This window comes from Vibrio barjaei, assembly GCF_001639065.2.
GTDB classification, from domain to species: domain Bacteria; phylum Pseudomonadota; class Gammaproteobacteria; order Enterobacterales; family Vibrionaceae; genus Vibrio; species Vibrio barjaei.
In genome coordinates, this window is the sequence record NZ_LQXO02000022.1 from 1 (window position 1) to 57,671 (window position 57,671).

Annotated in this window: 47 protein-coding genes and 3 pseudogenes (1 of these 50 running past the window's edge); 32 read left to right on the forward strand and 18 right to left on the reverse strand. The window is 45.0% G+C overall.

Features of this window, described 5'->3' with window-relative positions; genetic code table 11:
- From AWH66_RS10640 to AWH66_RS10660, 5 genes and pseudogenes are all read left to right on the forward strand, one after another.
- A pseudogene (locus AWH66_RS10640) lies at positions 1-276 on the forward strand (FAD-binding oxidoreductase); the annotation flags it as partial.
- Positions 277-390: 114 nt separating this feature from the next.
- Positions 391-1,392: a TRAP transporter substrate-binding protein gene (locus AWH66_RS10645; RefSeq protein ID WP_006069826.1), complete on the forward strand. Its 1,002-nt coding sequence runs from the start codon at positions 391-393 to the stop codon at positions 1,390-1,392.
- A gap of 123 nt (positions 1,393-1,515) precedes the next feature.
- A complete protein-coding gene (locus tag AWH66_RS10650) occupies positions 1,516-2,058 on the forward strand; it encodes a TRAP transporter small permease (RefSeq protein WP_006069827.1) in 543 nt (180 codons plus the stop codon).
- A 21-nt stretch (positions 2,059-2,079) separates the two neighbouring features.
- On the forward strand, positions 2,080-3,420 hold the full coding sequence (locus tag AWH66_RS10655) for a TRAP transporter large permease (RefSeq protein WP_006069828.1): 1,341 nt from the start codon (positions 2,080-2,082) through the stop codon (positions 3,418-3,420).
- Between the two features lie 11 nt (positions 3,421-3,431).
- Positions 3,432-4,334: a cache domain-containing protein gene (locus tag AWH66_RS10660; RefSeq protein ID WP_063602951.1), complete on the forward strand. Its 903-nt coding sequence runs from the start codon at positions 3,432-3,434 to the stop codon at positions 4,332-4,334.
- A 59-nt stretch (positions 4,335-4,393) separates the two neighbouring features.
- On the opposite strand, the gene AWH66_RS10665 is transcribed toward AWH66_RS10660, so the two are convergent.
- Positions 4,394-4,600: a hypothetical protein gene (locus tag AWH66_RS10665; RefSeq protein WP_063602952.1), complete on the reverse strand. Its 207-nt coding sequence runs from the start codon at positions 4,598-4,600 to the stop codon at positions 4,394-4,396.
- A gap of 254 nt (positions 4,601-4,854) precedes the next feature.
- The gene (malT, locus tag AWH66_RS10670; protein ID WP_063602953.1) at positions 4,855-7,563 is read right to left on the reverse strand and encodes an HTH-type transcriptional regulator MalT; all 2,709 of its coding nucleotides are present in this window, start codon (positions 7,561-7,563) and stop codon (positions 4,855-4,857) included.
- Between the two features lie 545 nt (positions 7,564-8,108).
- On the opposite strand from malT, the gene AWH66_RS10675 reads away from it, so the two are divergent.
- From AWH66_RS10675 to AWH66_RS10740, 13 genes are all read left to right on the forward strand, one after another.
- Positions 8,109-10,562: a glycogen/starch/alpha-glucan phosphorylase gene (locus AWH66_RS10675; protein WP_063602954.1), complete on the forward strand. Its 2,454-nt coding sequence runs from the start codon at positions 8,109-8,111 to the stop codon at positions 10,560-10,562.
- Positions 10,563-10,812: 250 nt separating this feature from the next.
- Positions 10,813-12,990 (forward strand): 4-alpha-glucanotransferase, encoded by a 2,178-nt coding sequence (gene malQ / locus AWH66_RS10680; RefSeq protein WP_063602955.1) that lies wholly within the window; start codon positions 10,813-10,815, stop codon positions 12,988-12,990.
- 310 nt (positions 12,991-13,300) lie between these two features.
- Positions 13,301-15,484: a 1,4-alpha-glucan branching protein GlgB gene (glgB, locus tag AWH66_RS10685; RefSeq protein WP_063602956.1), complete on the forward strand. Its 2,184-nt coding sequence runs from the start codon at positions 13,301-13,303 to the stop codon at positions 15,482-15,484.
- Positions 15,485-15,575: 91 nt separating this feature from the next.
- Positions 15,576-16,208, forward strand: a complete 633-nt coding sequence (locus tag AWH66_RS10690; RefSeq protein WP_063602957.1) for a TetR/AcrR family transcriptional regulator — start codon at positions 15,576-15,578, stop codon at positions 16,206-16,208.
- A 389-nt stretch (positions 16,209-16,597) separates the two neighbouring features.
- Complete coding sequence (locus AWH66_RS10695) at positions 16,598-17,500, forward strand: hypothetical protein (protein ID WP_006069840.1); 903 nt, start codon at positions 16,598-16,600, stop codon at positions 17,498-17,500.
- Positions 17,501-17,623: 123 nt separating this feature from the next.
- Positions 17,624-18,790 (forward strand): DUF5692 family protein, encoded by a 1,167-nt coding sequence (locus AWH66_RS10700; RefSeq protein WP_006069841.1) that lies wholly within the window; start codon positions 17,624-17,626, stop codon positions 18,788-18,790.
- 57 nt (positions 18,791-18,847) lie between these two features.
- A complete protein-coding gene (locus AWH66_RS10705; protein WP_006069842.1) occupies positions 18,848-19,708 on the forward strand; it encodes a hypothetical protein in 861 nt (286 codons plus the stop codon).
- Positions 19,709-19,767: 59 nt separating this feature from the next.
- Positions 19,768-20,331: a chalcone isomerase family protein gene (locus AWH66_RS10710; protein ID WP_063602958.1), complete on the forward strand. Its 564-nt coding sequence runs from the start codon at positions 19,768-19,770 to the stop codon at positions 20,329-20,331.
- Positions 20,332-20,394: 63 nt separating this feature from the next.
- A complete protein-coding gene (locus tag AWH66_RS10715; RefSeq protein WP_063602959.1) occupies positions 20,395-21,225 on the forward strand; it encodes an alpha/beta fold hydrolase in 831 nt (276 codons plus the stop codon).
- 182 nt (positions 21,226-21,407) lie between these two features.
- Entirely contained in the window at positions 21,408-21,794 is a 387-nt protein-coding gene (locus AWH66_RS10720) for an MAPEG family protein (RefSeq protein WP_063602960.1), read from the forward strand.
- A gap of 366 nt (positions 21,795-22,160) precedes the next feature.
- Positions 22,161-22,688 carry a hypothetical protein gene (locus AWH66_RS10730; RefSeq protein ID WP_063602962.1) on the forward strand — a complete coding sequence of 176 codons (528 nt, stop codon included), beginning with the start codon at positions 22,161-22,163 and terminating at the stop codon, positions 22,686-22,688.
- Positions 22,689-22,728: 40 nt separating this feature from the next.
- The gene (locus AWH66_RS10735; protein ID WP_063602963.1) at positions 22,729-23,610 is read left to right on the forward strand and encodes a LysR family transcriptional regulator; all 882 of its coding nucleotides are present in this window, start codon (positions 22,729-22,731) and stop codon (positions 23,608-23,610) included.
- Positions 23,611-23,742: 132 nt separating this feature from the next.
- Positions 23,743-24,831: an alkene reductase gene (locus tag AWH66_RS10740; RefSeq protein WP_063602964.1), complete on the forward strand. Its 1,089-nt coding sequence runs from the start codon at positions 23,743-23,745 to the stop codon at positions 24,829-24,831.
- A gap of 103 nt (positions 24,832-24,934) precedes the next feature.
- Here AWH66_RS10740 and AWH66_RS10745 read toward each other — a convergent pair whose 3' ends face one another.
- Positions 24,935-25,999 carry a LacI family DNA-binding transcriptional regulator gene (locus AWH66_RS10745; protein WP_063602965.1) on the reverse strand — a complete coding sequence of 355 codons (1,065 nt, stop codon included), beginning with the start codon at positions 25,997-25,999 and terminating at the stop codon, positions 24,935-24,937.
- 281 nt (positions 26,000-26,280) lie between these two features.
- Between AWH66_RS10745 and AWH66_RS10750 the strand changes: the two genes are divergently transcribed.
- The 3 genes from AWH66_RS10750 to AWH66_RS10760 all read left to right on the forward strand — a co-directional run bounded on the left by AWH66_RS10750 (position 26,281) and on the right by AWH66_RS10760 (position 30,495).
- Positions 26,281-27,450, forward strand: coding sequence for a glycoside hydrolase family 88 protein (locus AWH66_RS10750; RefSeq protein ID WP_063602966.1), 1,170 nt, complete (start codon positions 26,281-26,283; stop codon positions 27,448-27,450).
- 36 nt (positions 27,451-27,486) lie between these two features.
- A complete protein-coding gene (dctP, locus tag AWH66_RS10755) occupies positions 27,487-28,476 on the forward strand; it encodes a TRAP transporter substrate-binding protein DctP (protein ID WP_063602967.1) in 990 nt (329 codons plus the stop codon).
- Positions 28,477-28,548: 72 nt separating this feature from the next.
- The gene (locus AWH66_RS10760) at positions 28,549-30,495 is read left to right on the forward strand and encodes a TRAP transporter large permease (RefSeq protein WP_083400005.1); all 1,947 of its coding nucleotides are present in this window, start codon (positions 28,549-28,551) and stop codon (positions 30,493-30,495) included.
- A gap of 205 nt (positions 30,496-30,700) precedes the next feature.
- Here AWH66_RS10760 and kdgR read toward each other — a convergent pair whose 3' ends face one another.
- Positions 30,701-31,483 (reverse strand): DNA-binding transcriptional regulator KdgR, encoded by a 783-nt coding sequence (gene kdgR / locus AWH66_RS10765; protein ID WP_063602968.1) that lies wholly within the window; start codon positions 31,481-31,483, stop codon positions 30,701-30,703.
- Positions 31,484-31,742: 259 nt separating this feature from the next.
- On the opposite strand from kdgR, the gene kduD reads away from it, so the two are divergent.
- From kduD to AWH66_RS10795, 6 genes are all read left to right on the forward strand, one after another.
- Positions 31,743-32,504, forward strand: coding sequence for a 2-dehydro-3-deoxy-D-gluconate 5-dehydrogenase KduD (kduD, locus tag AWH66_RS10770; RefSeq protein ID WP_038227527.1), 762 nt, complete (start codon positions 31,743-31,745; stop codon positions 32,502-32,504).
- 17 nt (positions 32,505-32,521) lie between these two features.
- A complete protein-coding gene (locus AWH66_RS10775) occupies positions 32,522-33,034 on the forward strand; it encodes a YgjV family protein (RefSeq protein ID WP_063602969.1) in 513 nt (170 codons plus the stop codon).
- 87 nt (positions 33,035-33,121) lie between these two features.
- A complete protein-coding gene (locus AWH66_RS10780; protein WP_063602970.1) occupies positions 33,122-33,757 on the forward strand; it encodes an RpiB/LacA/LacB family sugar-phosphate isomerase in 636 nt (211 codons plus the stop codon).
- Between the two features lie 149 nt (positions 33,758-33,906).
- A complete protein-coding gene (locus AWH66_RS10785; protein ID WP_063602971.1) occupies positions 33,907-34,812 on the forward strand; it encodes an alpha/beta hydrolase in 906 nt (301 codons plus the stop codon).
- 162 nt (positions 34,813-34,974) lie between these two features.
- On the forward strand, positions 34,975-35,346 hold the full coding sequence (locus tag AWH66_RS10790; protein WP_063602972.1) for a hypothetical protein: 372 nt from the start codon (positions 34,975-34,977) through the stop codon (positions 35,344-35,346).
- 196 nt (positions 35,347-35,542) lie between these two features.
- A complete protein-coding gene (locus AWH66_RS10795; protein ID WP_063602973.1) occupies positions 35,543-36,487 on the forward strand; it encodes a DMT family transporter in 945 nt (314 codons plus the stop codon).
- 70 nt (positions 36,488-36,557) lie between these two features.
- Here the strand turns inward: AWH66_RS10795 and AWH66_RS10800 are convergent, their stop codons facing one another.
- The 11 genes from AWH66_RS10800 to AWH66_RS10850 form a co-directional block, all read right to left on the reverse strand.
- On the reverse strand, positions 36,558-37,181 hold the full coding sequence (locus tag AWH66_RS10800; RefSeq protein WP_063602974.1) for a bifunctional 4-hydroxy-2-oxoglutarate aldolase/2-dehydro-3-deoxy-phosphogluconate aldolase: 624 nt from the start codon (positions 37,179-37,181) through the stop codon (positions 36,558-36,560).
- Between the two features lie 14 nt (positions 37,182-37,195).
- On the reverse strand, positions 37,196-38,125 hold the full coding sequence (gene kdgK / locus AWH66_RS10805) for a 2-dehydro-3-deoxygluconokinase (RefSeq protein ID WP_063602975.1): 930 nt from the start codon (positions 38,123-38,125) through the stop codon (positions 37,196-37,198).
- A gap of 751 nt (positions 38,126-38,876) precedes the next feature.
- Entirely contained in the window at positions 38,877-40,877 is a 2,001-nt protein-coding gene (locus AWH66_RS10810; protein ID WP_063602976.1) for a methyl-accepting chemotaxis protein, read from the reverse strand.
- 231 nt (positions 40,878-41,108) lie between these two features.
- On the reverse strand, positions 41,109-42,296 hold the full coding sequence (gene choV, locus AWH66_RS10815; protein WP_063602977.1) for a choline ABC transporter ATP-binding protein: 1,188 nt from the start codon (positions 42,294-42,296) through the stop codon (positions 41,109-41,111).
- 2 nt (positions 42,297-42,298) lie between these two features.
- Positions 42,299-43,141 (reverse strand): choline ABC transporter permease subunit, encoded by an 843-nt coding sequence (gene choW / locus AWH66_RS10820; RefSeq protein WP_006070265.1) that lies wholly within the window; start codon positions 43,139-43,141, stop codon positions 42,299-42,301.
- A gap of 50 nt (positions 43,142-43,191) precedes the next feature.
- Positions 43,192-44,130 carry a choline ABC transporter substrate-binding protein gene (locus tag AWH66_RS10825; RefSeq protein WP_063602978.1) on the reverse strand — a complete coding sequence of 313 codons (939 nt, stop codon included), beginning with the start codon at positions 44,128-44,130 and terminating at the stop codon, positions 43,192-43,194.
- A gap of 27 nt (positions 44,131-44,157) precedes the next feature.
- Positions 44,158-45,846 (reverse strand): choline dehydrogenase, encoded by a 1,689-nt coding sequence (betA, locus tag AWH66_RS10830; protein ID WP_063602979.1) that lies wholly within the window; start codon positions 45,844-45,846, stop codon positions 44,158-44,160.
- Between the two features lie 23 nt (positions 45,847-45,869).
- Positions 45,870-47,330, reverse strand: coding sequence for a betaine-aldehyde dehydrogenase (gene betB, locus AWH66_RS10835; protein WP_063602980.1), 1,461 nt, complete (start codon positions 47,328-47,330; stop codon positions 45,870-45,872).
- A gap of 19 nt (positions 47,331-47,349) precedes the next feature.
- Positions 47,350-47,946 carry a transcriptional regulator BetI gene (gene betI / locus AWH66_RS10840; protein ID WP_063602981.1) on the reverse strand — a complete coding sequence of 199 codons (597 nt, stop codon included), beginning with the start codon at positions 47,944-47,946 and terminating at the stop codon, positions 47,350-47,352.
- Between the two features lie 434 nt (positions 47,947-48,380).
- Positions 48,381-48,701 carry a cupin domain-containing protein gene (locus AWH66_RS10845; protein WP_063602982.1) on the reverse strand — a complete coding sequence of 107 codons (321 nt, stop codon included), beginning with the start codon at positions 48,699-48,701 and terminating at the stop codon, positions 48,381-48,383.
- Between the two features lie 22 nt (positions 48,702-48,723).
- Positions 48,724-49,440 carry a FadR/GntR family transcriptional regulator gene (locus tag AWH66_RS10850; RefSeq protein ID WP_063602983.1) on the reverse strand — a complete coding sequence of 239 codons (717 nt, stop codon included), beginning with the start codon at positions 49,438-49,440 and terminating at the stop codon, positions 48,724-48,726.
- A gap of 330 nt (positions 49,441-49,770) precedes the next feature.
- On the opposite strand from AWH66_RS10850, the gene AWH66_RS10855 reads away from it, so the two are divergent.
- From AWH66_RS10855 to AWH66_RS10865, 3 genes are all read left to right on the forward strand, one after another.
- A complete protein-coding gene (locus AWH66_RS10855) occupies positions 49,771-50,490 on the forward strand; it encodes a FadR/GntR family transcriptional regulator (protein WP_063602984.1) in 720 nt (239 codons plus the stop codon).
- A 133-nt stretch (positions 50,491-50,623) separates the two neighbouring features.
- A complete protein-coding gene (locus AWH66_RS10860; protein ID WP_063602985.1) occupies positions 50,624-52,531 on the forward strand; it encodes a DUF294 nucleotidyltransferase-like domain-containing protein in 1,908 nt (635 codons plus the stop codon).
- 27 nt (positions 52,532-52,558) lie between these two features.
- Positions 52,559-53,263, forward strand: a complete 705-nt coding sequence (locus AWH66_RS10865; RefSeq protein WP_240495614.1) for a 3'-5' exonuclease — start codon at positions 52,559-52,561, stop codon at positions 53,261-53,263.
- Positions 53,264-53,322: 59 nt separating this feature from the next.
- Here the strand turns inward: AWH66_RS10865 and AWH66_RS10870 are convergent.
- Positions 53,323-54,002: pseudogene (locus AWH66_RS10870) on the reverse strand (oligogalacturonate-specific porin KdgM family protein).
- Between AWH66_RS10870 and AWH66_RS10875 the strand changes: the two are divergent.
- Positions 53,985-54,521: pseudogene (locus tag AWH66_RS10875) on the forward strand (alginate lyase); the annotation flags it as partial. The pseudogenes AWH66_RS10870 and AWH66_RS10875 sit on opposite strands and share 18 nt — an antisense overlap.
- 81 nt (positions 54,522-54,602) lie before the next feature.
- Here the strand turns inward: AWH66_RS10875 and AWH66_RS10880 are convergent.
- Together AWH66_RS10880 and AWH66_RS10885 are read right to left on the reverse strand one after the other, a co-directional pair.
- Entirely contained in the window at positions 54,603-55,499 is an 897-nt protein-coding gene (locus tag AWH66_RS10880) for a GGDEF domain-containing protein (protein WP_063602986.1), read from the reverse strand.
- Positions 55,500-55,692: 193 nt separating this feature from the next.
- Complete coding sequence (locus AWH66_RS10885; protein WP_006070279.1) at positions 55,693-56,088, reverse strand: MaoP family protein; 396 nt, start codon at positions 56,086-56,088, stop codon at positions 55,693-55,695.
- Between the two features lie 269 nt (positions 56,089-56,357).
- Between AWH66_RS10885 and AWH66_RS10890 the strand changes: the two genes are divergently transcribed.
- Positions 56,358-57,671 carry the 5' portion of a DNA-3-methyladenine glycosylase 2 family protein gene (locus AWH66_RS10890; RefSeq protein WP_063602987.1) on the forward strand. The gene runs 60 nt beyond the window's last position, so 1,314 of the gene's 1,374 nt are visible here — the first part of the coding sequence; its start codon is at positions 56,358-56,360; its stop codon lies off the right edge, out of view.

Sequence of the window (57,671 nt, forward strand, 5' to 3'; positions counted from 1 at the left end):
ATGATGCCAAGAATCTATCAGCCCACCCCATCGCAATCCATATTCTCCGCCTTAGGTTACGGCGGTAATGGTGTGATGTATTCCGCACAAGCCGGTAAACGTCTGGCTCAATGGATTGGCGGAGAAGGACACAAACTGGATTTACCCATATTCGAATCAAAACTTCCGTTTCCAAACGTGAGGGAAGTGGTGGAGTCAGAGATGTTTGCACCATTTCGACGAGTAGGACAGCGATTCCTTTACCAGTGGTATTCGCTAAAGGATGAGGTGCTGTGACACTCAAAACATGTTTCCAAAATAGGGAAATAATGACGACCAGGAAAGTTGTACCAGGTCACCTTGTGAGCAAAGTACAGAGCGGATGTCTGTACGATATTAAAGGTTAAGACTATGAAACTTATTAAAAACAAAATCATTGCAGGCATGACAATTGCGGCGACGGCAGTGTTCTCATATACGGCTGCGGCTGCAAATTTCAAAATGGCTATTGGCGATGCCGCTGGTGGAACGCAATGGGAACTAGCCACAACGTTCTCCGAGCTAATGGAGAAAAAGACGGATGGCAAAGTTAAGATTGACCTATTCCCAAATGGACAATTGGGTAATGAACAAGACACCGTCAATGATGCGGCTATCGGTCTATTAGACTTCTCTGTTCTAGCTATAAACAACGTAACGCCCTTCTCACCAACGGTTGGCCTACTAACCATGCCATATGTGATTCAAAGTCCTGAAGAAGCAGTGCTATTGACACAAGGTCAGGTTGGTCAGGAACTGGTTGAAAACACCATTCGTGATGCAGGCGTTCGCATTGTAGGTTGGGCGTACTCAGGCTTTAGAGTCTTGACCAACTCGAAGAAACCAGTGGCTTCACCAGAAGACTTAAAAGGGCTGGTTATTCGCGTTCCTCGTAACGAAATCATGATCGCTTCTTATCAAGCATGGGGTGTAAACCCAACACCAATGGCGTGGTCTGAAACCTTTACCGGTCTGCAACAGGGTGTAGTGGATGGTCAAGATAACCCGTACATCACGGTGTATGCGATGAAATTTAATGAGGTACAAAAGTACGTCACTAATATTCGCTACATCTTTTCACTTGAGCCACTCATCGTCAGTGAGACTGTGTTCCAGCAACAAACTCCAGAGATGCAAAAGACCATTTTGGAAGCAGGGCAAGAGGCGACAGAGCATAGCTTTGCTTATCTAGAGCAAACTGAGAGCAAGATTCGTAAAGACCTTGAAGACAAAGGCATGGTATTTACCGACCCAGCGAATGGTGAAAAAGAATGGATCGAGAAAGTCACGACGTCTGTCTGGCCAAAATTCTACTCAAGCATCGGAGGTAAAGAGAAGCTAGACAACGTTCTTGAGCTACTGGGTAGACAATAACGAATAGTTACGCCCTATCTATTGGTGACCTGATAGATAGGGTTTTTGCATGGCTTTACTCGTTTATCTGTTCATACATATTGAGCGACTGGTTGTCATGTGAAAATCAACATTGGAGGTTATATGTCAGTCGCTAAAATAATTAGAAAACACCTAAACAACATTGAGGAGTACACCTGTTGTTTACTACTAGCGAGCTTTGTCTTACTGCTGTTCACTCAAATTTTATCTCGTCAGTTGTTTGACTATTCCATTCCTTGGGGTGATGAAGTTGCCACCTACATGTTTGTTTGGTTCGCTTATTTAGGTGCGGTGGTTGCCGCGAAAATGTCCGCTCATAACCGAGTAAGTTTCCACTTCAAGTTCTTTCCACCCATTGTTCAGACCATCAGTGAAACCATCGCAGATTTCTTATGGCTTCTGTTCAACGGTTACTTTGTTTACCTCAGTTACGACTTTGTTTTCAACAAAATGAATCTATTTTGGAAATCGCAAACGACTGGCATCCCAATGAAGTACTTCTACATGATTTTGCCGATAGCTTTTTCCCTAATGATGGTTCGAATCATTTGGAACAATTATGAGCGTTTATTCAAAGGGGCTCAAAATGAAGACCCTGAAGTAAAAGAGCTTCGAAAAATGACTGCTCAAAAGTCACTGCCATAGTCGTAACAGAGAGATGTAATTATGGAATCCTATTTAACTCTAATCTTATTTGGTGGCTTTTTAACGCTGTTAATCCTTGGCGCACCAATTACCGTATCGCTCGCAGGTGCCTCCATGGCTGCGTATTTGATACTGGATAAAAATCCGATTGCACTTGTGCAAATTGCGTTTACCTCAGTGGGTAACTTCCCGTTGATGGCATTACCATCGTTTGTACTGGCTGGTGCTTTGATGGAAGCTGCTGGCATTTCCAAACGCTTGGTGGACATTGCCGAAAGCTTAGCTGGGCCTGTAACCGGCGGGCTTGGAGCGGCAACCGTGATGGCGTGTCTGTTCTTTGGTGCCATCTCTGGCTCTGGACCCGCAACCACTGCTGCGGTAGGTATGTTAATGGTACCGGCTATGGTGAAGCGTGATTATGAAAAAAGTTATGCTTCCGCGGTTACCGCGGCCTCCGGCGGACTTGGGATCATTATCCCACCGTCGATTCCTTTGGTCATCTTCGGTATCTCTGCAATGGGTTTGATGGCACCGCCAGAGGCCATTGCTCAGCACGGGCAGTTTGCCTCGCTGTCAATTCCTAAACTGTTTGTCGCAGGCGTAATCCCAGGCTTGATCATGGCATCAACCTTGGTGTTCACCAATTACATGATTGCCAAAAAACAAGGCTATCAAGGGCTGACTGAAAACTGGTCTTTTGGTGAGATTCGACATTCATTACGTCGCGGACTTTGGTCAATATTAGCGCCATTTTTAATTCTCGGTGGTATTTACAGCGGTATGTTTACTCCAACAGAGTCTGCGGTGGTTGCTATTTTCTACTCACTATTTGTTGGTTTATTTATTCACCGCGAACTGTCATTCAAAAATATCCTTAAATCCTTGTCGACAACAACATGGATTACTGGGCGCGTCCTTTTGATCTTATTCGCGGCAACCGTGTTTGGTCGCTTATTGATTGAGCAAAAGATTCCAGTAGTGGTCGCTGAGTCATTACTTGGCTTTACCGACAATATGTATCTTGTTTGGGCATTAACTATCATCTTACTGCTGTTTATCGGCATGTTTATGGAAACGTTAGCGGCAATCATGATTATCGTGCCTGTTTTGTTGCCCATTATGTATATGCTTGGCGCTGATCCAACTCATGTAGGTATTGTTGTGGTATGTACGTTATCAATAGGGTTTGCGACGCCACCTCTCGGGGAGAACATTTTTGTCGCCTCAGGGATTGGTGGAGCCACGGTGGAGCAGATTACCGCGAAGATCCACCCATTTGTGCTGGCTTCGGTAATTGGCGTGTTTGTGATTGCCTTCTTCCCACAAATTACACTGTGGCTTCCGTCATTAGTCGGCTATTAGGAGAGATATCCATGAACGTATTGAAACTGATGGTGATAGGTTGTGCCTTGTCCGGCATGTTAACGAGTTTTGTTGTAAGAGCTGAAAGCAGCACTGCGGTCAATGTCTTGGAAATTACTGAGCCTCATGTTGCTAGTGACGCAGAAAAGCGTGCCAAAACCTTGTTGGCCAAAGCGGTGATACATGTACAAACCGAAGGGGATAAGAGTGTTAAAGATTTCATGAGTGACCCTGAATACATTGATGGTGAGCTCTATGTCTTTGCCTTAGGTATTGATGGCGAATTTCTCGCCAGTGGAGGTTCGTCCATGGTGTTGGTTGGTGACAGTGTGCTTGATACTCAAGATGTTTACGGTAAGCCGTTTTTCCGAGAGATGATCACGAAAGCGGTACATGATGGTTACGGTGAAGTGAAGTACAACTGGGCTAATCCTACCGACCGTATGGGGGAGCCCAAAACTACGTTCTTTGAACGTGTCGGTGATGTAATAGTTGCTGTGGGCTATTACCCCGAACGTTCCAGTGCAGCTGAGGCGAAACGATTGCTGGCTAGGGCAATGAAAGCCATGGTGGAATCTGAGCAGAAAAGTATCGATGAGTTTAACGACACCGACGGTAGTTTCGTGGAGGGGGATTTATACGTATTTGTGATGGATATGAATTCGGGTAAGTTTCTTGCTCATGGCGCGTCTCCTGAATTAGTGGGCCGCTCACATGAAGAGATCCTAAGCCCAGATAACAAACCTATTCTCACCGAATTACTGACTCTAGCTAAGGAAAATGGACGCGGCGTTTATACCTATAAATGGTTGAACCCTCAGTCGAACAAAGTTGAAACCAAACACACATACTACCGTGTGATCGACAATAAACTTGTCGCTGTGGGCTATTATGTGAAGTCAGAGAGCTCTTAACCATATGATTTACTAGGGCAATCAAAAGCCAGAGGTTCTCACTGGCTTTTTACTATTCATCATATATGTACCAGCTCGTACCCTGAAAACCCATTCTGTCCCCAATACTTGTTATTCGATTTTGCGTTAAGGACTAAAGCCTGAATAGTTTCCACGCGACAGCCTAGTTGTTGTGCTAATTCAAAGATACTGCCACGAATCACCTCAGAAGTAGAAGTGTTAATTAAGCAATGTTCTTGTTGGTGATGGTTTGATTGGAAATCCATACATGCTCTCCTCTACGTTTGTGGTTCTAGGGGTAAGATCTGACGTTACAAGCACTGAGTCTCGCAACGGATTCTGTACAATTAATATACTAATAAAATATAATAAATGAAACAAAATATTCCAATAAATGTAAAATTGATTTATTTTGAATGTGCTTATACGGTGTAGATTAAACTGTATCAAGAAGGATTTTATGAAAAAGCCCGAGTGTATGAACTATACGCTCGGGCTTTGTTTGTAGGCTGGCTTGCTACTAATACCCCATCAACTGCAATAGATTCTCAGCGGTGCTGATTGCTTCCTTACGGTTTGCGATATTGAGCTTCTGATACAAATTACGAATATGTGTTTTGATTGTCGTACCTGCGACATCCAGCTCTTGAGCAATTTGCTCGTTACTGAACCCGGAATATATCAAACCAAGAACCTGCCATTCTCTTTGGGTTAGAGGGCTAGTGCGTACTAACTCAGGGATATTCGGGTGGTTGATTAACTTTTCCACAAACTCTTCGTTAAAGTGGACAGAACGGCTACGCTGCGTTGTATTGATGTCTTTCATCAATAGTTGTGCGCGATGACGCTCCAAGTCACCCAATTCAGACTTAGAGACCAGTTTCTCAAGCAGATGGCCGATGGTGGCACCGTCGACCAAGAAATTGCCGATCATGCCAGTTTGATTCGTTAAGACTAACGCTTCTTTTAGCAGTGCTTTGGCGGTCTCTTCATCCTGGTTTTGCACATTGAGTACCGCTTCCACAATCAAGTTTCGGTTGCGATCGGTCACTAACTGGTGGGCTTCTGCCTTGTCATTAAGATAGTCTAGAGTCTGCTGTGCTTGCTCGAACTGGCCTAAATTGATTTGAGCACGAGCGATGTTTCGCCACTGAAGCTGCTCGAAGTGGTTGCAAGCGTTGTCTGGTCGAATCGCAGTTTCTAACCATTGTTCGATTGAGTCCACGTCACCGCGTGCTTGCCAGTAGAGTAGCAGTGATAATGAGGCGTTTGCGGTCCAATCAACATGGTAAGTTGACTGTTTCATCAGATGTTGGATCTGCTCAATGAATTTAGCGGCTTTATCTAGCTCCCCGCGACCAATTGCGATGCGTGCAATCATCGAGTAGCTATGAAGGTGCTTGCTCGGTGAATGGTTGCCAAGTACATCAAGCCCTTTATAAGCACACTCTTCAGCTTCATCCAATCGGTTCCAGCACCATAATACTTGTGCACGAACACGCAATAAGAACTCATGCAATGGAACTTGATGTAACTGCTGTTCTTCGATAAGTTTCAGTGCGCTATCCTGAATTTCGAACGCGGCTTGGACGTAGCCTTGTGCAATCAGAATTTCACTCTGCTGAAGCTGGGCCCATAGTGCTTGGTGATAAACATGGTACTGACGCGCTAGCTTTTCAGTCTGCTGCATCATTGACAAAGCACGGCTAAGTTGTCCGATGACGTGATTCACTTCACCAACCACCGAGGTTGCCACGATGCGGCTTCTGTATACAGAGTGGTCGAGTTCACTCAATGCTTGCTCGGCAAGCTCAAGCGCTTTTTCTGGTGAGTTTTGGTTAATGGCAACTTGCGCTAGCAGAGCGTGGAATTCACCTTCTTGCTTCTTCGAGCGCTCAACGTTGCGCGCTTCCATTTCTTTGTCAGCTTTAGCAATCAGCTCGCCAACATCGTTGTAGCGGTGCTGACTTTGCGCCAACCATGCCTGCAACATACACAGTTTGGGCTGGCTATATAATTGGTCTTGGGTAAGGACCGCAATGGCTCCTTCCAGAGTCGCGAGCTCACCCTGGTTGAACATCTTCCAGCCAAACTCGCTTAAGATTTTTGCAACCAGCTCACTGTTATTAGCCAGTTGAGCATGACGCAGTGCTTGGTGCGGCACTTTTTGCTCTAGCCAAGCTTCGGCTGCTGCCAAATGAAGCTCGTGTTCCTGCTGAGGAATACGCGCTTTACGTTCGTGGGATAAGAACTCGGCAAACAGATTGTGGAATCTAAACCAGTTATTTTCCCCCTCAAGCGGGTAGATAAATAGGCCGAATCGGTTAAGAGATTCAATCATGCTAAGTGCATCGTCACGTTTGGTGAGGGCGATGACTAGACTGTCGTTGAAATGATCGAGTACCGAACACTGCATCAAGAATTTACGAGTGTCTTTATCCAACAGGTCAAACACTTCCTCAACCAAATAATCCCAAAGGTGTGCATGATTGAATTGAGATATGGTCTCGACAGATTGTGCGAGGGTACGTTTTTGGTGTTGTGCTTGTAGTGCAAATAACTGCAATGCAGATGGCCAGCCTTCAACATAAGTGCGCAATGAGTCGGCGGTCTCATTATCGATATCGCTAGCGAGTCGTTGGCTAAAGAAACGCGTGGTCTCTTCGGTATCGAAAGCGAGTAGTTCGTTGCCAATCTCGATCATTAAGTCACGCACACGGAGGTTCGCTGTGCCTAAAGGAGGGTTGCCTCGACTGGTAACCACGAGAGTAACATTATCTGGCATGTGCTTAAGGAAAAAGCGCATCGCTTCGTGAATCTCTTCATCAGTGATTAAGTGGTAGTCATCAAGGACGATGTAGCATTCGTTGTGATAGCTCGTCAGTTCAGCAAACACTTCGCTAAATAGGGAGTGTAATGAGGAAAATTGTCTACGTTCTGCCAAGGTTTGTGCGTTTGGACACGTGTTATTCGTGGCTTTGTTGATGGCCTGCAATAGGTAGTTGACGAAGCGAAACGGGTCGTTGTCACTTTCATCGATGCTGTACCAGCCAACGTGTGGTTTATCTGACAGCCATTGAGCTGCCATCGTTGTTTTGCCGTAACCGGCAGGCGAGCGAAAAAGTACAAGCTTATAAAATGGAGCCTGCGCCAGCAGGTCCAATACTCGTGGACGCACAATTGCGTTATGTAGGCGTCCTGGTCGAGTCAATTTTGAAGGAATCCACATAGATATTTCCTACCAATTTATTATGTTCTACTCCGTCAGGGAGTAGGGAGCGAGTCACTGAAGCTTTTTATTGCACATTCGATGGTATGAGAGAGTGAGCTCTACATTTATTGATCGAGGGCTATATTTTGATTTTTAAGCTTTTTTCACAGCTACTACGCCTTGTAAATGTGATTCGTGTCACCTTTATTGCTTGGCGTAGAGTATGAATGGCTTGTCATGTATACAAAAAAACCTTGTGATTTGCGGCTTTTTTCGAAGCTAATTGTGATCTCAACAGCAGAATTTGTATTTAGTCCAATAAGGGATAGCAAATGTTTCTTAATTAACGCTTAGAGTGAAAAGTGAGCTTGGCGTGATCGCTATCACCTGAAAAAACAGAATGTTTAACCGTAATGGGAGATCGATCACTAAGTGGAGGGGAGTACGCCCTCTACGCCCTCCTCACTCATCCTCCATGGAGTCGGAACTAGGAGGATGTTTATGGAAACGTCACCATGCACGATATGGGACAGATGGATAAAAACTTAAAGTGAGATTTCTTAATGAAACCTACTCAGCAAAAACAATTTGATAAAGCTTCTTTCCAAGACAGTGTTAAAAAGCACCTATCTGCTACCTATGCAACGACTATCGAGACCGCTTCTGAGCGTCAATGGTATTTGGCGATGGGCCGTGCGTTAGCAGAGCTGACTACCTTCGACCTTCTTGCTACAGAAGCTGACGAACGTATCAAAAAAGCGAAAAGTGTTAACTACCTATCTCTAGAATTCTTGATTGGCCGACTAACAGGCAACAACCTGATCAGCATGGGCCTATATGAGCAAATCACGGAAGCAATGGCAGAACTAGGCCATAACTTGACAGACCTTCTTGAAGAAGAGCGTGACCCTTCATTGGGCAATGGTGGTCTAGGTCGTCTAGCAGCCTGCTTCATGGATTCATGTGCGGCTCAAGAATATCCAACAGTAGGCTATGGTCTGCACTATGAGTACGGTCTATTTAAGCAATCATTCAAAGATGGCCGTCAACAAGAAGCACCAGACGCATGGCGTGGTGTAGAAGGTTATCCTTGGGAAGTCGCGCGTCCTGAACTTGCGCAAGAAATCGGCTTCTACGGTCATGTTGAAGTAGTGAGCGAGAACGGCAAAGAAGTTCGTAAATGGGTTCCGGGCATGACGGTAAAAGCGATGCCTTGGGATCTGCCTATCGTTGGTTACGAGTCAGATACCGTTTATCCATTACGTCTTTGGGAATGCCAAGCGATTGCACCATTCTCATTGGCAAGCTTCAATAATGGAGATTACTTCGAAGCACAGCACGCGCTAATTGACGCGGGTAACATCACTAAAGTTCTATACCCGAACGACAACCACGAGAAAGGTAAGACTCTGCGTCTAATGCAGCAGTACTTCCACTCAGCAGCTTCAGTTCGCGACATTCTTCGTCGTCACGAAGCGGCAGGTTACACACTGGCGTCTTTACCTAAGCAAGAAACTATTCAGCTTAACGATACGCACCCAACGATCGCAATTCCTGAGCTAATGCGCATCCTTCTTGATGAGAAAGGTATGAGCTGGGATGACGCGTGGGCGATTTCTTCTAAGACATTCGCATACACTAACCACACGCTACTTCCAGAAGCACTAGAGACATGGCCTGAGTCGCTAATCCAGCGCCTACTTCCGCGCCACATGGAAATCATCTTTGAAATCAACCACCGCTTCCTGCAAGAAGTTCGTGCAATGTGGCCTGGTGATGGTGAGAAGCAAGCGAAACTGTCTATCATCCAAGAAGGCTTCCATCGTATGGTTCGTATGGCGAACCTATGTGTTATTGGTTCATACGCGGTTAACGGTGTAGCTGCACTTCACTCTCAATTGGTTAAGAAAGACCTATTCCCAGAGTTCGATGCAATGTACCCAACGCGTCTGCATAACGTGACTAACGGTATTACGCCTCGTCGTTGGTTGAAGTTCTGTAACCCTGGTCTATCTGCTCTGATTACTGACAAGATCGGTGACGAGTGGCCTGCGAAACTGGAACAGCTTGAAGGCATCGCTAAGTTTGCTGATGACGCTAAATTCCAGAAGGAATATATGGCTGTTAAGAAGCAAAACAAACAGCGCCTTGCGGATTGGGTTTCTGAGAACATGGGTATCGAGCTAGATACAAACGCTATCTTTGATGTTCAAATTAAACGTTTACACGAGTACAAGCGTCAGCACCTTGATCTTCTACACGTACTCGCGCTTTACCACCGCCTACTGAAAGATCCTTCTTTCGACATGGTTCCACGCGTTGTGTTCTTCGCGGCGAAAGCAGCGCCAGGTTACCACCTAGCGAAAGAAATCATCTTTGCAATCAACAAGATTGCTGAGAAAGTGAACAATGACCCACGTATTGGCGGTAAGCTAAAAGTGGTATTCATCCCTGATTACCGAGTAAGCATGGCTGAGATCATCATCCCTGCAGCAGATGTGTCTCAACAAATCTCTATGGCAGGTAAAGAGGCATCTGGGACAGGTAACATGAAGATGGCTCTAAACGGTGCTCTAACTATTGGTACGATGGACGGTGCGAACGTTGAGATTCGTGAAGAAGTAGGCGACGAAAATATCTACATCTTCGGCCTAGATGTTGACGGTGTTAAAGAAGTGAAGGCGGCGGGCTATAACCCTTACGACTACTACAACGCAGATCCTCTACTAAAAGCATCTCTAGATCTACTTCTAGGTGATGAGTTCACTCCAGGTCAACCAGGTCTATTACGTGCTACCTACGATAGTCTATTAGATGGCGGTGACCCTTACCTATGTCTTGCTGATTTTGCTTCTTATGTTGAAGCACACGAAGCGATGGACGCGCAATACCGTGACCAAGCAGGCTGGGCTAAGAAAGCGATTTTGAACACTGCTCTAGTTGGTAAGTTCAGCTCTGACCGAAGCATCAGAGACTACGTGAATAACATTTGGAAACTAGAAGCAGTTTCTCGTTAATCATGATGACCAAGGTGCTCAGAGAGTGCCTTGGTCGCTTTAATTGCTTCATCTCTGTTTTAGCGTCATCCCTGCGCAGGCAGGGATCTTCTAACAGCGATAATGAATACTTTGAGTAGATTTCTGCCTGCGCAAATGCGTGATGAGCAGGAATGACGTAAATAGACTGTCGAGTGGCACAATAAGCTCGAATCAAAAATTACACTAACCCTACCGTTTTGAAGGTTAAAGAAGTCCTTCGGAGAGAGCGATGACAGAACAAACAGCATTAAAACAAGTTGCTGAAATGGCAAAAATAGCCGACAGCTACGTAAGTGCGTGGGGCAGTCCAGCGAAAGTAGAAGACGAAACGATTCTTCGTCTGCTAGCGTCTTTAGGCTATGACACCACAAATGATGAAACTTTGCTTAAATCTGCTGAGAAAAAGCATAAAAAAGAAGTGATTGAACCAGTTCTTGTTGTTAAAGACGAGGACGCGGTTGAAGTTGAACTTCATTTAGGTGTTAGCGCTCGTGAAAGCGATTTCAGCTGGCGTTTAGAGACCGAGCAGGGAGAAGTACTTGAAGGCTATCTTCAATCTCAGATCGTTCGTGATGAGCGTGCTGAGGGTGGCCCTTTAGTATTTTCGTTACCTAGTGACCTACCATGGGGTTACCACAAGCTTTACCTAGAGCGTAAGCGTCGCAAAGCTCCTTACGAAATGACACTGATTCGCACGCCACGTGCCTGTTTCAAACAGAGTGCCATCGACCAAGGCAAGAAGCTATGGGGCCCGAGTGTCCAGCTTTATACGCTACGCACTCAGCACAACTGGGGTATTGGTGACTTCGGTGATCTAAAACAGTTGGTGGCCGACATCGCTGCTCGTGGTGGTGACTTTGTTGGTTTAAACCCAATTCATTCGCTATTCCCAGCTAATCCAGAAGGCGCAAGCCCTTACAGCCCGTCTTCTCGTCGTTGGTTGAACATACTTTATATCGATGTGAGCTCTGTCGCTGAATTCGCATTGAGTGCTGATGCCCAGCAAATGGTCGGTAGCTCTGACTTCCAAGCTCGCCTTCAGAAGGCACGTGATTCCCACTGGGTTAACTACACTGAAGTTGCTGACCTGAAAATGAGCGTGCTACCTCTTCTTTTTGAAGAGTTTAAATCTCGCCATTTAGATAAGCAGTCTGAACGTGCAAGATTGTTCTTAGATTTTGTGGAAGAAGGTGGCGAAAGCCTTCTACATCAGGCGGCATTTGACGCGATTCATGCCGAATTGCACGCGGAAGATTCAAGTGTTTGGGGTTGGCCTGTATTCCCTGAGAAATATCGCCGTTTTGAGAATGGCGCGACTCAGAAATTTATTGCTGATAACCGCGATAAAGTTCAGCTTTACATGTACTTACAGTGGATCGCTGACGTTCAAATCAACGAAGCACAAGCGCTTGCCGAAGAAAAAGGCATGGCTGTAGGTCTATATCGTGACTTGGCCGTTGGCGTTGCAGATTCTGGCTCTGAAACTTGGGCAGACAATGGCAACCTTGTGATGGATGCAAGCATTGGTGCTCCACCTGATATTCTCGGTCCGCTAGGTCAAAACTGGGGTCTACCACCACTGAACCCGCAAGTATTGCAAGCGACGTCCTATGATGCCTACATCAAGTTACTGCGCGCTAACATGAAACATTGCGGTTCATTGCGTATTGACCACGTACTAGGCTTGTTGCGTCTATGGTGGATTCCAAAAGGTGAAAACGCCACTAAAGGTGCTTATATCTACTATCCAGTGGAAGACATGTTAGCCATCTTAGCGCTTGAATCACATCGCCATCAATGTAGTGTGATTGGTGAAGATTTAGGTACGGTGCCTGACGAGATTGTTGAAATCCTTCGTGAAGCAGGTGTCCACTCGTACAAGGTGTTCTTCTTCGAAACAGCAGAAGACGGTGGTTTCATTTCACCAGCGCACTACGCCGATCAGTCAATGTCAGCACTATGTACGCATGACATGCCGACATTACGTGGTTTCTGGCATTGTGACGACCTAAAAATGGGTAGCGAGATTGGTCTTTACCCCGATAAAGAGCAACTTGAAGGCTTGTTTGATGACCGTCTGGAATGTAAACAAGGCATTCTTGATAGCGTAGCATGGCACGGTTATCTACCAGAAGGTGTTGGTCGTGATGCGAGCCTAGTGCCGATGGACGCTTATTTAAGTGAAGCACTTCAGCTGCATGTTGCTGCGGGCGCATCAACGCTATTGAGTGTCCAGCTTGAAGATTGGTTAGAAATGGATAAGCCAGTTAACATTCCTGGAACAGTGAATGAGTATCCGAACTGGCGTCGCAAACTGTCGATGAACCTTGAGGAAATCTTTACTCAAGAAGGGATTAATCGTATCGCGAAACGTCTAACGGAAGTGCGCGCTAACGCAAGCAAATAATCCGCCAAAAAATCGCTAATCAAGCACGGCTTCGTCAGAGATTTGTTCTGTCATCTCTGGGAGTCGTGCTTTTCTTTTTATCGCTTGTCACTATTGGGATTTATATTGTAAAGAAGTGCGTAAAAATACCGTATTGCACCCGAAAATTAGGGTTAAATCACTTCCCGTATAGGTGCAATCAAGTACAATGAAACCTTGCTGGTAGCCCGCGCTTTGCGGGCTTTTTTATAGTGCCTCAAACGTCAGTGAAACCAACGATTGGTTTCGAAAAAATAATCATGGGGCTATTTAAGGTCGAGGGAGATGAACGTTGAATAATAAAGGGCTTAAAAAACTAAAACAGGCGTACGATCAACTCTCGAGTGCATCGTTTGCTGATCCATTTTCATTCTTAGGACCTTATCTACAGGAAGAAGGTATTGCCTTAAGAGTATGGATGCCAGGTGCCGATGGGGTAGCCGTTGAACTAGCATCAGGTGAAAGACTATCGATGGTTAGAGATGAGGCGTCAGGTTTTGTTCTCAAATCTGATTTGGATCTGCGATTTACTCACTATCAGTTAGCGGTAGATTGGAATGGTACTGAACAAATGCTGGATGACCCATACCAATATCACGCTTTGTACGCTGAATACGATGAGTTACATACACCAAAAGAGATGTATCACCACATGGGCTCACAGTTTATCTCGCTTGAACGAGACGGTGAGAACATTGAGGGAACACGCTTTTTGGTTTATGCCCCACATGCTACAGCGGTCAGTTTAGTAGGTAGCTTCAATGCTTGGGATGGGCGTCGTAATCCAATGCAGCGATTGGATTATGGAATTTGGGGTATTTTTATTCCAAATCTGCCAGAAGGAGCACAATACAAATTTGAATTGAAAGGACCGAATGGTGAAGGCTTACCGCATAAAGCGGATCCTTGGGGCTTCTACTCCGAGCAATACCCTTCTTTTTCATCAGTGACTTACAATCATAACCGCTACGATTGGCAAGACGAAAAGTGGCAATCTCGACCTGTCACCGAAAAGCGTAAAGAGGCGCTGTCGTTTTATGAGTTGCATGCAGGTTCGTGGAAGCGCAATGACAATGGCGATTTCCTGACTTATCGTGAATTGGCCACCGAACTTATCCCTTATTTGACCGATATGGGTTATACCCATGTTGAGCTAATGCCAGTGTCTGAACACCCATTCTACGGCTCTTGGGGCTATCAACCAGTCGGGTTATTTGCACCGACGAGCCGCTTTGGTTCCCCAGATGACTTTAAGTATTTCGTAGATCAGTGCCACCAAGCAGGCTTAGGTGTTGTTCTGGATTGGGTACCTGCTCACTTCCCATCAGATGAGCATGGCTTGGCGAATTTCGATGGTACGCCTCTATTCCACGATCCTGATCCGCGTCGCGGCTGGCACCAAGATTGGAATTCTTATATTTACGATTTAGGTCGTGAACATGTTCGTCGCTTTTTAGTGTCTAATGCGCTTTATTGGTTCGAGCAGTTCCATATTGATGGTATTCGCGTTGATGCCGTTGCGTCGATGTTGTACCTAGACTACTCGCGTAGCCACGATCAATGGATTCCAAACGTCGATGGCGGTCGCGAAAATTACGATGCTATCGCAACTCTTAAGTGGGTGAATGAAGAAGTCTACAAGCACTTCCCGAATGCGATGACCATTGCTGAAGAATCGACCGCATTCCCAGGCGTATCGGCTCCGACTTTTATGGGTGGTTTAGGCTTTGGGTTTAAATGGAATATGGGATGGATGCACGACAGTCTTTCTTATATTCAAGAAGATCCTATTAACCGAAAATACCATCACGATACCATCACGTTCCCGCTTGTTTATGCCCATAGTGAGAACTATGTTCTTTCACTATCACACGATGAAGTGGTATACGGTAAGCACTCCATTCACAATAAAATGCCGGGTGATGAGTGGCAGCAAACTGCCAACTTACGAGCGTATTTAGGCTACATGTATGCGCAACCGGGCAAGAAGCTTAACTTCATGGGTGCAGAGTTTGGCCAAACTGGTGAGTGGAACCACGATGACCAGTTACAGTGGTTCTTGCTTGACTATGATCGTCATCAGGGTGTGCAAGCTCTAACGCGTGACTTAAATAAACTGTATCGTAATGAGAAATCATTGTTCGAACTCGACTCAGAGCCTAAAGGTTTTGAGTGGCGTCTTCAAGATGCGGCAGAAGCGAGTATTCTCGCTCATGAACGTATCAGTGAAGAAGGCGAACGTATGTTAGTGATCAGTAACTTTACCCCTGTACCCCATGAAGCTTTCCGCTTAGGTGTGCCGTTAGCAGGTAAGTATGAGCTGATGTTAAATACCGATGACTCTATCTATGCTGGTAGTGGGTTTGGTGCGATGCAAACTGCATTGACTGAGCAAATGGAAAGTGAAGCACAACCACAATCGTTGTCATTACGCTTACCACCGCTTTCAACGGTATTCTATAAGTATCAAGGTTAAGAGTACAAAAGCCCCAGCAAATTGTTGGGGCTTTTGTTTTCCAGTACAACGCAAGTAAAGCCTCGTGAGCGAGGCCGGTTCGTAATTGAGTATGAAAACCCGAGACAAAATTATCCAAGCCAGCTTGAAGCTATTTAATGAAAAAGGCGAGCGCGTCATTACTACCAACCATATTGCTGCCCACTTAGGTATGAGTCCTGGTAATCTCTACTACTACTTTCGCAATAAAGAAGACATCATCAAATCGATTTTTGGTGAATACATTACTTATGTGCGTGAATCCTTTGTGCCAGTATCTAGTGATACACCCGCCGAAGTTTACTTACAGCGATATTGTGAAGAAGTGTTTGGTAGTATTTGGCGATTTCGATTCTTTCATGCCAGCATGCCTGAAATAGTAATGCGAGACAAATCTCTGCATAGGGATTACTTGCAAGCGCACGATATTTTGGTTGCTAGAGCCCGTGAGTCAGTGCTCAATTTACGTCGTGATGGGTTTATTATTATCGACGATAGCCAGATTGATGAGTTGATTGAGCTGATGCGTGTAGTTGGTGGCTTTTGGGTTAGTTACTTAATGGCAAACTCAGTAAGCAAATCGATCACTAAAGCAGATGTTAATCGAGGTGTTGGTAAGTTTATCGTATTACTATGGCCTTATAGTACCGACAAAGGCAAAGTAGTACTCACTAAGCTGAAACTTAAATATCAGTCTCCAACTTAACGTTAGAACTCGAAGTTGCTCCTTTCCTTTCTATCGTAACTTCAGTGTAAACATATAGTTGTCCCTCTCCAGCCATTCCCTAGAATTTCTAGGCGGTTCAACGCCACTTTCTTACTCCTCCAATCATTCGTCTGAAAACTTTCTGTGAATCCGGTCACAGCTTTATATAAACCTCATAGAGTTTGTGTGATTAGCTTAAAAAATCACCATCAACCTTAGCTTCCATTTTTGAAAACGTGAAAAAGATCTCAACATGTAACATGAAATAAAATTAGAGTAATTACTCAAACATAGAGTAAATGCTCTAGTTTAAGGCGTTGATAAATAAGAATAATAGTGTGAGTTTTTGGTTGAATATTAGTTTTATATAAAAATAACGTGGAGGTATTATGGACATACCAACCTGGCATTACGTGGTATCTATGTCTTCGTATATAGTCTTTTTGCTACTACTCATCGAAGGCATGCGCCGGACACCCCGGTTAACCGCCTTTATTTGGATTGCAACTTTATTTACTGCGCCATTGTGGGTTGAACAGTTGGATGGCTGGTTCCGCTGGGCAAAAACAGTGAGTGTGCTTATTCCTACGGCCTTGGTGGTCGGCCTTGCTCGCCTCGCTTGGTACTACCGAGAGAACCCTAACGCGATATTACGTTTCTTTCGTGGTGACTGGGTATTGAAAGTACTGTACGGAGTGCTATTTCTCAATATTGCTGAAGCGACACTGAAAGATCTGGTAACCGGCAACTACTTCAACTTTATCTGTGGCGTGATTTTATGCATCACCATCCCTTTCCCACGCTACAAGAACGGAGTGCGACAATACTGGCTTATCTCGAAAGATAAGCCAAATGATCTGCTGTTCTATTCCACTGCTGCTTGGAACTTCCTATACACCACGTGGAATCTTGCGTTTGTGTATGGTGAGAATACCGGCTACTTCGCTAGCTCATTCTGTATTTTGATTGCTGCTGAGCTATATCCCGTCATCAAAAAACGTCCAGAGCTATACATCATTGCTCGTGTTTATACGCTGGCGTTTCACATCTTCGTGCGGGCTATTCACGATGTATTTACCCCTGTCATGGACTCCAGCGCGTGGCGTAACGAAAGCGTGCTTTATTGGTGGGGTGCTATCAACCTTGCGATGCACATTCCATTTGTCATTTGGTACTTCAAAAAGCAGCGCGAGCAGAAGGAGCCACCGTATGGCGACAACCAGCCTCCATTGAAAACGGACTGCGTCAATGAGTATGACGAAGCTCCCGACAAAGTGGCGCTAGCCAAATAGTAGGAAGCAGATTGCCTAGAGGCAAATAGCTTATAGGCAAATAGCTTAAGGGCTCTCCCCCGGTGGCCTAGTTGATGAGGACGTCATTAGGCCACCACTTCAAAACCTGACACAGGTGATGGTATGAAAAGATTAACAACACAGATTTTGGCGTTGTTGGTACTACTGTGCGCGGCGTTTATGTCTCCGCTTGCAGCCGCCGACCAAGGCTATAACGAACAACAACTTATTGGCGAAACTTGGCAAGGGACTTTTGATGGCGACCCTGGCGAGGGCAGTCTGTTTTATCGCCTTGAGTTCCTAGCGGACGGCAAAGTCAAAGTGCTTAGACAGTCTGGTGGCTTTAACAAGACCGAAGTTCAGAATTGGCATATTGAAGAGGGTCAAGTCATGATCCGCAGCAATGCTGGCGATGAGATCACGGACTTTGATAACGCTACTTTTGCGTATACCGATCGCGATCAGATGCGCTTTACCAAGGATGGCAATCATTGCAACTTCCATAAACTGTATCAAACCCGTGCTTATCTGCATGTGTTGTTTGTCCTGGTTGGCTTGATTGCACTCAATGAGCTTTGCCGTCATGTGAAGTGGGCGAACTACCTACTTTGGTTCGTACTGCCGATTGCACTAATTCCACTATTTAGTAGTTATGGCGTTACCTACTGGTTCAAGTGGGTCAAGCTTTACTCGGTAGTCGGTGCCGCCGCGCTGTTTACTCTTATCCGATTTACTCCTATTGGCGATAAAAAGTGGGCACGTTTTGGCGCCGCTGCGTTCTTGGCGCTGAATATTTCAGAAGCGGTGCTGCAAGATTTCACCATGGGCAACATGGCCAACATTCTGAATGCGACTGGTGGTTTGCTCTCCATCATCACTCTGGCGGGTTGGGCACAGATCCACGCTGACAAATCGAAACAAAGAGACATGGTGTGGCCTGCTATGACCACGTTTTGGATCATCGCTTACGACATCTGGAACATCGTGTTTGTTTACCTCAACTTCCCTGGCAGTGCCACAGCACAGGCCATGGTTCTGGTGGCGGCGACCTTGCCATCACTGTTTATCAAGAAAGGTACTTGGTTGCAGGCGCGCGCCTTCACGCTTGCGGGTTCCTTCATGTATTACTTCAGTTGTCCATTTATGTACGAAAGCAACGTGGTGGTGCTGCCGCGCAACGATGAGCTCATGTTATTAGCGGGATTGGCGAGCTTTGTGGCAAACGGTATCTATGCCTGGTTGTTCTTTAGAAAAACGCGCGAACAGCGCATAGCGTCAGTTCTTTCCTAACTATAAAAATATTAAATAAATCAATTGTATGACTAAATATTGTAGTGGAGCCTAATTATGAAATCTTACCTAATTCCAATGACCTCAATCGCTCTTGTTTGTTCTGGTGCTGTGCTTGCTGATGAAAAGAGTGAACAGCAAATTGACATGTCGAGTCCAACCGAAGCATATACCGCACTCGGCGTGGGGTATGGCAACGAAGGAATGAACCTTAAAGCCATGTACATGTTGTCTGACCCGAATGCCGATCGTAAGTCGGGGTTCATTCTAGAGTTTAACGATGTATTCGACCAAGAAGGAGGGGCGCCTAAGTTCTCTGGTACAACGGTCATGGGGGGAATGGTGGTTCCTCAAATGAACGACAAAACGACTAATCGAAATTACCGTTTTCGTTATGGTTCGGTAAACACAACTAATGGTTTAGGACATATGGTCGATGCGGTCGTCAAAGATCACCCATTCTATGGTCAAACAGCAGTAGTACAAGCGGGTGCGGTGGCAACATTACCGATTGGTGATAACGCCTTTATCTGGCCAGTGCTGATGGCTGGAGGAGTAATTATGGAAGATAACACCAGTAAACTTGCTAGCTATGACCCGGGATTGGTTGCTGCCAATAACCTGAGCAGTAGCGGTATTGATTGGGCTTCTACCATCTACTCCGTAAAAGTATATGGGCGCTATAAGTTTAACGACACTTGGTGGATATTAGGTGCATGGACTTATACCGATGCGTTTGGTGGTAAGAGCTGGGATGCTCCTGTTTCTGAGGGCGGTTTAGAACTCAGCCCGCAGCAAATTGAACTGACCCTAGGTTATCAGATCACCAATCGCCAAAATTTGCGTCTCAACTTCCATAGTTATTCGGAAAGTGGTTCATCTGACAAATTCTGGCTGGAGTATAACTACGCGTTTTAACTTTCGCAGACTTAATTCCATCACATGACCCCTAGGACTAGGGGTCACAAGGAGCAACCATGAAATTTCCGAGATTAATAACCTTACTTGCTGCTGTGGTATCGGTTACCGCCGACGCAAAAATCGTTAGTGGCGTAGAAGTACCAGACACTCTGGCGATTCAACAGACGGAACTACAGCTCAATGGGGCAGGGGTACGCAGTAAGTTCTTTATGGATTTGTACGTTGGATCGCTTTTCACCTCTTTGCCTTCTACCGAGGCCGCTTCACTCATCAGAGGCGATCAACCTTCAGCAATACGGTTAAATATTACTTCTAGCATGATCACCAAGGAAAAGTTAGCTGATGCACTTAATGAAGGCTTTAACAATGCGACGGATGGGAATACCACACCAATAGATTCCAGTATTAATCAGTTTGTTGAAATGACCTTTGCAAATGATATATCAGAGGGTGACCAATTCACCTTAGTAAGTGCACCTGAAATAGGTATTTATAGCTACAAAAATGGTGAAATGCTTGTTTTAGTGGAAGGTGACGCGTTTCGCCGCGCACTATTATCGGTCTGGTTGGGTGACAAACCGACTGATAAATCATTGAAAAAAGCCATGCTATCTCAATAGGTTGTTGCATGCTAAATCAATAAATAACAATAACTGACCCTAACTGCTGGGCAGGAGGTAAAAATGCAACAACGACAAGTTATCGAGGGTATAGATGTTCATATTGAAGGTGAGGGAGCGCATACCATTGTAATGATACATGGTTGGCCTGATACCTATCGTTTATGGGATCACCAAGTAGAGCGATTCAAGTCGCGCTACCGTTGTGTGAGATTTTCACTACCAGGATATGAGCATGGACAACCACGTCAGTATTATGACTTGAATACTATGTTGATGCTCTTCGACAGCATCATTGACAGAATCTCCGAAGGTAAACCGGTGACGCTACTTCTTCATGACTGGGGCTGCGTATTTGGCTATCAGTACGCGATGAGAAACCTTGAGAAGGTCGAACGTATTATTGGCGTAGATATTGGTGATGCAAGCTCTAAGGATTTGCAATTATCGGCAAAAGCTAAAGTTATCCTGCTGGGTTATCAACTTTGGTTGATGCTTGCATGGAACTTGGGAGGAAAGCTTGGAGATTGGATGACACGTAAAATGGCGCATGTATTTGGGGCCCCGGGTGAAGCATCACGGGTTCATTCAGGAATGAATTATCCTTACCATTGGCGTTGGAGCTCTGCGTTTATGAGGCGCGAACTTGGTACGATTCCTTTGGATATTCAGGTGCCATTTTTGTTTATCTACGGGAGAGAAAAAGTAGGAATGTTTCATTCTAAGTCCTGGCAGAGAAAAATGGCGAATATCGAAGGAAACAAAGTGGTGGGATTGTCCACGCATCATTGGGTTATGGCCGAGCAACCTGAGGCGTTTAATCGCATAGTCGAGCAATGGCTTGCGGAATCGGATGCTTTATTGGCGCCATTAGATTTACAGACTTCGGCCTAGCGAACGATGTGAGCATCCAATTTTAATGAGTAAATCCCCCTGTCTTTAACGCCGCTGCTCCTGAGCTTCGCGGCGTTTTTTTTATTTGAGTCTTATTTAAAGCTGTTGGCATTACCAGTGGAGATACCGAGATTCTTGTCTACACTCAATAGACTTAACTTAATAAAAAATAAGGTTTATTGATGATAACTGCGTTGTACGGATCTCTTCTTGCTTCTTTAATGATCTGGCTGTCATTTCAGGTAATCAAACAGCGAAGATCGAATCAGGTCGCTTATGCCGATGGTGGTGTGGAAGCCTTGCAAATTGCGAGAAGCGCACAAGGGAATGCCGTCGACTATATTCCTATTACTCTAATGCTCATGGCTTTTGTGGAGTACAACGGAGCGCCCGCGATTTGGATTCATGTTATCGGGGTGAGCTTTGTTGTGGGACGCTGCCTTCACGCCCACGGGATACTTAACAAACGCTTCAAAGGTCGAGTTAGAGGAATGCAAATCACTATTTTTGCTATGGCGGGTCTTATTGTCTCAAACCTTGTGTATCTTCCTTTTGATAAGCTTTGGTAATGCAGCGATTTTACTTTCGATTTCCCGGTGATAAGAGGCTAAAACCAGTAGAGTACTTAGCCTCAATCTCGGCAATTTTCTTTTTCATATCTTGAAGTTGCTGTTTGAGAGTAGTTGTCCCTCAAAAGCCTGCGGTATGTTGTTGTCGACTTTAAATACCAAATCCACTTTAGCGTTTTCTTCATCTAAGTCTTGGGCAAGATCTAAGGTGATTAGCAATTTCAATCGATCATCACAGCGAATACTGTAAGTTGTAAAGTTATCCTCGACTGTATCGCCAACCCCCATACCCTGTTGATTTCAATGCCTGTTGTGTGACGAATCACGATTGTTGCCTACACTGAATAAAAACAGAGGGAGATAAAGATGACAAGAGCATTATTGCCGCCAGCTTGGATGATGGTCTCCATTGGTCTTATCCTTAATGTAATGGCTATTGTGCTTTCAAGCCAAGTGCTGGACAAAATGTCGAGCGATATTGCTCTGATTCAAGAGCGTAAAGAGACAAATCTGTATTCGATACAGCTCGCGTGGAACCAAGTGGAAACGCTTGAACGAAAGCGCGAAGCGCTACTGCTACATCTTGATGGCGATGATATTTATACTGATATAGCGGATATGTTGAGAGGGCAGCTATCTCAATGGGTCACAGTTCATGTTCCTCCTATTCATCGTAAACACCTCCCTGAATTAATGACTATCATCAATAGCGCACAGGACACGCAGCGTGATTTGATTGATGAGCTTTATCTCGACAATTTAGGGCTGTCCGAAAAGTTAGCAAGCGTCGAAGAAGACATGGTGTACTACAAAAACATCGCGGTGTTTCTGCAAATTCTCGGGCTGGCATTGATTTTAGCCCGTGATCTTTCTCGCCGATCATTGCCGAATTGATATACTCTAAGGCATCACTTTTGCAATTTATGAAATAAATATGCTCACTCGTTCCGATGATCTGGAAATATTACTCTCTGTTGTAGATAGTGGCGGTTTTTCCGCTGCCGCAGAGGTGCTCGACATTCAAGTGGCGAAGGTGTCTCGCAGTGTTAGTAAGCTTGAGAGTCAACTTGGTGTCACGCTTTTAAACCGTACGACTCGCCGCATTGAGCTCACCGACGAAGGTCGTCAGTTTATCGAAGGAATCCGTGAAGGGCTGCGTGTTTTGCAGCAGACCGAAGAGGAGATTATGGCTAGAGGTGAGCTGCCAAAAGGGCGATTGAGAGTCGATGCTGCAAGCCCATTTGTACTGCATCAACTGGTGCCACTTATCGCTGAGTTTAATAGAGAGTACCCAGATATTGAGCTTGAGCTGACCTCCAACGAAGGTTTTGTTGATTTACTTGAGAAGCGCACTGATGTTGCGATTCGTATAGGTAAATTAACCGACTCAACATTGCATGCTAAGCCGTTGGGAAAGAGTCTATTGTATCTCGTCGCGTCACCCGATTACCTTGCACGGCGTGGTTATCCCAAATCAGCTACTGACTTGAGCACTCATAGTTTGATTGGTTTTGTCGGAGCGAAAGTACTCAACCAATGGCCACTACCCGGCAACCCTACGATTCAGCCAAGTATGGTGTCGAGTAATGGTGAGACGGTGCGCCAGTTAACTCTGGCGGGTAATGGAATTGCTTGTATGTCGGGCTTTATGGTCAAACAAGATATTGAAGAAGGGCGTTTGGTACCACTTCTAGAGTCAGAAAAACTCACTACGACAGGTCGCGAGCAAGTCAATGCCGTCTATTACCGTTCGTCGTCGGTAGCGCGCCGCATTACGGCGTTTATTGAATTTATCCAGCCTAGACTATCGCTGTAGTCTTATCTCCTTTTCTCTTTTTTGTTGCCGTGTTTTTTGCATTTTTGACAAAAGCCATTTGTGATTATTGCTCTCAATCTAGAGATGACTCGTCGCTAGAATGTCCCCATTACGATATTGAGGGCATACGACATGATCTTTTCTCACTTCAACTACGGCAAACTTGAACTAAGCAATCGCATTGCGATGGCACCAATGACTCGTTCTCGCACCACTCAACCGGGCGATGTGCCAAATGACATGATGGCGACTTACTATGCACAGCGTGCAAATGCGGGTCTTATCATCACAGAAGGCGCGCCCATCTCGGCTATTGGTCGTGGTTACTCTCTGACTCCGGGTATCTATACCCAAGCGCACATCGATGGCTGGAAAAAAGTCACTAAAGCGATTCATGACCAAGGCAGTAAAGTATTCATTCAGCTTTGGCACGTGGGGCGTCGCAGCCATGAATCCATCACAGGTGAGCAGGTTTTGTCGGCATCGGCCATTAAAGAGGCTGACCAAGTATTTGGTCCGCTACCAGAAGGTGGCTTCGGTATGATTGAAACCGGCGAACCGCGCGCGATGACTGAGCAAGATATTCAGCAAACTATTGCTGATTATGTGCAAGCCGCGAAAAACGCTATCGAAGCAGGTTTTGATGGCATTGAAATTCATGCGGCGCACGGCTACCTGCTAGACCAGTTCATGCGACTTTCTAGCAACCAACGTACTGACCAATATGGTGGCTCTCAAGAAAACCGTATCCGTTTTCTTGTTGAGGTGATGCAAGCGGTAGTGAATGAAATCGGTGGTGACAAAGTCGCGGTTCGTGTTTCGCCGCACGTCATGGAAGGTTTTGCTGAAGAAGATCCAGAGATTGTGGAAGTGGTGAAAAAGGCACTTGTCGCGCTGGCTCCAATGAATCTTGCTTATGTGCATTTCTCTGAAAACATCTCGCGTTATGTTGAAGCACCAGAGTTATTCCGTAAAGAGGTACGTGACATTTACCCAAACCCAGTCATGATTGCAGGCAAGTTGGCTAAAGAGAGTGCCATGGCACTGCTTGAAAACAATTACGCCGACCTTGTGGCGTTTGGCACACCGTATGTGACCAATCCAGATCTTGTGGCGCGTTTCAAAAACAACTGGCCACTTGCTGAGTTTGATGCTGATGCAAGGCTGAGTCTGTATGGTGGTGATGAGAAAGGGTATATCGATTACCCAGAGTATCAATAAGCTACGCTGCCATTAACTTAGTGACTGTCTATAACTGAAAAGGCGAACAATTCATGATTGAATGCCCGCCTTTGTTGTTTTTAATAGTGTGATATTCAAAACATTAAGCGTTTTTGTATTCCCTACAAGTTTGCCTTTTAACCAATGACACCGAGACGCAGGTTCGAGTCACCGTATCGCCACCTTCATTTATCGACTGGATAAGATTGTGTATAGCGACTTTAGCTATCCGTTTGTGATCGGTTCGTATGGTGGTCAGTGGCGGGGTTGAAAGCTCGGCGATATCGACATCATCAAAGCCCAGTACTGAGATATCGTCTGGCACACGTATTCCTTGGGTTCTCAGTGCTTCGATCAACGTCATCGCGACCATATCACATATACAAAATATCGCCGTACAGTCCGAAAACTCACCGTTTCTTATCATCTCTGGGATCCACTTATGCGCTCCAAAGTCGGTGCCTAAGTGTTTTACGTCTTCAGATAAATTTCCTGTCTCTAAAATGTACGGAGCTAGATCGACAATGACCGATTCTGGAGAAGTGAATCCTCGGCTCCATAGGCTTCGTTTGAATCCTTCGGTTCGTTGATAGACGGTGGGTTTGATGTTCGCTGTAATGCATTTGATTTTTTTGTGCCCGAGCTCAAATAGATAATCAGCAGCGAGCTGTCCCCCCAGGTAATAATCAGGAGTTACACTGGGGAACTGCATTTTTGGGTCGTAACCATTGATGAGTAAGACGGGCAGGTGCGTTGCGCGCAACATAGTCAGCAGCGCTTCATCATCCATCCCTAGTACTATGATGGCTTGAGCTCGTGTGAGGACTTGCTCGGTATCGGTGATACTGAGCTGTGAACGAAAGACCAGTTCGATGGCGATGTCTAAATCCATGCAGTGATATTTTAGGTCTCGCAGTATGGATCCGAAGAAACTGTGTGGTGAGTTGAGGTCTTGCTCGCCAAGTACCATTATTTTGCTAACAGGCATTGGGATATTGATCTTTGGTTGTCTGCGTCGATAGCCATTGGCATGCAGTGCCTCACGAACGCGCTTTACCACATCGTCACTGACAAGCTCACTTTGATTGATGACTCGAGAGACTGTGGCTTTTGATACGCCACACATATTAGCGATGTCAGTCAGAGTAGTTTTGTTTCTTTTTGCCATGTTCTGCTTCTCTTATCGACTACCTGATCTCACTGTTTGAATGAAAAATTTCAATGAGAATGATTTAGTTACTTGCCAAAATTCGGTTGTTTCCGAAGTACAAACAGTGTAACGCCTTAAAAACTTTGAAACAGAGCGAGAACACGAGATTTTTACTGAAACAATTCATGAAACGTTTCAGTGGATCTTCTTGTTTCAAACTCCCCGATAGTCACGGTTTATCGATAACGAAGTCACTAACCTAATAATCAACCAATGAATCGATTAGGAAGTAGTGAATCATGAGTTCTATGTATGAAATGATGAGCCAAGACATTTTGGCGAGTATTGAGCGCAATGCGCCGCGTATTGGATTGCGCAATCCAATGGTGGGAATGAGCCCATCAGATTATCAGTGGCGCTATCACAAAGACATTTTTTGGACCGATTCTTTTTGGACGGGGCAGTTGTGGTTGGCCTACATGGTTTCTGGCGAGAGTAAGTATCGCAACTTGGCAAGAATGCGTTACGGCCATTTGGAGCGCATTCTGGCAACGCCTATTCAAATGAACCATGACCTTGGATTTCAATTTAGCTTGAGCGCGGTTGCGGACTACAAGTTAACAGGCAATAAAGAATCACGAGCGTTGGCGCTGCGTGCGGCAGAAGCGTTGCGAAACCGTTTTAACTGGAATGGTAACTACTTAGTTGCATGGACAGCGGGATCAGAGGGTAAGGAACACGCAGAGCAAATCCAGGGCAAGATTATTATTGATTGCATGGAAAACCTGCCGCTTCTTATGTGGGCGTATTCTGAGACTAACATTGAGTCATTTAAAACTGTTGCTATCGCTCAAGCAGAAACCACGATCAAACACATCATTCGTGACGACTGGAGCTCGTATCACACCTTCGATTTTGACACGACGACCAATGAGCCTATCCGCGGCTGCAATTATCAAGGCTACGCTGACGAATCTTGCTGGGCGAGAGGGCAGGCTTGGGCTATCCATGGCTTTGCTCAGCTGGCATTAATGTCAGGTGAAAAGCGCTATGCGGATATCAGTGCCAAGCTGCTTGATTTTGTAATGGAACATATTAGCGATGACTGTATCCCTATTTGGGACTACCGCTTGCCAGAGCATGAAGTACCTTACAAAGACAGTTCTGCCGGATCGGTGACGTCAGCAGGGGCGTTATTGCTTAGCCAAGTGTTGGAGAAATTCGGTGAAGGTGAGCGAGCGCAGCAATACCATCAGTTTGGACTCAAGATGCTTGGTGCGCTCAGAGACGAGTGCGATCTCACTAGCATTCCAGAAGCTCAAGGGCTACTCAATCAAGCGGCGTCGTTTGTTCATGTCGCGCATGATCTTGACCTCGATTATCTGGCCAACTCAATGTTGCCATACGGCGATTACTACTACTACGAAGCCGTATTGCGTGCGATGGGGCACACGAACTTTTTTTGGTGATAGTACAATCACTTACATCCAATAAGGAACATTGTTATGAAATTTAAGAACCTAGCGACAGTGATTATGTCGACCCTACTGGTGGTATCAGCACCAAGCGTGATAGCCAAAACCTTTAAGCTTGCGTCTAACGTACCAGCGGACAGTGCGACAGGTAAACTGCTGCAAGAGTTTGCTCAAAACGTCACCAAAGAGACAGATAAGCGCGTCAAAATTAAAGTTTTCGCCAATGGCACTTTAGGCGGACAAGCGCAATATCTGCAACAGATCCAAAGCGGTGTAGTGGATATGGGACTGGTTAATAGTGCGATGATGGAAAACATCGAGCCTAAGTTTGGCGTACTCAATCTGCCATTCATCTTCCGTAACTTTGATGAGTTTAAGCAGGTGATGAACAGTGATTTGGTGCAAAAGGATTTGTTCCAGACCACGAATTCGAAAGGTTTTGAAGTGGTTGGGTTTATGGATACGGGCCCACGCAGCATTTACTCAACCAAGCCTGTTGAAAGTGTTGAGGATATCAAAGGCTTGAAGCTAAGAAGCATGGCGAGCCCAACGTATATGGAAATGATTAGGCTGATGGGGGCATCTCCAACACCGCTCGACTTCACGGAGATCTATTCAGCAATGCAGCAAGGCATGATTGATGGTGGTGAAGGCGGCCTTGGCACGCTTTGGGATATCAAGTTTGGTGAGTACGCGAAGTACGGTGTGTTAACGGAGCAAACTCGCATGGTCGATCTCATTGTCATCAATGAGAAGGCGCTGGGCAAAATGTCTGAGGAAGACGCTGAAACCGTCAAACGAATCATGCAAGCGACCAGTGATAAATCGCTAGAAGTCATCATGGCTGATGCACAAGAGTCTATGGATCTTGCCGAGAAGAATTTAGGGGTTAAGTTTGTCGAAATTGATAAACAGCCGCTGATCGACTCAATGAAGCCCATCTATGAAAGAGCTTTTGCGGACCCCAACAAAGGCCCATTCTTGAAAGAGATGTTTGAGCTTCAAGAGCGTTCTCTTTAACCCCCTGGGGTGGGGTCATTGTCAGCAATGGCTTCACTCCTTTTTCCTCTTTGCGCAATCTAGGAGTGTGTTATGCGTGAAAAGCTCATGAGATTAGACGATAACCCAGACGAGTCTGCGCTGGCTCGATTTGAACGTGCTCTTTATCAAGTGTGTCACGTCTGTGAAGTGGCGTTGTCAAAAACCGTTACTGTCATATTGGGCATCATGAGCGTTCTGATCATCTATCAGGTGTTTACCCGTTATGTGCTCAATGACCCAAGTGGGTTGTCACAGGAGATGCTGATCTACTTGATGATTTGGCTAAGCTTCATCGGTTCATCGATATGTTTTTCCAAAGGGTTTCATTTAAGTCTGCCTATCATTTATGACGCGCTTTCCGAGCGTCATCAGAAATGGCTCACTATCTTTAGTGCGCTGTTAACCGTGCTGTTGGCGGCAATCATCATCTACGGTGGTTATAACGCGATGCAGAAGAACGCAGCGTTTACTTCACCGATGTTACAGATATCTATGTCGGTTCTGCAAAGCATTTTGGTGCTGTCAGGTGTGTTTTTTGTACTGATGCAGCTTAAAAGAGTGATTGAACTGGTAGGGCTTGGACGCTCAACCGTGATCACCGCCACAGTGATGATCTCCATTGGCATTCTTAGCTATTGGATGTGGGGAGCGCTGCAGCAAATGCAGTGGTATGAGTATTTAGTCGATGAGCATTTAGAAGTGACCTCGACGGTCTTACTATTTAGTGCCTTTTTCTTTTTGCTGGCAATGAACATTCCCATTTCTGTTGGACTTGCGTTCTCAGGCTTGTGGGTCTTGTCGCTACAAATTGATGCCGATGTCTTGATGGTAACCGCGAGTGAAAAGTTATTCGGTGGCTTAGAAAGCTTTGGGTTCTTGGCTCTGCCATTTTTCATCTTGGCAGGTAATATCATGAACCAAGGCGGGATTGCGAGACGTTTGATCGATTTAGCGATGCTGCTAGGCCGACGTATTCCGGGAAGCCTGTGGCAAGCGAATGTACTGTCTAACATGTTGTTTGGTTGTCTATCCAGCTCGGGCATCGCGGCTTCTACCGCTATTGGTGGCATTATCTCACCAATGGCGAAAGAGAAAGGCTATGACATGCCTATCTCAACTGCGATTAACGCCGCATCTGCGCCAACAGGGATGATGATACCACCGACGGGGATATTCATTATCTATTCCATGATCACGGGTGGAAGTGCGTCGATCGCCGCTATGTTCTTGGCAGGTTACCTACCAGGGATCATGATGGGGTTGTCTGTGATGATTGTGGCTTACTTCTATGCCAAAAAGCTCAAATACCCGGTCGACAATACGCAATACCATTGGAAGCAGATAGCACTGACAGTATGGAAGACACTCCCTAGTCTTACGATGATTTTTGTGATTATCGGTGGCATTTTGTCTGGCGTATTTACCGCGATTGAAGCGGGTGGTATTGCCGTACTGTACAGCTTGGTACTATCGTTTGCTTATCGCACCATGAGCTTAAAGTCGCTGCCAAAGGTCCTGTTTGATTCGGCGCTGACCTCTTCGGTGATTCTGTTCTTGATCGCTTGTTCTGGATTGATGAGCTGGAGTATGACGTTCGCGAGCATTCCTGATGCGATTGGTGAGATGCTCATCGGTGTGACTGAAAACAAACTGTTGCTGTTATTGCTGATGAACCTAACTTTGTTGGCTGTGGGTATCTTCATGGATATGGCGCCTGCATTGTTAATATTTACCCCTATTTTCTACCCTGTCGCGATGATGTTGGGTATTGACCCGGTTCAGTTTGGCGTGGTGATTGTATATAACCTCTGTATGGGATTAATTACACCGCCAGTAGGAACAGTATTGTTTGTTTCTTGTAGCGTCACTGGAGAAAAAATAACAAATATAATTAAACCTTTACTACCTATTTTTGCACTGCAATTTATCGGACTGATGTTAATAACTTATTTCCCATTCTTTACCATGTATTTACCGCAGTTGTTCGGTGTCAATTGAACACAAGCTTATGAAGTAGTTAACTAAGGTACATTCAATATAGATTCAGGGTTAGCTTCGAGATGCTGTAATTAAATGTATAATTCCAAATAGCTAAGCAATGGTTCAAAGCACGAATCATTAATATTGGTAGAATGAAAGTATATGAGCGTATTTGGATACCAAAAGCCCTCAAACATTAAATGAGGGCCTTTTTAGCCTTTTCCTAAACAGGATAATTGTGATAACCCAACTGCTCAGAAATGGTCCTTCCGGCATTGTGCAGGAACGTGATGTATTCTGCTTTCTTCTCTTCGTCGAAACGGATGATGGGGAAGGAGACAGAGACTGCAGCGATAGCATGGCCGAAACGGTCGTAAACAGGGACAGCGATGCAACGTAGTCCAGGCTCTTGCTCTTCGTTGTCCTCACCATAATGACATTCACGAACGGTGTTCAGCTCTTCAATCAGTTGCTCTGTGTTCTCGTGGGTTTTGTCTGTGTGTTTGATGAATTCGACCGAGTCTAATATTACACGAACTTCTGCGTCAGGAAGGTGGGAAAGTAGCACTTTACCTATCGCTGTGCTGTAGAGTGGATTGCGGCGGCCTACCCGAGAATGCATACGTAAGTGGTAGCTTGAATCTATTTTGTGTAAATAGATGATCGAACCATCGTCAATAGACCCCAAGTGAACCGTTTCATTAGTCACTTTATTAATCTCACGCATTTCTTTATCTGCAATATCAATAAGATCGACAAACTCCAATGACTTCGAACCAAGTTCAAACATTTTAAGAGTAAGTGCATACTTATCTGCTTCTCCTTCTTGAGAAACGTAACCGAGCGTTTTCATGGTTTGTAGGAAACGATAGGTCGTCGCTTTTGACATCATGAGTCTTTGTGACAGTTCTGAAACGCCAATTTCCTTTTGCTCGCCCAAGGCTTGCAGAATATTGAACACTTTGAGTACCGAGGACACGGCTTCTGGCTGCGTGGACTTATCCATCTATCTTCCTTTGATTTTTTGTTGTGGGCGCGATTATAGCCTTGCAACCTTACCATGTCAGTAATTTCAAAAAGGCTTTTCATAAAAATCAGAACCGAATAGTGCGATTGCCTTCACAAACTTACATAAGCTAAATATAAAAATGAAACAGCATTTCAAAAATAACTTTAATGTGATTCATTTTTTGTGTATGGTTAATTTAACAACAGTGAGAACTCTCTAAGGTTCGTCCTCGAATACATCTATGAAGGAATAAAAAATGATTCTTGATTCATTCAAATTAGACGGGAAAGTCGCAGTCGTAACTGGCTGTGATACTGGTTTGGGCCAAGGTATGGCATTGGGTCTGGCTAAAGCAGGTTGTGATATCGTCGGAGTGAATATTGTTGAGCCGACAGAAACCATTGCTCTTATGGAAGAAACGGGCCGTAAGTTTATCGACATTCGTGCTAACTTGATGAAGTTAGACGACATTCCAGGAATCGTAGACCGTGCAGTTACCGAATTAGGTCGAATTGATATCCTAGTTAACAACGCAGGTATCATCCGACGTAACGATGCTATCGATTTCTCAGAGCAAGACTGGGATGACGTGATGAATATCAACATCAAGTCGGTGTTTTTCATGTCTCAAGCAGTCGCTAAGCAGTTCATCGCTCAAGGCGAGGGCGGTAAGATTATCAATGTTGCCTCCATGCTTTCGTTCCAAGGTGGCATACGTGTTCCATCATATACCGCTTCAAAAAGTGGCGTTATGGGTGTAACGCGTTTGATGGCAAATGAGTGGGCCAAAGAAGGCATTAATGTTAACGCAATTGCACCTGGCTATATGGCGACGAACAATACTGCGGCGCTACGTGCAGACGAAAAACGTAACGCAGAAATTCTAGAGCGTATTCCTGCCGATCGTTGGGGTACGCCAGAAGATCTAGCTGGTCCCTGTGTATTCTTAGCTTCACAAGCATCAGACTATATTAATGGTTATACCATTGCGGTTGATGGTGGATGGTTGGCACGCTAACCGGAGACGATTAGGTGATGGACGCGTACATTGTCGGGCAGATACTAGGGTTTGTAAGTTATGGTTTAGGTATTTCTACCTTTTACCAAAAAAACGACAAACGACTGAAGATTTTGATGCTGGCACTGAACGTTAATCACCTTATCCACTTTTTATTGTTGGGTTCGTTAACTTCTGCGTTAGCTGCTGCGCTTTCCGCGGTCAGAACAACAGCTGCCATTTACACAAACTCCAAAATTGTCGCTCTGATTTTCATTGCGTTAAGTCTCCTCTTAGGTGGCATGATTGCCGAAAACTTATCGCAGCTTTGGCCAATATTAGGAGCGGCAATTGGTACGTATTCGCTGTTTATGCTTCAGGGCATTGCGATGCGAATCGGTTTTTTATTAGGCGCAATGTGCTGGTTAACAAACAACATTATGGTGGGTTCAATTGGCGGCGCTCTGCTCGAAGCTACGCTCCTATTAACCAATTTAATGACTATTTTTAGGTTAACTCGCGATGGTCAGCGCACAGCTCATGATGTTTGAGCTGCAGCATGGTCAATGTATTGGTCGACGACACAGTTATTTAGTTTTAGGAAAATTCGCGGCTAATAAGGCCGTTGGGGAAAGAACATGAAAATTGCACTAATGATGGAAAACAGCCAAGCACCAAAAAATGCAATGGTTGCTTCTGAGCTAAACCTTGTGGCTGGCAATCTAGGTCACGATGTATTCAATGTCGGCATGACAGATGAAAACGATCACCACCTAACTTACATTCACCTTGGCATCATGGCGAGCATCCTACTGAACTCAAAAGCAGTAGACTTCATCGTTACGGGCTGTGGCACTGGCCAAGGTGCCTTGATGGCAAGCAACCTTCACCCTGGTGTTGTGTGTGGTTACTGCCTAGAGCCTTCAGATGCATTTCTTTTCAATCAAATTAACAACGGTAATGCGATTTCACTGGCGTTTGCGAAAGGCTTTGGTTGGGCCGGTGAACTGAATGTACGTTATATCTTTGAAAAGGCCTTCACTGGTAATCGTGGCGAAGGCTACCCTATTGAACGTGCAGAGCCTCAACAGAAAAATGCTGCGATTTTGTCAGAAGTAAAAGCTGCAGTTTGCAAAGATGTTGTGGCGTCACTGAAGGCAATTGACCAAGAGTTAGTGAAAACGGCGGTCGGTAGTGCTCAGTTTCAGGAATGCTTTTTCTCCAATTGCCAAGAACCTGAACTGGCAGAGTACGTACGCACACTTATCGACTAATATACCGTGCATTGAAGTTTTAAAAGCCGACGTTTGGTCGGCTTTTTTGTACTGAGAAGCGGCTCATTGTTTACACAATAAACGCTTGTCGACATGTAAGAAGCGTTTTACTTTGGTATTTAACTTAAAGAATAATAACGAGTAATTTGATGCAATCTATTTATTCGCTTTCGGAGTTATTCCCAGCAGTAACAGTCCATTCCCTTGAGCAAGGTGATGGATTTTCGGAACGCTCTCCAATGGAAGTAAACGATTCGCAAACTCCGCTCCGCTATCCTCATCGGCTCATTTCCGAGATATCCCACCCTGAACTACTTGAATTTCAGCCGGAGCGAAGCAACGGTCACGCCATTCTCATTATTCCTGGTGGAGGCTATCAAATTGTATCGATTGATAATGAAGGCGTAGAGGTGGCAAAGTGCCTTAGCGAAATGGGTTATCACGCGTTCTGTTTAAATTATCGACTGCCTATAAAGAACGATGGCTCTGACTTAGAACAGCTTACGCCCATCGTTGATGCAAGAGCAGCATTGACTTTGGTTCGCCAGCTAGTACCCATGGCAAGGGTAGGTATCATGGGCTTTTCCGCAGGTGGTCATTTAGCAGGATGGTTAAGTACCGATACGCTGTCTAACCGACCAGACTTCACTTGTTTAATGTATCCTGTGGTGTCGATGACCTCTGGTGTCGCGCATCTAGGCTCTTATGAGAATGTCGTTAATGCCTTAAACGATGCGCAGCAAATAAGTTTGTTGTCTATTGATGAGCGTATTTCCCCAGATGTTGCCCCGATGCTCATTATGCACGCTAAAGACGATGATGTTGTTGTAGTTGAACATAGCCTTAAGCTGCACCATGCACTATTGGCAGCCTCTGTGTCTAGTGAACTCACCTTATTTGAGCGCGGTGGACATGGATTTGGCGTCTATGTCCGAGAAGGAAGTGATGCTGACGATTGGCTACGACGTTTTGATGATTGGGTACGCAATTTAGATTATTGTCAGCAATGGTCCACGAGAGCGATGGCTCAAACTAACGTTATTTCTACAAAGTAGCGTTATTCACACAGAGGTATCGTTGCACTAACGTAAGTGACCAAATTCGCGTAAAAAAATGTAAAGTCGTCTCAAAGGCTATTGTGTGTTGCAGCTTGGATAGGTATCTTCAGACTCAGAATTTTTAAGTGTTTTTTCTACTTACTTGAATGAGACGTTGTGATGCTCGCTAAAAGCGTATCCACAATCTGTAGCTTGCTCGCGATCCTGGTAATACTCGTATTATCCAGTGGTGCTGTGCGTGCAGAAGTCTCGTTACCGCAATCAACACTGAGCATGGCGCAAGTCATGCATGTGAAGTTCTGTGGTATCACCTCCGATACATCGCAAACTGAGGATTCAGGCTGTTGTGAGCCTGGAGGAGCTTGCTTCGAAAAGCAATGCTGTTCCCATGGTCACGCATCAGGCTCTGCTTTAGTTGAGACGCCACAAGATTCTCGCCTTGCTCCGTATCGTTATGAACTCACACAAAGACTGGCTAGTCTTTATACGAGCGCAGATATGCACTCGCTCTACCGACCTCCCATCGCCTAGTTCCTGTCTTACAGCGCTTCGCTGTTAACAATTTTATTGCGTGATTACTCACGCGAACTTGTTGTGCGTGCAAATAAAGCTATTTGCACCATCCTGTGATGGGAATAAAAAATGAAAACTAAATCCGAAGCTTGTGGCAAGCTCAATGCCACGCCTCTACGCTATCTCATTCGTTGTAGTAAATTAGGAGGTTGTGATGTCGCGTAAACAGCTACCTATTTTACTGTTTGTCTCAGTGTGCCTTATTTGGGGGACGACGTGGTTTGCAATGGAAGTGGCCGTTCAGACTATTCCACCAATTTTCGCAACGGGCATGCGTTTTCTAATCGCTGCGCCTCTATTGGTGATGCTGGCGAAATACCTAAAACAACCGTTATTCTTTCCTAAAGGAAAGCGAGCGTGGATGTATGTGGTCGCAATTTTCTACTTTGCGATTCCTTTTACGTTGATGATATTTGGCGAGCAATATATTTCCTCTGGGTTGGCTTCGATTATCTTCGCCAACATGCCGATTGCGGTGATGGTTATGTCGAGCCTGTTTCTTGGTTTACGCCTACGAAAAGTTCAAATCGCAGGACTGCTAGTTGCGGTGTTAAGCCTCATTCTGATTCTGGCGACAGAGATGAAATTGGGAGGCAAAAACTACTTAGTTGGCTTTGCTGCCCTAGGTGGTGCGGTAGCGATTCATGCAGTTATGTATGTGTTTGTGGAACGGTTTTGCAAAGGCACGCCAGTGCTGACCTATAATGCGGTACCAAGCTTTCTTGCGTCATTGTTTTTGTTGTTCACTTCTTGGGTGATTGAGCAACCAGACATAAGCCTGTTCACATTGGACTCGATGACAGCGGTGTTGTACCTAGGGGTATTTGCCAGTGTCGGCGGCATTGTGGCGTATTTCAAATTAGGCCAAGTGTCTACGCCGTTTACTGCTTCGATCTGTTTTTTGTTCTTTCCACTTATCGCATTGAGTATTTCTACATGGATTGCTGGGAACTCGATCTCGTTAGTATCTGTGGGTCTACTTTTACCTTTGCTTGGCGGGATTTTTGTCACCAAAGCCGAACCTGAGTTTTGGGCTAAATATTTGCCAACAAAGCGTAAGCCTCAGCTGTGTGAGGTTTGCATGAAGCAAGTTAGGTAATAGAGAGCCACTTATAAAATGAAACGCCGTAAATCAGAATGTTTACGGCGTTTGTGCTGCTAACTATCGATCAGTTTACGTGGGCAACGGCATCTTTAACCAATTGTCCGAGCTCTTCCCAGCGACCTTCGTCGATTAAGTTAGTTGGCACCATCCAAGTACCGCCACAAGCCAATACTGACTTGACTGAAAGATAATCGTCTACGTTTTTAAGACTTACACCGCCTGTAGGCATGAACTTCACAGGATAAACTGCGGTAAGTGCTTTAAGCATGTTCACACCACCAGAAGGCTCTGCGGGGAAGAACTTAAGTGTACGCAAACCCATCTCCATGGCTTGTTCAACAAGGCTCGGGTTGTTTACCCCAGGAACAATTGGTACGTTTTTGTCTAAGCAATATTGGACTGTACGTGGGTTAAAACCAGGACTAACGATGAAATCAACTCCTGCTTCAATCGCTTGGTCAACCTGTGCATTAGTCAGCACAGTGCCTGCACCGATGAGCATTTCAGGGAACTCTTTACGCATTACCGCGATAGCCTCTGCTGCACACTCAGTACGGAATGTAATCTCAGCACATGGCATACCGTTATCAACTAACGCTTTACCTAGTGGAATTGCGTCTTCAACTTTGTTGATGGCAATTACAGGAATTACTTTCAAGCTTGCTAGCTGTTCGTTTAATGTCGTCATTTTTGTTTGTCCTACTAATCAAGAGTTGGTGTTGCGTTCTTGGGAATAATGGCGCCGCGATGTTGAATAACTACTCCTGCGACTTTGTGACCCATTACGGCAGATTCTAGAGCATCGCCGCCTGTTAGGCGCTTCGCTAGGTAACCCGCGCTAAATGAATCTCCTGCCGCTGTGGTGTCGATAATATTGTTGACTGGCTTGGGTGCAATGTAGTTGGCTTGCTCGTTCACAATTACCAAGCAATCTTTTGCGCCTCGCTTGATAGCAATTTCTGAGACGCCGGCTTCGCTTGTTCGCTCAATACATTGTTCTACAAACTCGTCACCAAATAGCGCTTGCTCATCTTCGAATGTTAACAATGCTGTGTCGGTAAAACTAAGCATCGCTTTGTAAGTATTGATTGCAGTCGCCTGGTCTGCCCATAATTTTGGACGGAAGTTATTGTCAAAAAAGACCTGCCCGCCTTTCTCTTTGAAAGCTCTTAAGAAGCTAAAAAGCTTGTCACGTCCTGAATCTGTCAAAATGGCCAGTGTAATGCCACTTAAATAGACCGCGTCGTAGCTCAGTAGCTTCTTAATGAGCTGTTCGGACTCTTCTTGGTCGAAGACGAATTTCGCGGCAGCATCGCTACGCCAATAGAAGAAAGTGCGTTCACCTGTTTTATCAGTTTCAATATGGTAAAGACCTGGCATTTTGTCGTTGAGACGTAGAATCAGACTTGTATCAATACCCTCTTTATTCCATGTATCAATCATTTCAGTCGAGAACGGGTCGTTACCCAGTGCGGTAACGTAGCTGACGTTAATATCTTGACCTTGAGTTAGGCGGGATAGATAAAGCGCGGTATTCAGTGTGTCACCACCAAAGCTTTGTTTTAATAGATCATCTTTGCGTTGTAGCTCTATCATGCATTCACCGATGATAGCGATTCTGTATTGGTTCATTGAGTTTGAGCCCACCTTGGTGTGATTGCCTTAACTGTCTTTGATGAGGAGATATAACCACGCCAGAGTATCACTTTTCAGTTATGCGGTGATGTTGATTCACTCTGCGGTGGCGGTGTCTTTTTAAGCAGAATTAAACGCTGGTAAGGCTGAGTTAAATCTCTACTTTATTTTTATTAAACCGATGTTTTAATAATTTAAATTTATCAGTTTAACTAGGGGATTAGTAGTGTTTGTCAGATTGATAGTTAGCTAAGTGTGATTTATCTCTCGTTTTTGACTATCTGGTTCAGATGAGGAACTCGGTTCCGTTAGACAAGCCTTTCTGGCTGTCAACATTCTCAATAGGAGGAATAGGGTTTGTATTTTCGTGTGAAATAAATTTATCGGTTTGTGTAATTTGAATGAATATCTATCATCTTGAGGAGCTGAAATAGTTGCTTCACTATTGAGATCCTTTTTCTCATACAGTTTTGGCATTATGGAAATATTTCAGCAGCAACACGAAGCGATTGCTTTCATTGGATTAGCTTTAGCCTTTGTTTGTGGATTTTCAGCAGTGTTTTGGCAAGCTCATCAATAAGGCCAAATACATGTTCGATGTCCCTACTCTAGAAGCGCTAGCATTGGTATTGGTTGTCTTTATCGGTGGTTTTGTTTACCGCTCGAAAATTGAAGACTAATACGCATTGTCACGACGATCAAAAAGGCCCTAGTCATCACTGACTAGGGCCTTTGCTTTTATACTTGATTAGGCGTTTAGTTTAAATAGAGAAACTTCCGACACTAACTCTTCCATTCTTTGTTTCACAATGTGCATTTCTTTGTTCATTTTCTGAATATTGCTATCGGTTTCCTCTACCATAGAGAGCAGGTTATCAATATCTGATTCAACCGATTGCGTGGTTTGTGCTTGTTCTTCAGTCGCTGTTGCAATACTGCTGTTGTAGTCTGTGATCTTCTTGGTGGTGCCAATAAGTGTTTCGATCATGGCATTGGTTTCCGATACCATAGATTGTGCCGAATAACTGGCATCACGACTTTGCTGCATGTTCTCAAATGAGGTTTTCGCGTTGCTAGAGATATCATCCAGAAGGTTGCGGATGACTTCGGTTGACTCTTTGCTGCGCTGAGCAAGTGAGCGAACCTCGTCTGCTACCACGGCAAACCCGCGCCCTTGCTCACCCGCTCGTGCCGCCTCAATGGCAGCATTCAGCGCCAGCAAATTGGTCTGCTCAGAGATGGCATTGATGTTGTCGAGAATCTCTGACACATTCGCCATTTTTACTTCCAACTGCTCGAGACACGTGTAAGTATCGTCGACACTCGAAATTAGCTTGGTCGTGGTCGAGAGTGAATGTTCTCCATGGCTTTGACACTGGATTGCATCATGTTGAGCACTATCAGCACTTTGTTGAGCTTCTACGGTAATGCCCGCCATTTCTTGACTGGTTTGCGCCATTTCTGTCATAGCCGTCGCGATATTGTCACAACGCAGATGAGTTTGCTGACTCACGGTTTGAGTCGAGGCGACCAACCTACTCATCTCTGCCATTTCTTGCTCAGTTTTTTGTGCGACATCGAGAGAGGTTTGTAATGCGGACGCAAAGCTGTCTGTTAGCTGATTAAAGTGATGAGCGATGTTGCCAAGCTCATCTTTTTGCTCATAAGGCAGTTTTAGACTCAAATCCTTGCTGCGCGCAATGGTGTCGATTTGTTCGACAAAACGACTAACTCGACGATGCAGGCGATTGGTTGACATGAATGCGATGATGGAGAGAGGTAGCACCACAAACAATGTTAAAGCGATATATGCATAGACTAGGTGCTGTGCTTGTTGCTGGTTTTGTAACGCCAGTGCTGTCATATCGTTGGCAATGGAATCGGCCATAGACTTAATCTGTCCGATACGCTTGGTGGCAAGTTCAAACCAAAGAGAAGCACTTGGTCCTTGCAAGTTGTCCAGCGTTGCTTTCTGTGACAGGTAATCTTGTTGAATGGCATTCACGTCACGCCAGTTTGAACTGTTAGTCATTGCAGACAACTCATGAGCTTGCTCGGCGGAAAACAGAAGCGTTGCTTGCCGAAGGGCATAGGCTTCGGTTGCAATATAACTGGTGATGCTGGCGTAAGCATCCAGCGTTGAACGTTGTCCGGCAAATGCACCATTGAGAGCGCCACGAGCTTTGCCGGCTTCTTCTTTCATAGTTAGTAAGGCGTGCAGACCGCGTAACTGCTGCTCAAGTTTTGGAGCGTCTACCTGAGTTAAAATCACCGATAGGTTATCAAGCGCCATGCGGTTGATATTGGAGTAAAACGCAAAGGGTGAATCCTTGATATTGAGAGTATCAACTTGTTGGCGAATGCTATTCCGTTGTTCCAACTGTTGTCGAACATCCTGACTTAAACGGTCTATCAGTTGTTTGTCCAAAGCTTGTGGCAAAAAGGCCAATAGACTTTGATACGCCTGATCGGCTTTCACTCTTTGCTGTTTTAGTGCCGTGACTTGCGGCCCTTGTCCTTTAGATGCTATCACACCTGCCGTTAATCCTCGTTCAACAGCAAATTGATGAGCAATATTATCGAACAAATGGAATAACTCGACCGCTTCTTGTGATGCTTGGGCATGGTCGGCGCGTTCTTGGGCTTTGAAAATTTGGGTAGCGATGAGCCCCATCAAAAGTGTTGTGGGAATTAGAAAAACCAAGAGAATGGTGTTTTTAATATTAAGTAACTTAAGAAGGTTAGGCATTGTATAAACCGTGTATAAAAAACTGGATGCGTAACCTAAAGATTTTACAGAGTTCAATACACGTATTACACGTCAGGGTATTAGAACTTTGATACGATACGATAAGCGTCAATGGTTTGATGTGTGTCAATTTTTTGGCTACCACTTTGTGGTTATAAAACAAAGTGGTAGCCAATAAAAATGAGAGATTCCTTCAAGCTTCGGCAGGGAGGACGTCATTTCTTGCTCATGTTAGGCTGCTTGGTGAGTATTAAAGTTACCTAACAATGCGTTATAAAATTCACTGTCATCGAGAATACCAACGACTCTACCAGACTCCACTAACAAAATGGGTAACCCACTACGCTGTTTAAGTTCTATTGCTTCTCTCATACCGATGTCCGGACTGGCGACCACGACGGTACTTTGATCAATATGGGCCAGATCACCCCGACTTGCATCCCAATGGACGAGTTTTAGTTCCTCGTCTTTAACAATACTGAGCTTACCATTTGCTTGATTGACCCAAACTGATTGATCGGAACAGATCTGCAAACGATCATGTTCTTGCTTTAGCTCACTCGCTGGCTGCATTAATGAACGGCCTTTAAGTACGTTGAGCGGGTTGGTGTGGGCGACAAAGTCACGGACGTAGTCGTTTTCTGGTGTGAGGATAATTTCTTCTGGCTTCGCATGTTGAATTAGTTTGCCGGATTCCATAATGGCAATGTTGTTGCCTATTTTTAGAGCCTCATCCAAATCATGACTGACGAATAGAATCGTCTTGTTGAGTTTCTCTTGGAGAAGAATTAGCTCGTCTTGCAGCTGAGTTCGAATCAATGGGTCTAGGGCAGAAAAGGGCTCGTCCATCAGCAGGATGTCAGTATCCATGGCAAATGCACGAGCGAGTCCTACACGCTGCTGCATACCACCTGATAGTTCATGCGGGTACTTATCTTCCCATTCCGAGAGGCCAACAAGTTCTAGCTGCTCACGAGCTTTCTCTCGCCTAGTAGACTTTGACATGCCTTGCAGTTCAAGTCCAAAAGCCACGTTGTCCAACACGCTTAGCCAAGGCATCAAAGCAAATTTCTGAAATACCATAGAAACACGATGAGTACGTAGGTGGCGCAACGTTTCATCATCACAGGTTGCTAAGTCAACATACTCCTCACCATTCTTGAGCTCCAGTGAACCGCGAGAGATGGTGTTTAAGCCGTTTACCGCGCGAAGTAAGCTGGACTTACCTGAACCTGATAGTCCCATCAGCACGCATATCTCACCTTCCTTTACACGGAGTGACACATTGTCGACCCCCACGACTTGCGAGGTTTGGTCGATGATTTCTTGACGAGTCTTGCCTTGGTCTAGTTGTTCGAGCGCTAATTGCGGTTTATCACCGAAGACTACGTCTAGGTTTTTAATCGTTATGGCATCCATAATTAGGCTTCCTTTTGATTCGGTGATTTACAGAGTCGGTCAAGGATAATGGCAACTAAGACAATCGCTAATCCGGCTTCGAAGCCTTGAGAAATATTGACCGTATTTAGCGCTCGAACCACGGGCTTACCTAGGCCATCAGCACCGACGAGGGCAGCGATGACTACCATGGATAAAGACAGCATGATGCATTGTGTCACGCCAGCCATGATACTGGGCATCGCTGCTGGCAGTTCCACTTTAAATAAGAGCTTCATTCGTGTGGCACCAAATGCCTTGCCCGCTTCCACCAACTCTTCCGGCACTTTGGTGATGCCAAGGTAAGTCAGTCTGATCGGAGCAGCGATGGCGAAAATAATGGTGGAGATCAAGCCAGGAACAATACCGAGGCCAAACAGAACCAAGGTTGGAATCAGATAGACGAAGGTGGGGACGGTTTGCATTAAATCGAGAATGGGGCGCAGCAACGTATACAGCCAAGGGCGGTGTGCTGCCATGATGCCAAGAGGTACGCCAATTAATACAGAAATCGTTGTCGCGGCAAACACCAAAACAAAGGTTTCTAGCATTTCTTGCCAGTAGCCAAGGTTCAAAATCGTCAGTAAAGCACCAATGACAAACAGTACCAGAGGGATACTACGGTGCAGATACCAAGCAATAGCTGCGGTCATAATGATCGGCATTGCTGGGGGCATCCATTTAAACACATCAACGACAAACAAAATGATGGTTTCAAGGAAGATAGAAATAGCGTCGAACAGACCTGCGGCATTGAATGTCAGCCAGTCGACACCCGCTTCCATCCATTGACCCAGAGGGATTTTGTTGTCAGTAATAAAATTCACAATACAACCTTAGTGTTTTTGAGTGGGCGCTAATGCCCACTCATTTCGAATTACGCTTTTGAGGCGATGTAGCTTTGCACTGCTGTGCTTGCGTCTTCACCCGACAGAGTTTTTACGCCAGATAGCCAAGCTGCAACTTGCTCAGGGTTAGCTTTTATCCATTGCTGTGCTGCTTTTGACGGTTGTACGTTTTGATTTAAGATGGCTTCCATTAATTGGTTTTCCATCTCAAGGCTGAACTCTAGGTTTTTCAGCAGTTGCCCGACGTTTTGGCATTCAGAGAGATAGTTAGCACGCACGTTGGTGTAAACGTTGGCACCGCCGTAGTTAGGACCGAAGTAATCGTCACCGCCAGAGAGATACTCCATTTCGATATTGCTGTTCATTGGGTGTGGTGCCCAACCTAAATACACAATCCATTGGTTGCGGCGTGCAGCGCGAGAAACCTGTGACACCATACCCGCTTCACTAGATTCGACTAAGTTAAAGTCCTTAAGGCCGAAAGCGTCACTGTCGATCATGGATTGAATAAGGCGGTTACCATCGTTGCCTGGTTCAATGCCGTAAATACGGTCGCGGAATTTGTCGGCATGTTTGGCTAAATCTGCAAAGCTTTTTACGCCGGCGTCATACACGTACTTAGGCACGGCTAGGGTGTACTTAGCACCTTCTAGATTGGCACGAACGGTTTCTACAGTTTTGGCTTCACGATATCTAGCGATATCTCCCTCCATCGTAGGCATCCAGTTGCCAAGGAAGATATCGATATCACCGTTCGCCATTGAAGAGTAAGTGACAGGTACTGACAGAAGATCGGTTTTGGTTTTATAACCCATGCCTTTTAGTAGTTCCGTTGTGACCGCAGTGGTTGCAGTGATGTCTGTCCAACCAACATCGGCGAAACGTACCGTTTCACATTGGTTGGCATAGGCGTTCATCGCCAGACTACTAAGAGCGAGTGCTGAGAGTGTTTTTGTCATCGTTGACATGCTATTTCCTTTTTATTTTTGGCTGACTTAGTCCAGCTCTCTCAATGGAGAGCCTATTCGTTGTGTTTGTTCCCAGTTCGGTGCGAGCCAAACAGGTTGTTTGTCTTGTTGAAGAGGCTTACCCAAGATGATGTCGGCAGCGCGCTCGGCAACCATGATGGTTGGACCGTTAAGGTTACCGTTTGGAATCGTTGGGAAAATGGAAGAATCGACCACGCGTAGTGCCTTGATACCGCGAACGCGGCACTGCTCGTCGAGCACGGCTAGTGGGTCATTATCGGCCCCCATTTTGCAGCTGCAAGACGGGTGATATGCGCTTTCTACGTTCTGCTTTACCCACTCATCGATAGCGTCGTCGCTTTGAATATGGAGCCCAGGTTGAATCTCATCACCGCGGAAAGCGTCCATTGCGGGCTGATTTAGAATCTCACGAGTCAGGCGAATACAGTCTCGCCAATCTTGGCGATCTTGCTTGGTCGAGATGTAATTGAACTCAATTAATGGCTTGTCATGCGGATTTGCCGAACGAATCTCCACAGTGCCACGGCTCTCGGGTTTATTAGGCCCCACATGCACTTGGAAACCATGCCCATCAAACGCCGCTTGTCCGTCATAGCGCATGGCAGCCGGAAGAAAATGGTATTGAATGTTGGGCCACTTCAGTCCTTTCCGGGAACGAATAAACGCGCAAGATTCAAAGTGATTGGTCGCACCTAAGCCTTTGCGAGTAAGAATCCATTCTGCGCCAATAAGCCCTTTGCTCACCAAACCGAGTTTGCTGTTTAGCGTGATTGGCTGAGAGCAGTGGTATTGGAAATACACTTCAAGGTGGTCTTGAAGATTAACACCTACACCAGCGAGATCGTGTTCTACAGTAACGCCTGCGCGCTCCAACACCTTTTTAGGGCCAATTCCGGAAAGCTGCAAGAGCTGCACTGAACCGATAGAACCAGCACTAGAAATGACCTCTTTGTTTACTTTGGCATCGACGACAATACCAGACTTTTCATACTGAACGCCGACAGCTTGCTTATTTTCCAATAGGACTTTATGAACCACGACACCTTTGATCAGCGTGAGATTAGGTCGTTTGACGGCACGTCTTAAATAGGCATTTGATGTAGAGGCTCTGACCCCTTTATCTACGGTCATATGCATTGGGCCAAAGCCTTCTTGCTGGTAACCGTTATAGTCTTGAGTTTCTGGGTAACCCGCTTCTTTGCCAGCATCTATAAAGGCTTGGTAGAGCGGATTGCGAGTCATGTTATTGCCATTGCAGGTGCCAACTGGGCCGTCACCACCACGATAATCATCGCTGCCACCATCCCACGACTCTGCACGGCGGAAATAGGGTAAACAAGTTTGGTAGTTCCAACCTTTTGCACCTTGTTGTTCCCATTGGTCGAAATCACAAGCATGCCCGCGAACATACACCATTCCGTTAATGGATGAGCTACCGCCAAGCACTTTACCGCGAGGGCAATGTAGCTTGCGTCCATCTAGCCCCGCCTCTTCAGTGGTTTCAAATTGCCAAGCGTATTTTTCGGTGTTCATTGGGTAAGAAAGGGCCGTTGGCATCTGAATAAAAATACTTTTATCGCTGCCACCTGCTTCTAATAGCAATACAGAGTGTTCACCGCTTTCTGTTAGTCGGTCCGCCAAAACACAGCCGGCCGAACCCGCGCCGACGATAATATAATCGTAGCGTTGTTCCATAATCTGTCTCCGTAAACTAATCGTTAGGCGTAAGGGCTGACGTATTCGCCAAGCTCGATTAAAACACTCTTGGTTTGGGTGTAATGCCTTAGAGTCTCAGGGCCATTTTCACGCCCAATACCGGAATGTTTGTATCCGCCTACAGGCATTTCGGCTGGAGAATCACCCCATGTGTTAACCCAGCAAATACCGGCTTGCATTTGATGAATAACGCGATGTGCTCGTGATAAATCTTGAGTGAAAAGCCCTGCGGCCAACCCATAATCGGTGTCGTTAGCGCGAGCAATAACGTCTTGTTCGTCATTGAAAGTAAGCACTGACATTACAGGTCCGAAAATCTCCTGCTGCACATGCGGCATGCTGTCGTCACAATCGACGAAGACAGTTGGAACGACGAAGTTACCTTTGTCTAATCCATTTTCAGTAGCCTGATAACCACCAGTCAGCAAGGTTGCACCACTTTGCTTAGCGCTTTCAATGGCGTCTAAAACCTTAGATAAATGTGCTTTTGAAATGAGAGCACCAACTTGAGTTTGGCTGTCCATCGGGTCGCCAACGATCAGTTTTTCGGTGCGGAATTTCAACTGCTCAATGAATGCTGAGTATAAAGACTCATGTACAAAGACACGGGTACCGTTAGTGCAGACCTCGCCTTGGGTATAGAAATTCGCGACCATAGCAGCGGACACCGCATCATCCAGTTTGGCGTCTTCAAAGATGATCATTGGCGACTTACCGCCAAGCTCCATGGTGACGTGTTTAAGGGTTTGAGCACTATCTGCCATGACTTTCTTCCCTGTACCTGATTCACCGGTAAAGGAAACTTTGGCAATATCAGAATGTGCTGTCAGCATCTGACCAACCCGATGATCACCTTGAATAACATTAAACACACCATCTGGTACTCCCGCTTCACTATAGATTTCCGCAAGCTTCAGTGCGCTTAGAGGCGTTTCTTCAGAAGGCTTGAAAATCATGGCATTACCCGCAGCAAGTGCCGGTGCAGACTTCCACATAGCAATTTGAATCGGGTAGTTCCAGGCGCCAATTCCCGCGCAGATGCCTAAAGGTTCACGTCTGGTGTAGAAAAACTGATTCTCGCTAAGTGGTTGTTGCTCACCTTGCAATGCTGGAGCGAGACCAGCGTAGTATTCAATGACATCGGCACCAGTGGCAATATCCACTTCAAGGGCTTCTTGTAGTGGTTTTCCGGTGTCAGTAACTTCGAGAGCAGCGAGTTCAGAATTGCGTTCGCGCAGCAATGCCACTGCCTTGAGAAGAATTCGACTGCGTTCAATGGGGCTCATCGCAGACCAAATGGCGAAGCCTTTTTTAGCAGATTCAATAGCAAACGCTACGTCCTCAGAATTTGCTTGGACGATTTCAGCTAAGGGTTCACCGTTAGCTGGATTATAGGTAGTAAAGTATTCGTCGGATGAGCCTTGTTGAAGTTGGCCGTCGATATAGAGTGTTTTCATATCCATTTGAAAGTCTGACTTATGATTATTTTAATGAGTAAAAAGTGAGTTGCTTATCGAGATAATCGTTGATGATGAAACGGGCCTTTTCAGCGTCAATACCTTCTGGGGTCAAGGTGCCTCTTAGCCAAATTCCATCGATAAGCGCAGCGATACCGTTAGCAACGACATCGGCTTGTTCCGGTGTGAGCAAGGTGTTGAGTTCAATCTTAAGGTGCGATAACAGGCGTTTTTCATTGACACGTTGTAGGCGCTTCAACTGGGCGTCGTGCATTGAATAAGACCAAAACGCTAACCAAGTTTTCGCCACTTTATTTTCTGCCTGAAATCCTACGAAATTGGCGTCAATAATGGCATTGATACGTTTAACGTGTTCTGTTTTGGGGATTTGACTCAGGTGAGAGGTCACTGTTTTAGAAAGCTGCCTTAGGATCTCTCGCATGGTCTCTTCAAGAAGGCCGTGTTTACCACCAAAATAGTGGTTGATGATACCTGTAGAGACGCCGGCTTCCTTGGCAATTAACGAGATACTCGCGGCGTGCAAGCCCACACGATCTATAACAGACATGGCTGCTTGAACTAGCTGTGGTTTCCTGACTAATGGCATGCCAACCTTCGGCATTTGAACTCCCTTTTATTTTTTATTGAACGTTCAGTTAAATATAAAATGCCTGAAAAAAGGTTTGAGTTCAAATTAAATTTCTCTTTTTTTGTAACCAGTAAGTAAACATTTTTTAACACAACTAAAGAGTGGGTCTATCATTCGGTACCAAAGAGACAGGTCAATAAAAGTGCTAAACCAAGTTGTATAGTTGATTTGTTGGTGTCTAATTTATTGATTTAAAATGATTGTTTTGGCTTGTAATTTGTCTGGGAGTGAAAGGTTTGGAATTTCGGTTCGGCGGAAAAACCATATTGAGTAGGCTGACTTAGTTCAATAAATATTTAGAGCACGAACTATTAAAGAATAATGACGCAAGAGAGTTGCGAAGAAAGGCAACTTGGAGAGGCGCAATGGGTAGTTAAGAGAGTCTCTACTGCCCATTGCGTTAGCGTTTAAACGAAGTCTTTACGCATTGGGGTAAAGTTATCAATTAAGATACCTGCTTTTAAGCACTTACAGCCGTGCATAATGTTTGGCACTTTATAAATGGTATCACCAGCTTTGACGATTTTTGTCTCTTCACCTACCGTGAATTCAAATTCACCAGAGACAACATAGGTAATTTGCTCGTGAGGGTGGTTGTGCATTGGTGCAACCGTTCCATCTTCGAAATGTACTTCGACAGTCATCATGTTTTCACAATGTGCCAACACTTTGCGGCGTAGGCCACCACCTTGATCTTCTAATGCTACATCTTTGTTGTATACGAACATTGCTGTTTCCTCTAAATAAGGTTTAAACCGCCTCTAAAAGGGCAAGTCTTTGGTTGTGATCATCTAATAATTGGCGCGATGCGACTTTTGCAGAGTGTGCATCGCCAGTCATAATCGCGTCGTAAATACCCCTATGCTCTTCAATACAGAATCGCCCACCCACGGCTGCTTCATCGATGAATGTCTTGAAAAGCGATTCCAGAATATTGGCAAAAGGGACGTAAAACGGATTAGCTGTCGCTAAGAATATTGTTTTGTGAAAGGCGTGATCGTTGTGTGTCCACGCCGTGTAGTCGTGACTAAACGCGGCCTGTTTCATGTTTTGAAAACAGACAGATAGCGCCTTACGATGCTCGATAGAGGCATTTCTTGCTGCCATGGAGCAGGCTTCTGGTTCAATCGCCATGCGAAGTCCCAAAAATTGGGTGAGGAAGCGTTGGACATTATCGGTGTCTTTTACCCAGTCAAGGAATTGAGGATCCAGAAAGTGCCAATGGTGACGAGCTGTCACATTAGTTCCGACTTTAGGTTTTGACTCGATTAAGCCTTTGGCAGAAAGCAGTTTAATGGACTCACGAAGCGCAGTGCGGCTGATGCCAAACTTCTCGCAAAGTTCTAACTCGCTCGGCAATTTTTCACCTTCTTCTAATTCACCAGTAAGGATTTTGCTGGCGATTTCTTTTGCCACTTGAACGTGAATTCTTCTACTAGAGTCTGCCACGGTATGGAACGTAGCCATAGTTCTGACCTTGTTGGTTGTTAGGTTCACACGTCAATTAAATTCACGTGTGTTTGTGTGATAACTATATAGTAATACAATATCACTTAATTGCGTCAATGGACAAAATAGTAAAAAAACAATTCTAGGTCGCAAACTGGGCATGAGACTCGGATTATGTGATAGTTAACACGTAAATTAGCCGGTTATTAGGTAACAGAGTGGTTAGTTGGGGCAAAATGTAAGACATTTACACTGAATAAATGCGATGTATCACATCTATTCTAGGAAGTTTAGTGATAGAATAGCTGCTAAAATAATACATAAACACTTTAAGTAAGCGATAAAGATATGTCAGGTAAGTTTAATTCTATTACGGGTTCAAAGCGCAGTATCCACGTACAGGTCGCTCGTGAAATTGCTCGAGGTGTTCTCTCTGGTGATTTGCCGGAAGGATCAATTATTCCAGGTGAAATGGCGTTGTGTGAACAATTTGGTATCAGCCGTACTGCACTTCGTGAAGCAGTTAAGCTATTGACGTCAAAAGGCTTACTTGAATCTCGACCTAAAATTGGTACACGTGTTGTTGATCGTGCGTATTGGAACTTTCTCGATCCACAGCTAATCGAGTGGATGGATGGCCTTAATGATGTAGAACAGTTTTGCGGCCAGTTCCTAGGGCTGCGCCGGGCTATTGAACCAGAAGCATGTGCGTTAGCAGCTAAGTTCGCGTCTGCAGAGCAACGTATTGAGCTGTCTGCGACTTTCCAAGAAATGGTAGAAGTGTCTAAAGAAGAAAACTTCGAGCAGTCTAAATGGTTAGATGTTGATACTCGTTTCCACAGTCTGATTTTTAATGCGACTGGTAATGACTTTTATCTCCCATTCGGCAATATTCTTACTACTATGTTCGTTAACTTTATCCAGTTCTCTTCAGACGGCGGCTCAACGTGTATCAACGAACACCGAGCTATTTACGAAGCGATTATGGCAGGGGATAGTGACAAGGCTCGTGAAGCGTCAGCGAACCATTTACGCGAAGAAAACCACAGGCTTCCTGTAGCAAGCTAACACCAAGAGGTGAGCGCGCTTGTTAACAATTTGAAGAAAAAGGCAGCATATAAGCTGCCTTTTTTGTATCTAAAGTACACCATTGCGAAACTTCTGCTGATATAATAATACAAAATAAAGTTGGAAAATTCACATGCCTCACGCACTTCTACCCAATATCACGCAATTTCTATGTAGCGTTGATCCGTTCGATAAACTTCCCAAAGAGCTGGTTCGTAAGGTCGCTGCGGAAATAAAAATCACCTATTTGGGTAAAGGAGAGGTGATTGACCCTTGTAACGGGCAATCTGGGCTTAGCGGAGAAGGGGAGAGTTTGCCGAAAAGCCAACAGAAGTTTTTATATGTCATTCGAACTGGCTCTATGGAGCAACGCAAACCTGATGGCGTTCTTCGCGCAAGACTGGGAAGTGAAGATTTGTTTGGCTTTACTTTTCTCGATGATCAAGTTTCTAAAAAGGCGGGCTATCAAGCGGTTGCCATCGAAAATACGCTTCTGTATTTAATCCCTCATTCTACGCTTGAAACTATCTTTAAACGTAATCCAGAGTACGCGGAACACTTTGCTTCTCAAGCGCAAGTTCGCCTTAAATCTGCACTAGATGTTGTTTGGTCGAATAAAGAAAAAGGTCTGTTTATTAAAAAGGTGTCTGACGTGGCGAGTGGAGTCATTGCGATTGTTGATGCTTCTATGTCGATTAAAGATGTTGCACACGAAATGCGAGTGGTTAAACGATCTTCAACCGCGGTGGTGTGTGACAACGGCAAGTTAGTTGGCCTGATGACGGATCGTGATATGACCAAACGAGTCATCGCAGAAGGCCATGATAACAGTGCTCCGATTAGGGATGTGATGACGCCTAATCCACTGACAGTCAGCCCCAACGATCTGGTTTTGCATGCCGCATCATTGATGATGCAACATAATGTTCGGGGTTTACCCGTTGTTTCTGAGGGTAAAGTAGTAGGCCTGCTGACCACTTCTCATTTGGTGCAGAATCATCGTATGCAGGCGATATTTCTTATTGAAAAAATCAAATATGCCACCAGCGTTCGTAATATGGCGAGTTTCACCACCGAACGTCAGGCTATATTTGAAGCTCTAGTGGAAGGAAATGTCGCTCCCGAGACCATAGGTCGCGTAATGTCGATGATTATGGATGCCTACAATCGTCGAATTATTCAAATTGCGATTGATAAACTGGGGGAACCACCATGTCAGTTCTCGTGGATAGTTGCAGGCTCTCATGCTCGAAATGAAGTTCACATGCTTTCAGATCAAGACAATGCACTCATTCTTAGTGATGAGGCGACCGAGAATGACAAAGTCTACTTCCGGCACTTATCGCAGTATGTCTCAAATGGGCTCGCTGCGTGCGGATATCCCTTGTGTCCGGGTAAGTTTATGGCAGCAACTCCTAAATGGTGTCAGCCATTGTCGACCTGGAAACACTACTATAAAAAGTGGGTATCGAACCCAGAGTACGAAAGACTGCTCAATATCAGCGTGTTCTTGGAAATTCGCTGCGTTTATGGTGAAGCGAGCTATGCCGATATGTTGCGCGATGAACTGCACTCCAATATTCGTAACAACCGTGAGTTTTTAGGGATCTTGACCCGAGACGCTATAAATACGTCACCTCCTCTTGGTGTTTTTAATAGCCTAGTGCTTGAAAAAACAGGCGAGAACAAGAAAACGTTGAATATAAAAAAGTACGCGATAAACCTCATTATAGATTTAGCGCGTATTTATGGTCTTGCGGTAGAGTGCGACTCGTCGAATACCGACGAACGATTTACTCAAGCCAATGAACAAGGCATGTTAAGTGATGACTCATATAAAAACATTATCAACGCTTACCACTACATTCTTATGTTTAGACAGCATCATCAGCTACAAGCACTAAAGCGAGGTGAGCAGCCGGATAATCACATCAATCCCGATTCATTTGGCAGCTTTGAGCGTGGCAATTTGAAAGATGCATTTAGGATCATTTCTACGTTGCAAGATGCGGTTAAACTTCGGTTCGGTGGGAGGTTGTAACTAGTGGCTGGTGTTTTGAAAAGCGTGATGAATCAATTTCACGTTTATAACCATTATCTCAAGCAAAGACAGCGATATCTAGCCAATCAAAAGATACCCAATGAGCTGAGAAACTTGTTAAGTGAGCAGCCGCTGAGAATGGAGGCATTGGCGACAGAAGTCGAGTACTTAGTGCTGGATTTTGAAACGACTGGTTTAGATGCCGATACCAATACAATTCTTAGTTTAGGTTGGGTAGAGATTGCCAACTTTACGATCAATGTTGCCAGTGCAAAACAGCTGTTTATTGAGTCGCCAAGTGAGGTTAAGGCTGAAACCGCGGTTATAAACCATATCATGCCTGAAATGTTGCAAGATGGAGTCTCGTTAGATGCTGCGATGACACAGTTATTTCAAGCAGCAAAAAACAAAATATTGATTGCACACGGTTCGATGATTGAAGCGGCATTTGTTGATGAATATTTGACTCAGAAGTATGGGGTGTCAGATTTGCCGGTGATGTGGTTGGATACACTAGCTATCGAGAAGTCGATGGCTTTAGCGGTGAATAAAGATGCCGATATCGACGTTCGTCTGTCTGAGACTAGGAAGCGATACGGGCTACCTGAGTATAATGGACATGAGGCCTTAATTGATGCTATTGCAACCGCAGAGCTATTTTTGGCTCAGTCGACTCGACTGTTCAATAAACAGCACCCTTGTATTGGAAAATTGTACCGACTAAGCCAATAAATGGGTAAAAAAGAGGTGTCTATCAAGACACCTCTTTCTACTGATTCCTGAATTACATCTTAGAAACTGTATGTGACACCCAGGCGGCTAAGTAGTTCGCGGCGATCTGTAACAGAATCGACGTTCACATCACCAAACTCAACGTACGGTGCCCATTGGCCGAAGCTACGACGTGCTGTGGCGTTTAGCTCGTAGTTTGTGTCTTTGCCGTTGTACAAGATGTAACCATCTGTTGCTGCTTTATAATAGTTGCCTTCAAGCCCAAAGCGCCACTCGTTTACTGAATAGTTGATGTTAGCCGTTAGACGGTGACGACGTTCATTCTGTGCGTCTTCACCGTTGTTTTGACGAATGTCATAACGATAACGACCACTCAAGCTGAGCCCTTCAACACTATCCAGTGCGTACGTCACGCGGAGCTGTGGTTTGTAAGTCATACCCGCCGAACGAGCTTCTATAGGCATACCGGTTGAATAGTCCAGTTGTCGTTAATCTTAAAACGATAACCTAAATCAAGCTCCCAACCGTTATTTTGCAAGTCTTTAAGAAACGCGCCATCTTCTCCTTTGAACTTTAACTCACCGCTATAGTAAAAGTTACCGATACTGTCACCCATTTTGATGCGCGTCGCGTGTTGCTCGTTTGTGTGCTTGTACTCGGTACGTATATCCAAAGAAGCTGCGCTTACCGCTGCTGTCGCGAACACAGAAACTAATGCCACATTGAAGGTAACGCTGATCTTAGAGGTGGTATTGTCATTAATACAGGGATTATCGACGCAAAAAACGGCGAGCAGCTTGACCAGTCAGTAAAAGGGAAAGAGCTATACAAGCAATGGACGCCTAAGAACATCGACATAGAGAACAACACATTTGTTGATACCGAGTGGGGCATTGTGTACGGTAATCAATCTCACCGCGTTAGCCTATTCAACAATGCAGAAGTAGACAATATTTTCGCTGGTGTTGATATCCGTTTTAACAACAATGTTGTCGATAATTCACAAAACCCAGAGTTTGTGAGTGTACGAGCGACAGAGCAGTTTCCTCTTGTTGATGCCAGTTACCATAACGAGTTTTACACTCCGACTGTAGTTGGACAAGATCAGTTAGAGAATTATTCGCTAACACTTCCAAACATGTCCTTGGAAAATGGCTTTAATCAATATCAAGGAGCAGGGGCAAACACCTCTGAGTTGCAACTGATTACCGCTGATAATGCGGGGCCGACTTACGTATTAGTGAATAGCAACAGGTAACCTGTCAGGAAATTTCGTAAGGTAAAGTCAAAGCGGTCAAGTGGCCGCTTTTTTAGTGGCCGAGTACTCTGTTCTGATCGGCTAACTTAATACCATACTTTGATTTCTACCTCGGCTCTTTGCAATGTACAACGCGTCATCCGCTCTTGAAAAAATATGATTGTTTTGCTCTTGATAGCGAGCTTGGGTTATGCCAACGCTCAATGTTATCGAAAAGGTCTGCTGTTCATAGTGGAAAGGAGTATCGGCTATGGTACAGCGAATGCGTTCCGCAATCTCGTAAGCCGTGTGCTCTTCAATATCAGGTAGAAGCAGTGCGAACTCTTCGCCACCTACTCGGGCGAAAGTATCATCAGGCCGAATGATATCTTGTATTCGAGCAACCACTTCTTTTAGCGTGTTATCCCCAGCTAGGTGTCCATAGGTATCGTTGACCTTTTTGAAGTAATCAATATCCATCAACAATAAACAGTGTGGGGTCGTGCTTTTAGTTATGGTTGCTAATGTGGAGAAAAAATAGCGGCGATTAGCTATTTGTGTGAGTGGATCGGATTCACTCTGTTTACGGAGCTTTAGTTCAAGGCGATGGCGCTTCGATATGTTTCGAGTGAGCCAACAAACTACCCTTTGGTTTTTACAGGTAAAAGAAAGCGGAAAGATCTTGCCCTCAAACCTTAATGTGCCTGCTGGACCCGATTTGGGGTCAATGCCGTTAAGATCTTCAACGCATAGATCATATTCGACAGTCATGACCTGATTATTATCGAGTGATGTGATGATTTGACTGATATACCAGTCGGCTTGCTCGGAAGGCATTACCGAGTGCAGAGTTTGCCCAATCAGTACACTGCCGTCATGATACGACTGAGTATCAGTCCCGCCAAGAAAATCAACATATTCTCCTTCTTCACTTATTATGAAGACAGGGTCAGGTAAACAAGAAAGCACCTCATATACTTCGTCTAATTCAGTAAGCATGCTCTTCCACGAATATTTTTATAATTTACTTTATTAACAATAGAGTATATAAGCAAAAAATAAATAACAAAGGTGATAGAAAAAGCTGAGGTTGAGATCGAGAAATAGGTTTAAAAGCTATATGTGACAGCTAGTTGTATAAGCTATCACATATATTTACGACAAGCTGGAGAGCCTTGGTTTCCCTGTAAAACTAGTTGTCAGAATCTATATTCTCATCAGTTATGTCATCACTGAGCACATCTGAATCGTCATAGTCCACATCTTCATTGATTGTCTCTGGCTCAGGTTTCTTACCATTTAATGCATGAAACCTTTTCCTATCGCGTGCAAGGTGTATGTATTTCAACCATGTTTTTTCTAGTTTGCTCTCTGCATGACTTTCGTCTTGGAGCACTTCTAGAAAGTGTTTTTCTGAATCCGATTCCGGAGATAGCTCGCCACTTTCTAGCAAACTCATCGTATCTCCAAAGCGAATCAAGATATCTTCTTCAGCTAAAGTAAAATCGCCAGATTTAGCAAATCCACGTCGAAACCGCTTGTTATCGTAAAAAGGTCTCTTTCCAAGACGAAAATCTACATTTGACATAGCCACCCTCATAAAATGACGTTAATCATCGAATTCAGCCTCAGTATAGACAGAGGATGTAAGGTTTTTGAAATTCTACCCATCGATTTTTTCAACGTTTTTTGGTTTGTTCATTAACTCATTGGTTAGACGCTACTTTTACTTGGTTTTTTTAATATTGTGTGATGGTTTGATGAAGATTTCATGTCGCCCTTGAGTTCCGAAAGTGGCTAGTAAGATGCAAAATGTGCGTTACACTGGCGATAGAGTAGGCAAGGTTAGAGGCAGGTATGGAGTCACTTAGTAGAGAGCAATGTTCTGTTGCCCGATTCTCAAGGGATCCAAGGTTTGATGGCGTATTTTTTGTGGCAGTGAAGACAACGGGCATTTTTTGCCGCCCTATTTGTCCAGCAAACTTGCCACGAGAGGAGAATGTTGAGTATTTCTCTACGGCGCCTGTAGCGTTGCAGGCAGGATATCGACCTTGTTTGCGCTGTCGTCCGGATAGTGCGCCTAATTCGTGGGCCTGGCTTGGTAAAGAAACCAGTTTTCGACGAGCATTAAGTTTGATCGAGCAGGGGGCGTTACAGCACTCCAATTTGGAAACGTTGTCAGATAGGCTCGGCGTTACCAGTCGATACTTAAGACAACTATTTCAAAACCACCTGGGTATGTCACCCAAGGTGTATGCTCAATATCATCAATTAATGTTTGCCAAACAACTGCTTCACAACAGTTCACTATCAATAACTGATGTTGGTTTTGCCAGCGGTTTTAATAGTACTCGACGATTCAATGATGCCTTTAAGAAGTATCTTAAATTGACGCCTTCAGAAATGAGGCGTCACCATGCAAGGCAAGATGACAGCGGTCGCAATGTGATTCATTTAGCTTACCGAGGTCAATATCACTGGGAGTCGTTACTCGATTTTTATCGTTTAAGAGCAATAGAAGGCGTAGAAGAAGTGACGCAATACAGCTACGCTCGTTATGTGGAGATTGATGGTAGTTTAGCTTGGTTCAAGTTACACGCTGATGTGGAGGGCAAGCAAACAATCAAAGTGGAATTTGAATTGGAAGATGTCACAAAACTGTCTTGGTTGATGAGCAATATAAAAAGAGTCTTCGATTTAAACACCGATGTGGCTTTGATTGAAGAGTTGCTATCGAAGTACGACGACCAATTAGTTATTAAATCAGGGCTGCGGCTTCCTGGTGTGTGGTCGACTTGGGAAGCGGGTGTTCGAGCTGTAGTTGGGCAGCAGGTTTCGGTAAAAGCAGCTATAGGGCAGCTTAACTTGCTGACTGACACTTTGGATCATACGGTATCTGGGCAGCGAGTTTTTCCTAGTGCGGATATCGTCGCCCGTTCCGACCTTAGTTTTCTTAAAATGCCAAACAGTCGAAAAGAGACATTAGCCCGGTTGGCTCATCATATTACCAATTCGCCCGAGGACACACCAAATAACTGGCTGGCTCTAAAAGGCATAGGTCCATGGACCATTAGTTATGCAAAGATGAGGGGAGCCTCCGAGCCCAACTTGTTTCTTGATACAGATTTGATCGTTAAAAAATACCTTGCTGAGCATCCACAATTGAACGCT

Coding starts and splice junctions, on each gene's coding strand:
- betA (WP_063602979.1), bottom strand. CDS start 45,846: ATGGAACAACGCTACGATTATATTATCGTCGGCGCGGGTTCGGCCGGC.
- kdgK (WP_063602975.1), bottom strand. CDS start 38,125: ATGAACCAATACAGAATCGCTATCATCGGTGAATGCATGATAGAGCTA.
- AWH66_RS10800 (WP_063602974.1), bottom strand. CDS start 37,181: ATGACGACATTAAACGAACAGCTAGCAAGCTTGAAAGTAATTCCTGTA.
- betI (WP_063602981.1), bottom strand. CDS start 47,946: ATGCCGAAGGTTGGCATGCCATTAGTCAGGAAACCACAGCTAGTTCAA.
- malT (WP_063602953.1), bottom strand. CDS start 7,563: ATGTGGATTCCTTCAAAATTGACTCGACCAGGACGCCTACATAACGCA.
- AWH66_RS10760 (WP_083400005.1), top strand. CDS start 28,549: ATGCGTGAAAAGCTCATGAGATTAGACGATAACCCAGACGAGTCTGCG.
- AWH66_RS10880 (WP_063602986.1), bottom strand. CDS start 55,499: ATGCTTACTGAATTAGACGAAGTATATGAGGTGCTTTCTTGTTTACCT.
- AWH66_RS10690 (WP_063602957.1), top strand. CDS start 15,576: ATGAAAACCCGAGACAAAATTATCCAAGCCAGCTTGAAGCTATTTAAT.
- AWH66_RS10785 (WP_063602971.1), top strand. CDS start 33,907: ATGCAATCTATTTATTCGCTTTCGGAGTTATTCCCAGCAGTAACAGTC.
- AWH66_RS10705 (WP_006069842.1), top strand. CDS start 18,848: ATGAAATCTTACCTAATTCCAATGACCTCAATCGCTCTTGTTTGTTCT.
- AWH66_RS10655 (WP_006069828.1), top strand. CDS start 2,080: ATGGAATCCTATTTAACTCTAATCTTATTTGGTGGCTTTTTAACGCTG.
- AWH66_RS10715 (WP_063602959.1), top strand. CDS start 20,395: ATGCAACAACGACAAGTTATCGAGGGTATAGATGTTCATATTGAAGGT.
- AWH66_RS10730 (WP_063602962.1), top strand. CDS start 22,161: ATGACAAGAGCATTATTGCCGCCAGCTTGGATGATGGTCTCCATTGGT.
- AWH66_RS10865 (WP_240495614.1), top strand. CDS start 52,559: ATGAATCAATTTCACGTTTATAACCATTATCTCAAGCAAAGACAGCGA.
- dctP (WP_063602967.1), top strand. CDS start 27,487: ATGAAATTTAAGAACCTAGCGACAGTGATTATGTCGACCCTACTGGTG.
- AWH66_RS10745 (WP_063602965.1), bottom strand. CDS start 25,999: ATGGCAAAAAGAAACAAAACTACTCTGACTGACATCGCTAATATGTGT.
- AWH66_RS10750 (WP_063602966.1), top strand. CDS start 26,281: ATGAGTTCTATGTATGAAATGATGAGCCAAGACATTTTGGCGAGTATT.
- AWH66_RS10720 (WP_063602960.1), top strand. CDS start 21,408: ATGATAACTGCGTTGTACGGATCTCTTCTTGCTTCTTTAATGATCTGG.
- malQ (WP_063602955.1), top strand. CDS start 10,813: ATGACAGAACAAACAGCATTAAAACAAGTTGCTGAAATGGCAAAAATA.
- AWH66_RS10700 (WP_006069841.1), top strand. CDS start 17,624: ATGAAAAGATTAACAACACAGATTTTGGCGTTGTTGGTACTACTGTGC.
- AWH66_RS10860 (WP_063602985.1), top strand. CDS start 50,624: ATGCCTCACGCACTTCTACCCAATATCACGCAATTTCTATGTAGCGTT.
- choV (WP_063602977.1), bottom strand. CDS start 42,296: ATGGATGCCATAACGATTAAAAACCTAGACGTAGTCTTCGGTGATAAA.
- AWH66_RS10855 (WP_063602984.1), top strand. CDS start 49,771: ATGTCAGGTAAGTTTAATTCTATTACGGGTTCAAAGCGCAGTATCCAC.
- AWH66_RS10735 (WP_063602963.1), top strand. CDS start 22,729: ATGCTCACTCGTTCCGATGATCTGGAAATATTACTCTCTGTTGTAGAT.
- AWH66_RS10710 (WP_063602958.1), top strand. CDS start 19,768: ATGAAATTTCCGAGATTAATAACCTTACTTGCTGCTGTGGTATCGGTT.
- AWH66_RS10665 (WP_063602952.1), bottom strand. CDS start 4,600: ATGGATTTCCAATCAAACCATCACCAACAAGAACATTGCTTAATTAAC.
- AWH66_RS10790 (WP_063602972.1), top strand. CDS start 34,975: ATGCTCGCTAAAAGCGTATCCACAATCTGTAGCTTGCTCGCGATCCTG.
- AWH66_RS10780 (WP_063602970.1), top strand. CDS start 33,122: ATGAAAATTGCACTAATGATGGAAAACAGCCAAGCACCAAAAAATGCA.
- AWH66_RS10850 (WP_063602983.1), bottom strand. CDS start 49,440: ATGGCTACGTTCCATACCGTGGCAGACTCTAGTAGAAGAATTCACGTT.
- AWH66_RS10695 (WP_006069840.1), top strand. CDS start 16,598: ATGGACATACCAACCTGGCATTACGTGGTATCTATGTCTTCGTATATA.
- AWH66_RS10650 (WP_006069827.1), top strand. CDS start 1,516: ATGTCAGTCGCTAAAATAATTAGAAAACACCTAAACAACATTGAGGAG.
- AWH66_RS10660 (WP_063602951.1), top strand. CDS start 3,432: ATGAACGTATTGAAACTGATGGTGATAGGTTGTGCCTTGTCCGGCATG.
- AWH66_RS10810 (WP_063602976.1), bottom strand. CDS start 40,877: ATGCCTAACCTTCTTAAGTTACTTAATATTAAAAACACCATTCTCTTG.
- AWH66_RS10795 (WP_063602973.1), top strand. CDS start 35,543: ATGTCGCGTAAACAGCTACCTATTTTACTGTTTGTCTCAGTGTGCCTT.
- AWH66_RS10775 (WP_063602969.1), top strand. CDS start 32,522: ATGGACGCGTACATTGTCGGGCAGATACTAGGGTTTGTAAGTTATGGT.
- AWH66_RS10740 (WP_063602964.1), top strand. CDS start 23,743: ATGATCTTTTCTCACTTCAACTACGGCAAACTTGAACTAAGCAATCGC.
- AWH66_RS10825 (WP_063602978.1), bottom strand. CDS start 44,130: ATGTCAACGATGACAAAAACACTCTCAGCACTCGCTCTTAGTAGTCTG.
- AWH66_RS10645 (WP_006069826.1), top strand. CDS start 391: ATGAAACTTATTAAAAACAAAATCATTGCAGGCATGACAATTGCGGCG.
- AWH66_RS10885 (WP_006070279.1), bottom strand. CDS start 56,088: ATGTCAAATGTAGATTTTCGTCTTGGAAAGAGACCTTTTTACGATAAC.
- AWH66_RS10845 (WP_063602982.1), bottom strand. CDS start 48,701: ATGTTCGTATACAACAAAGATGTAGCATTAGAAGATCAAGGTGGTGGC.
- AWH66_RS10675 (WP_063602954.1), top strand. CDS start 8,109: ATGAAACCTACTCAGCAAAAACAATTTGATAAAGCTTCTTTCCAAGAC.
- betB (WP_063602980.1), bottom strand. CDS start 47,330: ATGGATATGAAAACACTCTATATCGACGGCCAACTTCAACAAGGCTCA.
- kduD (WP_038227527.1), top strand. CDS start 31,743: ATGATTCTTGATTCATTCAAATTAGACGGGAAAGTCGCAGTCGTAACT.
- kdgR (WP_063602968.1), bottom strand. CDS start 31,483: ATGGATAAGTCCACGCAGCCAGAAGCCGTGTCCTCGGTACTCAAAGTG.